This window comes from Methylobacterium sp. 37f (assembly GCF_023093475.1).
Taxonomy (GTDB): Bacteria; Pseudomonadota; Alphaproteobacteria; order Rhizobiales; family Beijerinckiaceae; genus Methylobacterium.
In genome coordinates, this window is sequence record NZ_JAGHKN010000003.1 from 1 (window position 1) to 57,671 (window position 57,671).

The following is a 57,671-nucleotide window of genomic DNA, read 5'->3' on the forward strand; positions in this document are numbered from 1 at the left end:
GCCTTGGTCAGCGAGCCGCGACCGCCGATGTCGTTGTTGAAGCTGTCGAGGGCCGAGACCCCGCCCTGCGCCGCATCCATCGTCACCGTCACGGCGTCGTTGAACGCGCCGTACCCGTCCGCCGCCGTGAACAGGTTCAGGCGGGCATAGCCCGACCCGTCGTCAAGGGGCCGGCCGGAGGCGATCTCAGTGGTCGCCAGCACGTCGCGGCGCTGGGCGGCGGTGAGATAGGGAAAGCGGGTGGCGAGCAGGATTTCGGCGCCAACCGGCACCACGGGGGCGAGATCGGTTGGCCCGACCGGCGCGAAGCCGTAGGTCAGCCGGTAGGTGTAGTCGGCCTTGGTCTTGGCCTTGTCGGCGAAGCGGTCCGGCGCACCCGACGCGGCGCAGACCGCAATCGTGGTGCCGCACTGGCTGGTGAACAGGCCGGTGAGGTCGCTGCGTGCGGCATTGAACAGCGCCTGGAAGTCGCTGGTCGTGGTGAGCGAACTCGAAACGGCGTAGTTCAGGTATTGCGGATTGTTATTGAGCAATTGGACGAGATCATAGGTCGCCAGAATACGGCCGGCGATGACGTCCATGGGATAATGGACGGCGAGTACGACGCGACTGTTGCCGTATTCGGAGCCGCGCGCAACGGCCTCCTGAAAGCGCTTTGGGACGAGCTGGGCGAACAGGATCGCTGTGGTCTGCGCGAAGGTGGTGTGGCCGCTCGGGTAGGCGGCATTGGTGCGCACGGTCGGGAGAATGTCCGTCGTATTGTTCGCCGGCACGCCGAAGAAGTTCGGCTGCGTGAAGGACGCCGTCTGGTCCAGGCGGACCTGTCCCGGGCGGGCATTGCCCACCGTGTTGGCTCCAACCGGAGGATCGTAGATCCGGTCATAGGCCCCGAACACGCCACCGGTGGGAAGGTATTGCGGGCCGACATAAGTTGTTAGCGAACCCGAGACTGTTCCGTTGGCAAGATAGTTCTTGGCGAAGGCCGAGTCGCTTCCGGAGACCGCATTCGCCTGACGGATCAGCTGCAGCACGTTCGGCGAGAACGAGGACTGGCTGGTTGGACCGATCGTGGCGGGCCCCGGATCGATCGCGCTGGTCGGGCTCGCGGCCCGGTAGATGGCACCGAGGCGCGAGCCGAAGGCATCAGCCAGCGCGACGCCGTTGGAACTGGTGATGGTGTTGTCGATGATGGCCCGGCGCTGCTGGTCGGGGGTTGCGCCGTTGTTGATCGCCAGCGCGGTGGCAAGATTCGCGTTGAGGTCGGCGATGCCGACATTGGTGTTCGGAAGGACGCTCAGGCCCGAAACCAGGCCCGTGGCCGTGATATTCTGGGCCGACTGGGCCCGTGCGCCGGTCGCGCCGAGCGTAGCGGCGATGATCGCCGCCACGGAGACCCCGGATCGGGAAAGACCGGAAAGGGAAACACCTGAATGACGTCGTATCTCTGCCCCCGTGCAAGACCCTCCCGAACGAATCGGCGGGAGGGCGCCGCCGCAGGCATGGCGGCAAACAGGTATAGCCGCCCGTTCATAATGTAGTCATGTTTTACCAGCGCTAGACACGTGATATGCAAGCAACGTCGGAACGCTTTTATTCAATTAAATTCATAAGGTCTCGAATTTGGACTCGCTGATCCAAACGGAACCATGCCGTACGCGATTCAGGCCGCATCAGCGTCGGCTGCGCTCATCCGGCGCTCGGCCTGCGCCACCAGCTCGACCGCGTCCCGGAGGGTCGCGAGCCCGGCTTCGGGCTGGAGTCCGAAGGTCGAGAGGTGCCGGCGATAGGCGCGCGCGCCCGGGCGGCCGTTGAATAGGCCGAGCATGTGCCGCGTCACCGCATGCAGGCGCGTGCCGTCCTGCAGGAATCCGGCGAGGATGGGCTCGAAGGCCGTGATCGCGGCGAACGGGTCGGCGGCCGGCGCGGCCTCGTCGAACAGGACCGGATCGACGTCGAGGAGGATCGCCGGATCGCTGTAGGCGGCCCGACCGATCATCACGCCGTCCACCTCCGCGAGATGGGACCGCGCGTCGGCGATGGTGGCGATGCCGCCATTGATGGCGATGGGCAGGGCGGGGTGGGCCCGCTTCAGCCGCGCCACCCGCGGATAATCGAGGGGCGGCACGTCGCGATTTTCCTTGGGTGACAGGCCCTGGAGCCAGGCCTTGCGGGCATGCACCACGAGGCCGTCGACGCCGGCCGCGATCACCGCTTCCGCCAGGGCATCGAGGGCCTGCTCGGTGTCCTGGTCGTCGACGCCGATGCGGCACTTCACCGTAACCGGCACCGACACCGCCGCCTTCATGGCGGCGACGCACGCGGCCACCACGGCGGGCTCGCGCATCAGGCAGGCGCCGAAGCGCCCGTCCTGAACCCGGTCGGACGGGCAGCCAACATTGAGGTTGACCTCGTCGTAGCCAAAGCCCTCGGCGATGCGGGCGGCATGCGCGAGGTCGGCCGGGTTCGATCCGCCGAGTTGCACCGCCACCGGATGCTCCATCGCGTCGAAACCGAGCAGCCGGGCGCGCGGGCCATGGATGACCGCCCCGGTGGTGACCATCTCGGTATAGAGGCGCGCCCGCCGCGACAGCGTGCGGTGAAAGGCCCGACAGTAACGGTCGGTCCAGTCCATCATGGGCGCGATGGAAAAGCGGAGGTCGCGGGCGATCATGAGCCGGACATAACCGTCCGCGCCCGGAGCTTCAACGCGGGGCCGGCCCGCTCAGTGGTCGTGCTTGCAGTCCGGCCCGTGCACATGGCCGGGGGCGCCGTGGTCGTGCGCATGGTCATGCCCCGCATGGGAGTGGTCGTGCGCATGGTCATGCCCTGCATGGGAATGGTCGTGCGCATGGTCATGCCCCGTATGGGAATGGCCGTGATCGTGATGGGCATGATCGTGGTGTTCGTGCGCGTGGTGATCATGCGCATGATGATCATGGCCGCACTGGCTGTGGTCGTGGGCGGCGCGCTCGGGCTTGAAGGCGCGGGTCACCGGGGTGGCGGCGCAGCCCTGGCCGCGCACCAGTTCGGCGGCGCTGCGAGGCACGTAGAGCACGTCGGCCGCGATCTCGGTCGGGATATGGCTTCCGCCGAGCTGCCAGGCGAGGCGCAGGAGCCGGGCCGGGTTCTCGGCGCGGACTTCGAGGAGCGGCTCCCCCGCGGCCCGGATGGCGACGAGACGGCCGTCCTCCAGGCGCAGGGCATCGCCGTCCTCGAAGGCTGCCGCCTTGGCCAGCGCGAGGGTGAGGCTCAGGCCACCCTCCGCCGTCAGGCTCTCCGGCGGGGCCTGCCGGGCGACGTGATCGAGCACGATCGTGTCGACGATCGCATCGGCGCGGACGGCGACCTTGCGGACGATGGCGGTGGCGCGCTGCATGATTTCCTCGCGTCGGAAGGGGTGGCCGGCACCACCCCGATGGGTCCTGAAGGCCGCATCACTAGAGGGTTTTTTCACCAAACGGAAAGGCGGGCCGGAACCTTAGCCGTACGGGGTGCATTTCCGAGGTGGAATGCTTAAGCTCGGGCGGCACGAACATCACGGCCGAAGGCCGGGTCACGACGCACAAGGGAGTCTCGGAACCATGAAGAAGCTCATCGCCGCCACCTTCGCGGGCGCCCTCGCCCTCTCGCTCGGCGCCTGCAACACGCCGCAGGATCGCGCCCTCGGCGGCGCCGGCCTCGGCGCCCTCGCGGGTGCCGCCATCGGCGGAGCCGCCACCGGCCGCGCCGGCGGTGCGCTCGCGGGTGCGGCCATCGGCGGCGCCGGCGGCGCCATCGTGGGCGCCTCCACGGCTCCCCGCTGCCCCTACGGCACCTACCGCGACGCCTACGGCGACGTGTACTGCCGCTGAGACCCCAAAACCCGTACGGCCCTCAGGCCTGCGCCGGACCGCGAGGCTCCCTCTCCCCCGAGAGGGAGCCTTTTTCATGCGTCTGTCTCATGCCTCTGTCCGGGCCGCCATCCAGGCCAGCATGCCCTCGGCCGCCGCGCGGCCGGAGGCGAAGGCACCCTGGAGCAGGTATCCGCCCGTGGGCGCCTCCCAATCCAGCATCTCGCCGGCCACGAAGGTGCCGGGCCGCCGCGCCAGCATGAAGCGTGCGTCGAGTTCGCGACCATTCACACCGCCTGCCGTCGAGATCGCCCGGTCGAGCCCGCGCGGAGCCAGGAGGCGGATCGGCACCGCCTTGATCAGCGCCGCCAGCGCCTCGGCGGTGACGGGCAGCGGATGGGCGGCCTCGCGCAGGAGGCCGATGCCCACCGGCGGCAGGGCCGCATCCTTCCGCAGGCGGTTGGCGAGCGACAGCCCGGGCTTCGGATCGCGCAGGGATTTCGCCAGGGTGGCCGCGGCGAGATCGGGGCGCAGATCCAGGTGCATTACGGCGTCGCCCCGTTCCGTCGCCGCCCTGAGGATGCGCGAGAGGGCATAGATCGCCCCGCCCTCGATCCCGTCGGCGCTGATCACGGCCTCGCCGCGAACCGAAGTGCCGTCGATCGCGAGGGCGATGCGCTTGAGAGGCGTCCCGGCGAAGCGCTCGGCGAAGACCGGCGTCCAGGGCACGGTGAAGCCGACATTGGCGGGCTTCAGCGGCGCCACCGCGACGCCCTCGCCTTCGAGGAGCGGCACCCAGGTCCCGTCCGAGCCGAGGCGGGGCCAACTCGCGCCTCCGAGCGCCAGGAGCACCGGGCGGTGGGCGGTCTCGATCCGGCCCTCCGGCGTCTCGAAGACCGGGCCGCCCGAGGCCGCCCAGCCGGTGAACCGGTGGCGGGTTCGAATGCGGACACCCAGGCCCTCGAGGCGTTGCAGCCAGGCGCGCAGCAGGGGCGAAGCCTTGAAGCGCTCCGGAAAGACGCGGCCGCTCGATCCGACGAAGGTCGGCTGGCCGAGGTCGTCGCACCAGCCGCGCAGGGCGTCCGGCGGGAATGACGTGATGGCCCCGGCCAGGGTGCCGCCCTCCGGGTGGTAGCGCGCCAGGAAGGCCGGCAGCGCTTCGGAATGGGTCAGGTTGAGCCCGCCGCGCCCGGCGATGAGGAACTTGCGGCCGACGCTCGGCATGCGGTCGTACAGGGTGACGGCATGCCCGGCATGCGCCAGCACCTCCGCTGCCGCAAGACCGGCCGGGCCGCCGCCGATCACGGCAGGGCCACGGGCCTTCGGATCGCAGGGCTGCGGTTCACACGTGTTCGGGCCGCTCCGTTCAATCTCAGTCATGCGTTCTGGGAAGCCGTCGCGCGGCACGCCTGTCAAGCGTAGCCGGTCTTCTCAAACGCAGCCGGTCTTCGCCCTTGATTCGCCATCGGGCGAGTCCCAACTGCGCCTCATCGGCTGCGGGCCCCTCTGGCGGGATGCTGCATGATGCATTCCGTGATGTCGGAGCCGATGCTTTCTCTCCTCAAGAAGCATCGACGGTCCTGCGTCATGGTTGATTTTCTGTATTACGACTGGCTCGGCAAGCCCGTATGGATGTGGCTTGGGTTCCACGCCCTCGTGGCCGGGCTGCTGGCCTTTGATCTCGGGCTCCTGCACCGCGACAAGAACCACGAAATCGGCGTGAAGGAGAGCCTGCTCCTGACGCTGTTCTACTTCACCCTCGGGATGATCTTCGGCGGGTGGGTCTGGTGGTTTCTCGGTCCGCAGGCCGGGCAGGAATACGTGGCCGGCCTCGTGGTCGAGAAGTCGCTGTCGATGGACAACGTCTTCGTGATCGCCGTCATCCTGACCGCGCTCGGCATCCCGCGCGCCGCCCAGCACCGGGTCCTGGTCTGGGGCATCCTGGCGGCCGTGCTGCTGCGCGGGTTGATGATCGGCCTCGGCGCGGCCCTCGTGCACCAGGCTGCCTGGGTGCTGTCGATCTTCGCCGCCTTCCTGATCTTCGCCGGCCTCAAGATGCTGTTCTCGAAGGACGAGGAGCCGGGCGACATCCGCGAGAACCGGGCCGTCCGGTTCCTGCGGCGGGTCCTGCGGATCACGCCCGAGCTGCACGGGCAACACTTCTTCGTGCGCAAACCCGACCCGAAGACCGGCAAGACAGCCCTCTGGCTGACCCCGCTGGCCCTGGCGCTGATCCTGGTGAACGGCGCCGACGTGATCTTCGCCGTCGACAGCGTGCCGGCGATCTTCGCCATCACCACCGACACCTTCGTGGTCTACACCTCCAACATCTTCGCGATCCTGGGCCTGCGCGCGCTCTACTTCGCGCTTGCCGCGATGGTGGATCGCTTCGCCTATCTCAAGACAGCTTTGGCCTTCATCCTGATCTTCATCGGCGGAAAGATCGTGGTGGCCGATACCTTCGACCTCGTCCACGTGCCGCCGTGGGTCTCGCTCGCGGTGACCATCGTGTTCCTGGTGGCCGGCGTCAGCTACAGCCTCTGGCGCACCCGCGGCACCGTTGCGGAGGATATGCAGGCGCAGGGCGGCGAGGCGGCGCAGCACCGCGCGTGAGCGTCGACCTGTGCCTGGAGTTTCACGCCGGCTCTTCCCTCTCCCCGCAGAGGGGGAGGGTTGCGCATCCGGGTGCGCTACCGCCCCGGTAGGGCCGCGATCAGGTCCCGCAGCGTCGTGATGGTGGAGGCATCCGCCACGCCGTCGACGCGGGCCGGGCGGAAGTGGCGCTGGAACGCCGTCACCACCGCACCCATGCGCGCGTCGAAGGTGGCGCTCACCGGCAGGTCGTAGCCGTAGAGGGCGAACATCGCCTGCAGCGCTTCGATCGGCGGCCCCGCATCCCCCTGCGCGAAGAAGCGTCCGTCGCGGATCGGGGCCGGCGCCACCCAGTGGCCGATGCCGGCGCGGGCCAGGGTCTCCCACGGGAAATGCTCGCCCGGATCTTCCTTGCGCTCGGGCGCGACGTCGGAATGGGCGAGAATCCGGTGCGGGGCGAGGCTCCAGCGCTGGGTGAGATCGCGGCAGAGGGCGATCACCGCCTCGATCTGCGCCGGGGGATAAGCGGGCAGCCCGCCCGCATGGCCTCCGTTGACGATCTCGATGCCGAGCGAGCGCGAATTGATATCCGTGATTCCCCCCCAGGAGCCCTGGCCCGCATGCCAGGCCCGTCGCCCCTCGGGCACCATCTGCACCACGCGGCCGTCCTCCAGCACCACGTAATGGGCCGAGACCTCCGCCACCGGGTTGGCGAGGCGTTGCAGGGCGGCGGCCGCGCTGTCCATGCCGGTGTAGTGCAGGATCAGCAGGTCGACCGGGCCGGCCCGGCGCTCACCATGGTTCGGCGAAGGGTGGACGCTGGTGGCGACGGGGCTCTCGGGGGTGGGTTTCATGGCAGGCCCCGCTCGGCGGTGATCCGGTCATAGGCGGCATTGATGGCCGCGAGCCGGCGCGTGGCGATGGCCACCGCCTCCGGCGGCAGGCCGCGGGCGATGGCGCGGTCCGGGTGGTTCTCCACCACCAGGGCGCGGTGCGCCGCCTTCAGGGCGGCATCGTCGACGTCGTGATCGAGACCCAGCACGAGGTAGGGGTCGTCGGACAGGCGCACATGCCGGGCGGCGATGCGCCGGAACGCGGCCTCGTCGTAGCCGAAGGTCTCCGCCACCGCGCGCAGGTAGCGCTCCTCCGCCTCGTGGATGGCGCCGTCCGCCTTGGCGATGTGAAACAGGCCGTCGAGCACGTCCTCCAGCAGGGCCGGCTCGTCACGAAAGGTGGTGGCCAGCTGGCGGGCATAGGCCTCGAAGCCGTTCGAAGTCCCCTTGGCGAGATCGAACAAGCGCTGCACGCCGGGCCGGGCCCGCTCGTCCACCTGCACCACCTTGGCGAAGGCCTCGACCTCGGCCGGCGTCACCACGCCGTCGGACTTCGCCATCTTGGCGGCGAGCGCCACCAGGCCCGTGGTGAACACCACGTCGCGGGGCGTGGTGCCGAACAGCGCGCCCTCGCGGTCGACCAGGAAGTGCCCGGCGACCCCGCCGACGAGGCCGCCGAGGGGGCCGCCGATGGCGAGGCCGATTCCGGTGCCGCCGAGCTTGCCCCAGATCCCAAGGCTCATCGAATGGCCTCGCGGGGGCTGGGATGGATGCTGGAACGGGCAAGCGGCATGAGGGGGATCGACAAGGGCAGAATCGATATCGGCGCGAAACGAAGCGCGTCCTTACACCGGACGGCTTCGGTTCGGCGATAGGCGAGAGGCGCCTCAGCGTCGGGCGCAGAGGCCGACGAGACCCTGGCTCTCGCTGGGGCAGGCGGCACTCAAGGTTCCGTCAGCGCCCGCCGTCACGATGGCGCTGCCGCCCTTCAGGCAGAGCGCCGAAGCCAGGATCTCGGTGCCCTCGCAGGTGATCGCGCAGCCCGTCGCCGGGCAGGTGTCCTGGCGCACGACCCGGAACGGGGAAGCGGGTGCGGCGGCCGCGAGGGCGGCCTGACCGGCTTCGCCCTTCGGACCCGCCGGGCCGCGCTCGCCAGCCGATCCCTTCTGGCCCGGTTCGCCCTTCGCGCCCGGATCACCCTTCGCGCCCGCCTCTCCCTTAAGGCCGGCCTCGCCCTTGGGTCCCGTCTCGCCCTTGGGTCCCGCCTCACCCTTGGGTCCCGCCTCACCCTTGGGACCGGTCTCGCCCTTCGCACCGGTCTCGCCCTTGGCGCCCGGTTCGCCCTTCGGCCCCTGGGGACCGGGCAGGCCGGCGACGCCCTGCGGTCCGGCGGGGCCGGTCTCGCCCTTGTCGCCCGTGTCACCCTTCTGCCCCGTCTCGCCCTTCGGGCCGGGCTGGCCGGCCGGGCCGCAATTGGCGATCACCGCCTCGCGCTCGTCCTCGCCCGCCTTCAGGGTAGCGATGCAGTTGGTGGGCACGTAGGGCAGGCGGAACACGAACCGGCCCCGGCTGTCGGCGATGATCGAGATGTCTTCGTCGAGCACCACCACGGTGCCCGGCTTGCGCACGCTGCCGGAGATGCGCAGGTCCCCGTTCTCGAAACGGGCATCGTAGACCTGGATCGGCTGCGACACGGCCTGGGGCCGGCGCGTTCTGGCCGCCTCGCTCCTGGGCTGGGCCGCCGTCTGCGCGGCAGCGGGCAGGCCGCCCGCGACGGTGATCAGGCCCGACAGGATCACGAGGGCACGAGCGAGACGCATGGAGTTCTCCCGGCTGATCCGCGTCTTCTGCGCGGCAGGTGAGGAGTGCTGCCCTGCCCTCGCCACAGGGTCAAGCGTGGCGGATCGGCCGGCCCGGAGACCGCCATCCACAGGCATCCACAGCCGTCCACAGGCCAAGTCCCTGAGCACGAGCGAAATTCTGAATCCCCCCGGAAACCGATTGAGTGTGTTCCTGTTTTGTTCTTAGCGTAGCGGGATGGAACGGAGCCGATGAGACAGAGCCCTGAAGACACTCCCGACGCGGAGACCGAGACGTCATCGGCGAATGCGCCAGATTCGGACGCCTCGAGCCCGGATGCTTCGGGTCCGGATGCTTCGGGTCCGGATGTTTTGAGTTCGAGTGTACCCCTGGATCTGGCGCCCCTGGATCTGGCCGCCCTGCGCGCCCTCGTGGCCGATCGCGGGGGTACGTCCGTCCTCCGGGGGGCCTTGCCCCTCGGCATCCACGACGTCGATACACGCCTCGCCCAGGGCGGCCTCGCCCTTGGGCAGTTGCACGAGATCGCCCCGGCGCAGGCGGGCGACGAACCGGCGGCGCTGGGCTTCGCCCTCGCGCTGGTGGCGCGCCACCTCGCCCGGGTGCGCGGCGAGGCCCTGCTGGTGGTGGGCCGGGGGCACCCCCTTCCCTACGGGCATGGGCTGGCCGGGCTCGGCCTCGATCCCGGGCGCCTGCTGCTGTTCGACGTGGCGAGCGACGGCGACGCCTACCGGGCGCTCGAGGAATCCCTGCGCGCGCAGGGGTTGGCGGCGGTGGCGGGCCTCATCGATGCCGCCTTGCCTCTCGCCCAGAGCCGCCGGCTCCATCTCGCGGCGGCCCACACCGACCTGCTGCTCCTCGTGCTGAGGCCACCGGAGGCGGACAGCCCCAACGTGGCGGCGACGCGCTGGCGGGTCGCCGCCGGCAAGGCCCTGCGCGACCGCTTCGGCTGCATCGAGCGGCCGTGCTGGCAGGTGACGCTCGACCGGAGCCGCAACGGACGGACCGGACATTGGCTTCTGGAGTGGGATCATGCCGCGCATCGTTTCGGTCTGGCTGGAGCATTGGCCGATCACGCGGCTGAGGCGGGCCCAGGCGGCATCCTCGGCGAACGACGCGCCCAGCGCTCGGGCTGATGGCGGCCCAAATGAAGGCGGCCCTGGCGAAGGCGGCACCGGCGAAGGCGGCCCGATGGTCGTGGCCGCCATGGAGGCCAACGGCTTGCGCCTGGTGGCGGTGGACGCGGCCGCCCGCGCGCTCGGCCTCGCGCCCGGCGAAACCCTGGCCCGGGCCCGCGCCCGGATCGGGACGCCGGTCGCCGTCCATCCGGCCGATCCGGAGGCCGATGCCGCCGCGCTGCACCGCCTGTGCCTCTGGGCCAAGCGCTACACGCCCGTCGTCGCCCCCTACGGCCCGGCGGAGGGCGGCGACGGGTTCTTCCTCGACATCGCGGGGGCGAGCCACCTGTTCGGCGGCGAAGCCGCGCTGATGGACGACCTCGCCCGGCGTTTGTCGACGCGCGACATCGCGGCCCGCATCGCGCTCGCCGATACGCCGGCCTGCGCCTTCGCCCTGGCGCGCCATGGCGGAGGCGGATTCGTGGCTCCGGGCTGCAACGCGGAGGCCCTGCACGCCCTGCCCGTCTTGGCCCTGCGCCTCGATGCGGCCATGGCGCAGGCGTTGGCCCGCCTCGGCCTGCGCCGGATCGGCGACCTCGCCACGGCGCCCCGGGCACCGCTGGCCCGACGCTTCGGCGAAACCCTGCTGCTGCGCCTCGATCAGGCCCTCGGACACCGCCCCGACCCCCTGGTCACCGCCGAGGACCCCCGGGAATTCCAGGCGGTGCGCGGCTTCCTCGAACCGATCGGGCAGCCGGAGACCATCGTGGCCACCGCCATGGGTCTGATGGAGCGCATCGGGCCCCGGCTGGAGGCGGCCGGCCTCGGTGCCCGGGCCGTGCGCCTGACCCTGACCCGCGTCGATGGAATCCTGCGCACCCTCGATCTCGGCTTGAGCCTGCCGACCCGCTGCCCGAGCCAGATCGGACGCCTGCTCGCCCTGCGCCTCGACCGCCTCGGCCCGGCCCTCGATGCCGGGTTCGGCTTCGAGACCGTCAGTCTCGACGTCACCGCCACGGGCACGATCACGGCACGCCAGGCGACGCTGATGGAGGCCTCCGGCGGGTGTGAAGGCGCCGAGCATCTGGGCGATGCCCTGCGCCAGCGCCTCGGCCGGCGGATGATGCGGCTCGGGTTTCGCCAGACCCATCTGCCCGAGCAGGCCGAGGCCGCGGAGCCGTGGCGCGCCAGCCTCCCCACGCAGGCGGACCGGCCCGATCCGGGAGCCCGCGCGCGCCTGCCGCCGCGCCCGCTGGTGCTGCTCAGCCGGGGCGAGGCGGCCGAGGACGTCATCGCGCTGGCTCCCGACGGGCCGCCGCACCGCTTCCGCTGGCGCCGCCGGGTCCATCGCATCGCCCATGCGGACGGCCCGGAGCGCATCGCCGACGAGTGGTGGCATGCCCCCGGCCCGACGCGCGATTACTACGTGGTGGAGGACGAGGCCGGCCGCCGCCTCTGGGTCTATCGCGAAGAAGTTCCGGCGATACCGGCGCCGGCGCGCTGGTTCGTGCACGGGCTGTTCGCCTGAGATGACAGATGGCGGAGAAGCCCAGTGATGCAATTACAGACTGCATGACGGGCGCGGGCGATCATTCTTCCGACGATCGGAATCGGGAGCCGCTGGAATGACCCTCACCACCTTGGGGCGAATCGGAACCCGCTGCATCGCTTACGCGATGCTGATGGCCGCCTCCGGTCCGCCCTCCGACGCGGCTCCAGCCGATCGCGACCGGGCAGCCTTCATCAAAGCCCGTCGCTGCGCCGTCATCGAGCGGGTGCGCAGTATCCACCGGCTTGGCCCGCGCTCAACCTCTCGGGATCGGTTCCTCGTCGTCAGCGATGCCCGAGTGGACCAGAGCTACGTGCAATGCATGTTCTTCAATGCATGTTCTTCGATGAGGACACGAAGATGTTCTGCGAAGCGTCGTCCGGTGCTTATGGCCCTCGATCAGCGACACTGCGCTTCGAGCTCTCGCACGCTTCGGACGCGGCTCTGCGGCAGTTGGGATTTACCCAAACCGATCAGACGAAAAACCACACCCGGGAGATCACGCTCGGGACACCACCGGACTATGACATCGCAGCCAAGCTCATGCTCGGTGCGCTTTACGATGCCTACGGCGTAGGGATCGAGACCCAGCTCGCGTTCAAGGCACCGATGGCGATCCTTCCTCTTCGAGCCTGCCCCGGACCCGTCAGACGCCCCTGACCGATCCGGGGAGGAAGGGACTACTCCGCCGCGTCGACGTAGAGCTTGCCGCCCTCGGCCTGGAACTCGGCCGACTTCGCCGCCATGCCGGCCTCGCGCTCGGCCTGGCTCATGGCCGTCGCCTCGCCCAGAACCTGGCCGGCCGCCTCCATCGCCAGCACCTCGGCGCGCAGGTCCTGCGTGATCTTCATCGAGCAGAACTTCGGACCGCACATCGAGCAGAAATGCGCGACCTTGTGGGCGTCCTTCGGCAGGGTCTCGTCGTGATAGGCGCGGGCGGTGTCGGGATCGAGGGAGAGGTTGAACTGGTCCTCCCAGCGGAAGTCGAACCGGGCGCGCGAGAGAGCGTCGTCGCGCAGCTGCGCCGCCGGGTGGCCCTTGGCGAGGTCTGCCGCATGGGCCGCGATCTTGTAGGTGATCACGCCTTCCTTGACGTCGTCGCGGTTGGGCAGGCCGAGATGCTCCTTCGGGGTGACGTAGCAGAGCATGGCGCAGCCGAACCAGCCGATCATGGCGGCGCCGATGCCCGACGTGATGTGGTCGTAGCCGGGGGCGATGTCGGTGGTCAGCGGGCCGAGGGTGTAGAACGGCGCCTCGCCGCACTCCACCAGCTGCTTTTCCATGTTCACCTTGATCTTGTGCATCGGCACGTGGCCGGGGCCCTCGATCATGGTCTGGCAGCCCTTGTCCCAGGCGATCTTGGTGAGTTCGCCCAGAGTCTCGAGTTCGGCGAACTGCGCTGCGTCGTTGGCATCCGCGATGGAGCCGGGGCGCAGGCCGTCGCCCAGCGAGAACGAGACGTCGTAGGCCCGCATGATGTCGCAGATCTCGTCGAAGCGCTCGTAGAGGAACGATTCGCGGTGCCCGGCAAGGCACCAACGCGCCATGATCGAGCCGCCGCGGCTGACAATGCCGGTGACCCGGCGCGCGGTGAGGGGCACGTGCGCGAGGCGGACGCCCGCATGGATGGTGAAGTAGTCGATGCCCTGCTCGGCCTGCTCGATGAGGGTGTCCTTGAAGACTTCCCAGTCGAGCTTCAGCGGATCGCCGCCGACCTTCTCCAGAGCCTGGTAGATCGGCACCGTGCCGATCGGAACCGGCGAGTTGCGCACGATCCACGAACGGATGTTGTGGATGTTGCGCCCGGTGGAGAGGTCCATCACCGTGTCGGCGCCCCAGCGGGTCGCCCAGACCAGCTTCTCGACCTCCTCGGCCGCAGACGAGGTCACGGCCGAATTGCCGATGTTGGCGTTGATCTTGACCAGGAAATTGCGGCCGATCGCCATCGGCTCCACCTCGGGGTGGTTGATGTTGGCCGGGATGATGGCGCGGCCGCGAGCCACCTCGTCGCGCACGAATTCGGGCGTGATGAAGGCCGGCAGGGCGGCGCCGAAGCTGTTGCCGTCGCTGAGCGCCGCCTGGGCGCCCTCCAGCATCGTCTCGCGCGCCAGGTTCTCGCGGTGCGCGACGTAGATCATCTCCTCGGTGATGATCCCGGCGCGGGCGAACTCGTACTGCGTCACCATCTGGCCCGGTGCGGCCTTGCGGATCTCGCGGGTGGCCGGACACGGGGCCACGAGCTTGTCCTCGGGCACGAAGCCGTTGTCCTCGGGCTTGACCGCGCGCGGGGTCACGGTGGCGTAGCCACGCCGAGCGATCCAGGGCTCGCGCACCAGCGGCAGGCCGGCGCTGAGGTCGATCCCCGCATCGGTCTCCGTGTAGGGGCCCGACGGGTCGTAGACCCGCACCGGCGCTTCCTTCGGATCGCTCAGGGTGATCTCGCGGAACGGCACCCGGATGTCGTCATGCCCGGCCACCGCCGCATAGACCTTGCGCGAGCCCATGATCGGGCCGGTGGTCACCGCGGGCGCCTGGCCCTGCGGCAGATCTTTCGGGAGAACGGGTGCATTCATCGGGGTCGCTCCTGGCGTGGGAGACGATCCGGACTCGCGAACGGCGGTTTGGATGGGACGACGCCTGAACCCGCGCGCCGCTTCTGATAATTCCCGTCCCTCCGCCGGTACGAACCGGATCAGGTTCAAGGGTCAGGGCGACGCGCCCAATCTCAGCCCCCGCACTCGGGGCCCCCCTCGGAATGGTTCCAGATTCAAGGTCGGCGTCGCGTTTGTCAATCGTTGCCCTGACAAACCGACGCGGAATGTCGTCCAAGACGAACTTCGTCGCTCAGTCCCGCGTTTACTGATCAGACGTCCGGTCTCTACGATCGGCATGCCACCATAGGATTTCTCCCATGAAGCGCATTCTTCTGGCCTCGGCCGCCCTGGTCGGTGCCCTCTCGATGATTCCCGTGACCGCCGACGCGCGTCCGGGCGGCGGCGGGTTCCGGGGTGGCGGCGGCGGCTTCCACGGCGGCGGAATCGGTGGCGGCGGATTCGGCGGTCGCGGCGGATTCGCGGGCGGCGGCTTCCGCGGTGGCAACTTCGGTGGCGGCGGCTTCCGCGGCGGCTTGGCCCAGGGTGGCTTCAACCGCGGCGGCTTCAACCGGGGTGGTGTGATCGGTGCGGGGGCGGGTCTCGGCGCCGGAGCGGGTTTCGCGGCCAATAACGGCTTCCGGGGCGGCTTCAATCGCGCAGGCTTCGCCGGACACCGAGGCGGCTTCGCGGGACACCGGGGCGGCTTCGATCGGGGCCACTTCGCTGGCCACGGGTATCGTCGCGGCTACGGCGGAATCGGCCTCGGGCTCGGCCTGGGTCTCGCCGGCGCAGGCATCGGCTACGGCCTCGGCAGCGCCTATGGCGGCTATTACGGCGACGATTACTACGCGGGCGGCTACGCACCGGCCTATTACGGCGGTGGCTATGCGCCCTACGGCGGCGCCTACGCCCCGGCCGGCTACGCGGAAACCACGGAAGTCGCGCCTGCCGGCAACGATGTCGCCTACTGCGTCCAGCGCTTCCGCTCCTACGATCGCCGGAGCGGGACCTATCTGGGCAATGACGGCCAGCGCCACGCCTGCCCGTAAGGTCCGAGCCAAGCACGAATCCCCCGATACCCGCGAGGGCCCTGCCGAAAGGCGGGGCCCTCGTGCGTCGAGGAACCCGGGATCCGACTCTGGTCTGCCCTCAGCCGCCCTGCAGGCTCTCGGCGAAATCGTCCGGGATTTCGCCGAAGCTGCCCAGGATGGTGGCGCTTTCCAGTTCGCCCGTCTCGTCGTCGGCCACGACCTTGATCGCCGCCGTGCCGGGGAAGCGGCCGGCCATCGCCTCGGCCTTCTTCAGGGCGCCGCTCTCCGTCACGGCCACCTCCCGGTCGCCCGGCGAGAGCCGCTTGCGCTTGATCACGAAGGTCTGGACCAGGAACGTCGTCTTGAGGGCCATCATGGGTCTCCACCGGCTCCGCGGCGGAGCGAGCCGGGTCCGGGTGCGGAGCGCACCTAGCACGAAAGCCGCGCGATCCTCACGCGCCACGGACGCACCCCCGACCGATCGCCGCCCGCGATCACCAGAGGCGTACGAGCCTGTAGCCGGTGATGACGTCGGCAAGATCGATGCCGAGGCCGGCGGTCAGCCGCAGGCTCGCGCGAAAGAGCGGGCGAGTGAAGACGCCGGAGACCAGGAAGATGCCGAGCAGCACGAGGCTCGAATGCCGGACCATCCGATCCGCCCAGGTCCATATGCCGGACGGGCGTGATGCAGCGGTCCCGGCCCGGGCCGTTGCAGGGCCTGAGATCCAGGGGCGGACGATGTCGTAACCGTCGAGGCCCGGCACGGGCATCAGGCCGAGGATCAGGGCAGTGCCCTGGAACAGCACCGAGACGGCCAGGGCGGCCCGCAGGGTCTCCGCCGCGGGACTGGCCAGGGCATACAGGACCACGAGCGCGACCAGGAAGGCGAGGCTCATCGCCGGGCCGGCCGCGGCGATCATCGACCGGCGCGCCGGACTCGAAACGCCCTCGGGGGACGCGCCGACCCCGCCCGGAAAGCCGAGCCCGCCCAGGATCGTGAACACGGTCGGCAACAGCATCGTCGCCAGCGGATTCGGCGCGCGCAGCGGATCGAGGCTGAGGCTCCCGGCCGCGGGCAGGCCGCAGAGGCGGGCGGCCTCGGCATGGCCGAATTCGTGCAGGCAGAGCCCCAGCACCCACCCGGCCATCAGGAACACGAAGGCGGCGCCCGAGCCTTCCATCAGGTCGGCTCCGATCCCGAAGCCCAACCCGCTGAAGATCAGTCCGACCAGCAGCACGTTCGTGCTCAGGCCGATCCTCCCCTGTCCCCGCACGCGCCCTGCCATGCCCATCAATCCGCGCGGCACTCGACCCTGACCGCCGATGCGGATCGCGGGCGGGCCGCACCGCGATGAGCGCGCAGGACCATGCGGGAGGTGGGGGACGGATCGGGGGCTTTCACGCGACGCAACATCGCTGGTGACACGCCAAAGTCCAGTCCCTACCTGCGTGGAAGCTTGGGATTTTCCGGCCCCGCCGCCGGGACACTGCCGATCGTCGGCACCAGGACCTTGTTCCCACCAAGACCTCGTCGGCACCAAGACCTCGTCGGCACCAACACCTCGTCGAGTCCAATCCCCCGACGGGTCTGATCAGGAGAACACCGTGGGACGACGCGCCCGGCTCTGGCGAGAGGACGACCCGACCACGCACGGCTCCCAGGCGAAGCCGGCGGTCATCTGCCCGCTTTGCGAGCGCGCAATCCCGCCGCACGCCAAGTCGAGCCTGCACCATCTCACCCCGAAGCTGAAGGGCGGCGCGCGAGCCGGCACGGTACGGCTGCACCAAATCTGCCACTCGGCGATCCATGCCCGCTTCAGCGAGGCCGAGATCGCCCGCCGCCTCGCCGACGTCGACGCCTTGCGGGCCGCCCCCGAGATGGCGGAGTTCCTGGCCTGGGTCCGCACCAAGCCCGACGATTTCCACGCCGCGACGCGGATGACCCGCGGGCGCCGGAGCGCCAAGCGCGACCCGCACTGACCGGGACAATCGCCACCGGCTCCTTAACCCCACATTCGGCATGATCCCGGCGCGTTCGGCCGCGTATCCGCCTCCTTAAGGGTCTGCGCCGAAACTGCCCCCCCGGTGGGCAGGGGCGGGATCATGACGGTGGTCGGAGCGGAGCGGCATGCGGGGGTGTCCGCGAAGGAGAGCCACCGGCTCGCCTGGGTGGATGTCGCCAAGGGCCTCTGCATCATCCTCGTGGTGATGATGCATTCGACCCTCGGCACCGGCATCGCGATGGAGGGCGAGGGTTTCCTCCACATTGTGGTGGCCTTCGCGCGCCCGTTCCGAATCCCGGATTTCTTCCTGCTGTCGGGCCTGTTTCTCGGTCGGGTCATCGACCGTGACTGGCGCCTCTTCCTCGACCGGCGCCTCGTGCACTTCGTCTATTTCTACCTCCTCTGGGTGCTGATCCAGTCGGCGGTGAAGTACGGCCAGATCGTCGACGGGGCCGGCCCGGGCGCCTTCGTCGCCCATCTCGCCCAGTCCCTGATCGAGCCCTATTCCACCCTGTGGTTCATCTACCTGCTGGCATTGTTCTCAGTGCTGACCAAGGCCCTTCGGCAGGTGCCCCTGCCGTGGCTCCTCGGCGGCGCGGCCCTGTTGCAGGTGCTGCCGATCCACACCGGGGCGGAGCTCGTCGATGAATTCTGCGACCGCTACGTCTGGTTCCTGGTGGGCTACCTCTTCGCCGAGCGCATCTTCACCTTCGCCGATCTGGTGCAGCGCCACGCCCGCACCGCCCTGATCGGGCTGGCCCTGTGGGCCGTGGTCAACGCCGCCCTGGTCTTCGTCCCGACCGGGTTCCGGGCGGTTCCGGTCCTGGCCGCCCTGCCGGGGCTCGCCCTGATCCTCAGCGGCGCGGGCGCCCTCGCCGTCGTCGCCATCGGCGCCCTGCTGTCCCGCACGGGCGGACCGGTGACAGCGGCCCTGCGGGCCTGCGGCCAGCGTTCGATCGTGATCTACCTGGCGTTCTTCCTGCCGATGGCGTTGACCCGAACGCTGATCGTGAAATCCGGGGTGATCGCCGATATCGGGCTCGCGAGCCTCGTCGTCACCGTGGTGGCGATCCTGGTCCCGCTGGCCTTCGAGCGGCTCGTCCGCCACACGCGCCTGTCGTTCCTGTTCGTGCGGCCCCGGGCGTTCCACATCGTCGGCGAACGGACGCGGCCGGAGGTGGCATCGCTCCGGGCAGTCTGATCCGTCGCGTCGGTAAGGCGCCTGCCAGGCCCCTGGGGCAAGCCGGTCGCGGAACGATCCGGACTCCGCCTCGTTCCCGTCACGGCAGCCGCGGCGGAGAACCGAGGCCGCACCGATCAAGGATAGACGACCGGAGGCCCGGATGGCGACGCGACGTCCTGCACCGCCGACGCCCGGCAAGCCGCCGAGACAGGCGTTCGCCGTCCTGTCGCGGCGACGGCCGCTGGCCGTCCTTTCCCTCGCGGGCCTGATCTCCGGGCTCGCACTCCCGACACCTGCGGCGGCGCAGTACATGGCCCTGACGGCTCCCGCCCCGACACCATCTCAACTCCCGGTACCGCAACCTGTGAGACCGGTCCCGCCGGTGGCCCGCGCGGCCGAGCACGCCTTCAACGGAAGCCTGCCGAACCAGCGCACCGGCCCAAGCCGCCAGCGCGTGGTGCGCGACATCTGCATCGGCTGCGACCGCTGACCGGCCAAGCCGGCAGGCTACAGGCCAAGCTGTCAGGACGGGTCCGACATCTCACGCGCGCTCCGGGTGATGGCCTCGACCATCCCCTGCGACAGGCGCACGAACTGCCCGGTGCCGTGTCCGCGGGTGTCGAGCAGTTCGGCGAAGACCGGCTGGGCCGGCTCATAGGCGAGGGCTGCGCGCGGGCGCGCCTTCCGGCGCTTCTCCCGCAGGCGGTCGGCAAGGGCGGCAGGTACGAACGGATCGCGCAAGCCTGGCAAACTCCTGATGCGACGGCCCGCGGGATCGGCTCGGGCGAGACGAGCGGGGCTTAGAACCGGGGCGGTTGCCGAGAGCTTAAGAGACCGGCATCGACGCGTCCCCGCGGAACCACCTTCGCGCGGCCGAAGTTTGGTCTGCCAAATAAGGAGAAAACTGAATGTCTGACAGCGTGTTGGCCTCCGTGACGGTTCCGTCCCTCCGGGCCGCCCGTGCAGCGCGGGACCGCCTGTCCCGGGCCGGATTCGCTCGCAACAGCGTCGAGATCGACCGCATCGACGACGAGGCCTTCGCCGTCTCGATCGCGATCCGCCCGGAGAACCAGGCCCGCGCCGAGCGCATCCTGAACGGCTCGCCCCTCGGCAACGACCTGCGCGACGCGGGCCAGGCGGCCATGGGCCGGCTCCAGGACAATCGCGGGCTGGCCCTCGGCTTGGCGGCCCTGGCGGGATTCGCCCTGTACGGCCTGATGCGGCGGGACTGACGCCCGGGCAACACCCGCCCGCCACCATTCCCTCGAAACACCTTGGCTCCGCCGGCGCATCGCCTGCGGGGCAACCCGGAGTCGGACGTGGCGAGCCGTTACGGACTGGAGATCCGGGCGGCGACCGGCGCCGACGCATTGGGCCTGTCCGAACTCCTGCGCGCCGCCGGTCAACGCCTCGACCCCGATCGCCTGTCGCAACGGATCGAAGCTTTCCGGCATGGAACAGGGTCGGCCCTCCTGGCCCTGGAATGGGGTCCCCCCAGCGGTCTCATCGTCTGGCACGCCTACCGATCACTCGACGCGGACCTGCCGACGGCCCTAATCACCACCCTGCTGGTCGGACCGGACGAGCGCCGGCGCGGCATCGGCCGCCTCCTGCTCAAGGCGGCCTCCCAGGCCGCTCGCGCCTCCGGATGCGGCACCATCCAGTTGCTGATCGGCCCGGAGCAGCCAGAACTGGCGGCCTTCGGTGCGGCCACCGGCTTCTCCGACATCGGATCGCTCTGGGTCAGGCCGCTGCGCAAGAAAACCTGACGAGAAAGCCTGACGACGAAGCCTGCAGATTCCGAAATTTCCCTGATTTCTCAAAGCGTTGAAAATTCCCCCGGTTAACACCCCTTAAACCCGCCGCAATTACCGTGCGCAAGCAGGGTCGCTCGGATCACGAACGAACCTTGGGGCAGACGGGACGAATGGCGAAGGGACGCGCAGGCGGAGGCAGGGGGGAGCCGAATTTCGACGTGCCCGAGGGGCGCGCCGGAGATCCGGCCGATCTCGACCTGCGCCTCTCGCGGGCCGATCGCCCGGGAGGCGGCGTGGCGCGAGGCGAGTCAGGTTCACGGGGCGGACGGGTTGCGTCGGCCGGGAAGCCCGCGCCCTCCCGCGGGCGCAGCCCCCGCAAGGGGTCGCGCCGGGCGCGCCGCTCGATCCTCGGACGGCTCACCTACGTCACGGTGGTCGTGGGACTCTGGGGCGTGATCGGCATCGCCGGCCTCGTGGCCTATCACGCCTCGCAACTGCCGCCGATCGATCAGCTCGCGGTGCCCAAGCGCCCACCCAACATCGCCATCCTGGCCAGCGACGGCTCGCTGCTGGCCAATCGCGGCGAGACCGGCGGCCGGGTCGTGAGCATCAAGGAATTGCCGCCCTACCTGCCGCGCGCCTTCGTGGCGATCGAGGACCGGCGCTTCTACAGCCATTTCGGGGTCGATCCCGTCGGCATCGCCCGCGCGGTCGCCCAGAACATCACCCGGCGCGGGGTGTCGCAGGGTGGCTCGACCCTGACGCAGCAGCTCGCCAAGAACCTGTTCCTCACCCCGGAACGCTCGGCCTCGCGCAAGATCCAGGAGGCGATCCTGGCCCTGTGGCTGGAGCACAAGTACAGCAAGGACGAGATCCTCGAACTCTACCTGAACCGGGTCTATTTCGGCGCCGGCGCTTACGGCGTCGAGGCGGCGGCCCAGCGCTATTTCGGCAAGCCGGCCAAGGCCGTGACGCTGGCGGAGGCGGCCATGCTCGGCGGCCTCGTGCAGGCACCGTCGCGCCTCGCGCCGAACCGCAACCTTCCCGCCGCCCAGGCCCGCGCCGCCCAGGTGCTCGCCGCCATGGAGGAGCTGGGCTTCGCCAAGCCCGCCGACGTCAAGCTGGCGCTCGCGACCCCGGCCCGACCGGCCGGCATCCGCGGCGGCGGCTCGGCCAATTACGTCGCCGACCTCGTGATGGACGTGCTCGACGACTTCGTGCCGAAGTTCGAGAGCGACATCGTGATTTCCACCACCGTCGAGACCGGCCTGCAGGCGGCCGGCGAGAAGGCGCTGGTGGACGAATTGAACCAGAAGGGGGGCCGCTACAACGTCGGCCAGGGCGCCCTCGTGTCGATGAAGCCGGACGGAGCCATCCGCGCCCTGGTGGGCGGGCGCGATTACGCCCAGAGCCAGTTCAACCGTGCCACCACGGCCAAGCGCCAGCCGGGTTCCTCGTTCAAGCCCTTCGTCTACCTGGCGGCGGTGGAGCTCGGCCTGACCCCCGACACGGTGCGGGAGGATGCGCCGATCAGCATCAAGGGCTGGAGCCCGGAGAATTACTCGCGCGACTATCGCGGGGCCGTGACCCTGCGCGACGCGCTGGCGCTCTCCCTCAACACGGTGGCGGTCCGCCTCGGCCAGGAGGTCGGCCCCAAGGCTGTGGTGCAGACCGCGCAGCGGCTCGGCATCTCCTCTCCGCTCCAGGCCAACGGCTCGATCGCGCTGGGCACCTCGGAGGTGACGCCGCTCGAGATGGTCGGCGCCTACGCGGCCTTCGCCAACGGGGGCACCGGCGTGATCCCCTACATCATCGCCAGCGTGAAGAGCGCCGACGGCAAGGTGCTCTACAAGCGCAAGGACGGCGGCCTCGGCCGGGTCATGGACGCCAACGCCGACGCGATGATGAACGCGATGATGCACGAGACCTTCGTCTCCGGCACCGCTCGGAAGGCCGAGATCCCGGGTTGGGATCTCGCGGGCAAGACCGGCACCAGCCAGGATTTTCGCGATGCCTGGTTCATCGGCTACTCGGCCACCCTGGTGACCGGCGTCTGGCTCGGCAACGACGATGGCGAGCCGACCAAGAAGGTCTCGGGCGGCAACCTGCCGGGCGAGATCTGGAAAGCCTACATGACGGTGGCGCTCAAGGGCCAGACCCCCGTGATGCTCCCCGGCGCCAGGAACTGGCGCAATCGGGCTCCCTCCGAGCCGGCCGTAACCAACAGCACGCCCGGCGGCCTGATCGGCGCCCTCCTGGGCGAGCCGCAGGCGGCCGCCCCTTCGCGCCCGACCGCACGCCACGCCGATGCCGGCCGCGGCCCGAGCCGCGACGACCGCAACTTCCTGGAGAAGCTGTTCGGCGTCGGCGAGTAGCGCCCGGGCACCGCTTGCCGCACCCTGGCCCTGCGCTTCACCAGTAGAGCTGGAACCGGCCGATGAAGGTGTCCGCGTCGAGGGTGCGACCGCCCTGGACGGCGGAGGGGCTGGTATGGGAGCGGACGTAATCCGCCACGATCCGGATGTTGCGGTCGGGATACCAGTTCAGCCCCACCGTGACGTCGCGCTCGATGCCGCCGCGGATTCCGGCATCGTCGAGGTCGATGGCGCTGAAGCGGGTGCCGAGTTCGAATACCCCGATCCCGCCCCGCGAGACCCGGTCGGCTTCCGGCACCTGCACCCCTGAGAAGATCGCATAGGTGGTGCCGTAATCGGGGGCGAGCTTGTAGGCCCGGCCCTTGCCGTTGAGAACGACGCTGGCCTGGATGTAGCCGCCCTGGAAGCCGGCCGACGGCGCCCCGCCGAAGCGGTCGACATCCGTGCGGATGTACTCGGCCTGGACCAGGAACGGCCCGTCGCGATAGGCCGCCTCCAGCCCGATCCGGCGCACCCCCGACGCATCGCGGATGTCACCGGTATCGACGAAGGTGCGCTGGAACAGGAAGGCTTCGGAGCGGCTCGACAGGGCCAGCCCGGACCCGTCGCGGGGCAGGTCGCGCACGCTGCCGGCGAGGCCGAGATGCAGCACGCGGTTCTCCTCGTGGATGACCGCATAAGTGGCGCGTGCCGTGGCGGCGACGCCCTCGCGAGTGACGCCCGTGTTGGCGTTACCGCCGAAGACGCTGGCGACCACCGTCCAGTCCTCGCCGTGCCGGCCGACGGCGAAGCCGAAGTTGCGGGCGGGCGCGAAGGCATCGGCCAGCGAGCGCTCGGTGAACAGGGTGTTGTTGTCGCTGGTGAGCTGATCGAGGCTGAAGGGCTCCTTCATGTTGCCGACGGTCAGCAGGGTGTTCTCGAAGCCCGTATAGGCGGCGGCCGCATCGTTGATCGGCCGCATCGGGTCGGCGAAATCGTATTGGAAGGCGAGTTCCAGGCTCTTGCCGAGGGTCAGATAGCTCTCGATCCACGAGCGCCGCACGGCGAAGTTCTCTGGGAACGGCTCGGGAAACCCGGCTTGGCGGATTCCCGCGACCCCGAAATCGAGCTGCAGCTTGCCGCCGATGCGCAGCTTGGCGACATCGTCCGGGAAGGTCAGGGTGATGCCCTTCTCGTCGATCGTCAGGGTCTCGCCGTTGGGCTGGTACGCATTGCGCGTCTGCACTCGGGCCTCCTCGGCCGCAGCGGGCGCACCGGCTAGGCAGCACAGCCCAAGCCCGAACAATCCAAGATTGTACGGCCCAAGACCGGTCGGACCCAGCCAACGCGCCATCGCTCGCACTCCCTGCATCGACCGGCGCCGCCCTCCAGCGCGGACGGTCCGCCCGTTTTAACCTTGGCCATAGGCCATGGGTTCACCCGACGGATTACAGCATCGGCAGGCTACGCGGACGCGGGCCACGCGGAAAAGCCGCGTCCAGCGCCGCGAGATCCTCCGGCGACAGGGTGATCGCCCCGGCCGCCGCGTTCTCCCGCGCCCGCTCCGGCCGCGCCGTCTTCGGAATGGTGAAACTGCCCTCGGCCCGTGTGAGGAACGCGACCGCGACCGCGCGCGAGGTGGTGCCGTGCGCCTCGGCGATGCGGGCGAGCACGCGGCCGCCGGGACTGCGAGGGTCCGGAAAGTCGCCGCTGCCGAAGGGCGAGTAGCCCACCAGCGCGACTCCGTTGCGCTGGCACCAGGGCAGGACCGCGTGCTCGATGGCGCGCTCCTGCAGGTGATAGAGCACCTGGTTGCAGGCGATCTGCCCCGGCCCGGCGATGGCCAGGGCGGCGTCGAGATCGGCGACATCGAAGTTGCTCACGCCCCAGGACAGGATCTTGCCGGCTTGGCGCAGGGCGTCGAAGCCCGCGATGGTCTCCGCCAGCGGGTGCCGGCCCGGCCAGTGCAGCAGGTAGGCGTCGAGGCGGTCGGTGCCGAGACGCTTCAGCGAGCGCTCGCAGGCGGCGACCACGCCCGCGCGGCTGGCATTGCCCGGCACCACCTTGGAGACGAGGAACACCGCGTCGCGCCGGCCCGCGATCGCCGCGCCCACCAGGGGCTCGGCCTCGCCGTACATCTCGGCGGTGTCGATGTGGGTCATGCCGGCCTTGAGCCCGGCCCGCAGGGTGGCGATGGCGGCGGCGGGATCGGCCTGGTCGAGGTGCCACGTGCCCTGCCCGACCACCGGGACCGCGCGTGCCGTTCCGCCGAAGGTTCTGCTGCGCATGCCCGTCCACTCCCGTCCTGTTGGGTCCCCCTACCAACGCGCGGAGGCCACACCGGTCCCCGTTCCGACGGGGTGCGCCACCTTGGCCTTACTCGCGCCATCATGCGACGGTGATCAGAACGCGGTTCGAAGCTCGGCGCGCCAAGGGGCTGCGCCGCCGGCGGACCCATCCCCGAAGGGGTACATCCGTTGCGCAGCGCTGCTCCCTCCCCCATTCCCGCCGGATCGCCGCCGCCGGACCGTGCCGGGGCGCCGCACGGGGGACGCCGCTGATGCTGCCGCAGCACCGCTGGTTCTGGCTCCTCATCCTCATCGCCTGCGGCGGGGCCGGCCTCCTCTACAACGTGCTCTTCGCCGGCGGCGCCACGCCGCTCGCCGGCATGATCTACGGTCTGGCGGTCGGCGGCACGACCCTGGCCTTCGACCGGGGCATGATTCTCGGCGGGCTCCAAGCGCGAATGCGCCGGATGCCGGCCAAGCTCTACGTTCCGGCGGCCGAACTCGCCTACGTGCTGATGATCGCCGCCGGCATGGCCCTGGGCGGACTTCTGGTCTGGGCTCTCGGGCTGACCGACGACGACCTCAGCCACGCGGTGCGGATCACCCCGCGGGTGCTGGCCTACTGCCTCGCGGTCTCGGCGATGCTGGTCTTCGTCATCCGCATGCGCGACCTCATCGGCGGCGAGGTGTTCGTGAACTTCCTCGTCGGGCGCTATCACCAGCCGGTGCGCGAGGAGCGGATATTCCTGTTCCTCGACGTCGTCGGGTCGACGGCCTTCGCCGAGACCCATGGCGACCTGAAGGCCCAGGCCTATCTGGGCGCGGTCTTCGCCGCGCTCGCGGAACCGGTGCGGCGCAATTCGGGCTCCATCGACGATTATATCGGCGACATGGCGATGATCACCTGGCCCATGGCCCGTGGCCTGAAGGACGCGCGCTGCGTCGCCTGCGTGTTCGACGTGATGGATCGCCTCGAAGCCGAATCCGAGGCCTGGATGGCGCGGTTCGGCACCGTGCCGCGCCTGCGCGCGGCCCTGCACGGCGGCTCGATCGTCACGGCGGAAGTCGGGGTCGACCGACACAAGATCGCGTATTTCGGCGACGCCGTGAACGTGACCGCGCGGATCGAATCCCTGTGTCGCCCCCTCGCCACCGAGATCCTCGTCTCCGACGACCTTCTGGCCCGGATCACCCGCCTGCCCGAGGGCATCCGCGCCCGGTCCCTCGGGGCCCATGCCCTGCGCGGGCGTGGACAACCGCTCAGCGTCTCGACCCTGGAGCGGGTGCCGGCAGCGGTCGCGATGTTGGACGAAACGCCCTTCGCCCAGAGCGTCGCCGCCCAATGACCGACGCCGCCCCGCCCAACCCGATCGTGGTCTACATCGATGCGGATGCCTGCCCGGTGAAGGACGAGACCTATCGGGTCGCCGGCCGCTACGGGCTCCACGTGTTCGTGGTGGCCAACAGCTTCATGGCCCTGCCGCGGGAACCCTGGATCGAGCGGGTGGTGGTCAGCGACGGCTTCGATGCCGCCGACGATTGGATCGCCGAGCGGGCGCGGCCGGGGGCCATCGTGATCACCGCGGACGTCCCGCTGGCCAGCCGCTGCGTGAAGGCGGGGGCGGAGGTGATCGGCCCCAACGGCAAGCCGTTCAGCGAGAGCGGAATCGGCATGGCGCTGGCCACCCGCAACCTGATGCAGGACCTGCGCGAGGCCGGGGCGATCACCGGCGGCCCGAAGCCGTTCTCGGCCCGTGACCGCTCCGCATTCCTCGGCGTCCTCGACCGCACGGTGATGCGGCTCAAGCGGGGCGGGTTCGGCTGAGCCGGCTTGGCGTCGGCTACAGGCCGGCGGCGCTCTTCAGGGCCGCGTTGATCCGATCCTGCCAGCCCGGGCCGTCCTTTTGGAAATGCTCCAGCACCGCCCGATCGAGGCGCAGGCTCACCATCTCGCGGGCACCCGGCACAGCAGCGCTCGCGACGCCGGCGACGGGCGCCACGGCGGCCGGCTTGGCGACCTCGGGTGGCTTGGTGGTCGCGGCCTTGAAGGCCGCCTCCGCGGCCTGTCGCGGGTCGCTCGGGCGACGAGAGCGATCGAATGCCATGGCTTCTTCTCCGCCGGATCGTGTCAGGAGCGCTTGCGCTTGGGGGCGGCCGGCGGAGCCGCGGCCTTCGCCTCGGCCTCGGCCGCTTCCTTGGCGAGACGCAGGGCACGCAGCTTCACCGTCCGCTCGTCCACGGCCTTCACCGAAGCGATGTGCTCGGCCATGGCCTGGGCGCCTTCCTTGGCCATCCGCTCGGCACGCTCGGCACGCTCCTCGGATCGGGTCCGGGCGTCGGTCTCGTCGCTCATTGCATTCCTATCCTTGAACCCTCCCGCACGCGCGCAGCGCAGCGTCCTGACTGTCGGACGGCGCGGCCGCGTGGGCGGCTCGACGCGCCGAGGTCCGGTGACCGATGGGGTCGTGACGCGCGCCGGATGACGCCGGAAACGGCGATCGGGCGGCACGAGAGGCAGTCCACACACCCTTGACGCGGATCGGCTCCGGGCGGGATCGTCGAAGCTTTAGCACGGCGGGGGCCGAAAAGGCCAACGTTACCCGGTGGGTGCAACCGTTTGTCCTCAAGCTTCGCGCTTGGGAATACGCAGGCGGGCCTCAGAACACAGAGATGAGGACGATGCCCGCAACCATGAGGGCGGCGCCGCCGAGGCGAGCCGGGCCAGCCTTGACTTGCTTCATGCCGACCCAGCCGAAATGGTCGAGGGCCACCGAGGTCAGCAGGTTGGCGGTGATCAGCAGCCCGTTGAAGGCGCCGGCCCCGACCTTGTCGACGAACAGCAGGCCGCCGAACACCGCCACGGCACCGGTGATGCCGGCGAGCGGCATCCACCAGCGCACGCCCGCGACGTCCGTCTTCGTGGGCAGGGGCGTCGGGCGCAGGAGGAACACCAGCACGAACACGAACACGACCGGCAGGAACGAGACGGTGGCGGCCAGCCAGGGGTTCACGAGGGCGCCGCGCAGCTGCGCGTTCCACACCACGCCGACGGCCTGGAGGATGCCCGCAACCACGATGAACGGGTAGAGCAGCTTCGGATTGAGGCCATGGCCTTCGCCCTTCGCGCCGCCCTTGTCGGCGGTGGTGCGGGCGATGAAGAACACCCCGATGGCCATCAGCAGCCCGCCGAGCCAGGGCATCGGCTTGAAGCCGCCGCCCTGGAGCCCGAACAGGCCGAACGCATCCATCGCCAGCGAGGCCAGGATGTTGGCGGTCAGCGTCAACCCGTTGAAGGGCCCGGCCCCGACCTTGTCGATGAAGGCGAGGCCGCCGAACACCGCCACCGCACCGGCGACACCCCCGAGCGGCGCATACCAGGGCATCCTGCCCAAGCTCTCCAGGGTGGGGAGCGGCGTCGGCATCACCAGGAACAGGGTGGCGAACACGAAGACGATGGGCAGGAACGAGACCGAGGCGGCGAGCCAGGGGTTCACGAGCCGGCCGCGCAGCTGCGCGTTCATCGAATTGCCGAGCGCCTGCAGGATGCCGGCGACGAGAATGAAGGGATAGAGCAGGGCGGCGTTCACGGGGAGCCTTGGGCTGGATAGCGCGGGTCGGACGAGGATGGATCGGACGACAGGGAGTCAGACGAGGAGCAGCCCGGCGAGCGCCAGCAGCAGGGCCGGCGGCATCACCAGCAGGCCGAGCTTGAAAAAGCGCCAGAAGCCGACATCCTGGCCCTCGCGGCGGATCGCGGTCAGCCACAGGATGGTGGCGAGCGAGCCGGTCACCGACAGGTTCGGGCCAATATCGACGCCGATCAGCACCGCGCCCGCCACCGTGTCGGGCACGTGGGCGGTCTGCACCGCGGCACCGGCGATCAGGCCAGCGGGCAGGTTGTTGACGAGGTTGCACAGCACCGCGATCAGGGTGCCGGCGCCCCAGGCGGTCTCGGTGGGCGCGGCCGAGGCGGCCTGCTTCAGCGCATCGGCGATCATCTTCAGGACGCCGGTGGTCTCGAGCGCCTCGACCAGCACGAACAGGCCGGCCACCAGGGGCAGCACGCTCCAGGACACGTCCCTGGCGACCTCCACGAGACCGCCGCGCTTCATCAGCAGCACCGCCGCGGTGGTCAGGCCGCCGGCCACGAAGGTCGGCAGGCCGAGGTCGAGCCCGAGGGCGGAGGCGCCGATGAGCACGCCGCCGGTCGCCACGATGCCGAGGCCGGCGACGAGGCCGGTCCGCGACAGGGGCACGGCCGCGACATCCGTCGCGACCTGCTGGGTGCGTAGGGCGGCGTTCTGGGTCAGCCGAAGGGTCACGTAGGTGGCGACGATGGCCAGCGCCGAGGGCAGCGCGAACATCGCCAGCCACTGCGTCAGCGGCGGCATGTGCTCGGCGAAGACCACCAGGTTGGCGGGGTTCGAGATGGGCAGAACGAAGCTCGCCGCATTGGCGATGAAGGCGCAGATCAGCAGGTAGGGCAGCGGGTTCTCGACCTTGGCGGCCTTGGTGGCGGCGTAGACCGCCGGGGTCAGCACCACCGCGCAGGCATCGTTCGAGAGGAACACCGTCACGACCGTGCCGACGATGTAGATCAGGGTGAACAGCCGGGTGGCCGAGCCCTTGGCCGCCCGCACCGCGATGCCGGCGAGCCAGTCGAACAGCCCCTCCTTCCGGGCCACCTCCGACATCAGCATCATGCCGACGAGGAAGAGGTAGACGTCGGTGCCCTTGAGGACGCCCTCCCAGGCGGTCCCGGCGGGCATCAGGCCGAACAGCACCAGGGCGGCCGCCCCGAGGACGGCCCAGACCGCCTCCGGCCAGGAGAACGGCCGGGTGATCACCCCGAGGGTGGCCAGGCCGGCGATGGCCCAGGTGGCAAGGTTCGGGGTCAGCGTCAGCGCACCCATCGGGATTCGACGTCCTTGAGAGAGAAGCGTTCAAGCGCGCCGGGCGCGCGTCACCAGTGGCGCCCGTTGCGGTTCGGGCCGAGCTGGGTTCCGAGAATTCCCCGGTCGGGCCAAGCGCCGACGGAATCGGCGTCGCTGCCGAGCCCTTTCGAGCGGACCAGGGCGGCGGCATCGCCCGCCGGCTCGATGCGGTCCTCGCCGACGCCGCCCTCGGCATCCTGGGCGCGGACGGTCAGGCGGCTTCCGCCGGCGGGCCAATCGACGGTCGCGCGGAAGCGGCGCTCGCCGTCGCCGCGCTTCATCGGACGCCAGGGGCCGCCGTCGAGGCTGAACTCGCAGACCGCGACCCGGTTCGCGCCGAGCACCAGGGCGCGGATCTCGGTCGGTCCCGCGACGATGTGGTCCTCGGCATGGGCGAGGCGCCGGTCGGCCGGCGCAGTGATCACCACGAAGGGCCAACCTGCGGCGAGTTCCTTGAAGCGCCAGCACACCACGCCCCGGTCGATCGCCGCGATCGTATAGCCGACCGGTCCCTCTTCGATCTGTCCCGTCGAGCGGGTGGCCGCGTAGATGGTGCGGCCGTCATTGGCGAGCTCGTTGTAGTGGGTGTGGCCCATCTCCACGAGGCGGATGCGCGAGGCGTGAACCAATTCGGCCACCGCCTTGGCTTCCCCCTCATCGGTCAGGTCGGCCGGATAGCTGTGCATGAACAGGGCGCAATCCCGGCCCTCCGCCTCGGCGGCGGCGACGGCCCGCCGGAGCCAGGCCAGCTGATCCGGCCCGAGGCGAAAGTCGGGGCCGCCCGTCCCGGGTCCGCACATGTCGAGGAACAGGCAGCGGGTTCCCGAGACCGTGACGCCATAGGGCAGGCGCGGGGTGCCGAGCCCGGCATAGAAGGCCTCGAGGCTGCCGCCCTCGCGGTCGTGATCGCCGGTGATCACGTGGACCGGCCTGCGCAGCCGGTCGAGCTGGGTCCGCACCAGGGCGTATTGCTCGGGCGTGCCGTTGTCGGCGTTGTCGCCGGGCAGGTAGACGAAATCGAGCCCCTCGACGGCATTGAGCTGGTCGACGATGGCGGCGAAGTCCCGGGCATTGTCCGCCTCCGCACCGGTGAGGTGCAGGTCGCCGATATGGGCGAAGGCGAGGATGTCGTCGGAGGCGGACACGGGTCAGGCCGCCGGGGACGGGATCGGCGACGGACCGCCGCCGGTGCGCGCGGCGCCGGGTTCGTAGCCGTAGGTCTCCGGCATCGCGAAGAGGTAGAGGGCGAACCCCGCCGCCGCGATGGCCGCCAGGGCCAGGAAGGCGGTGGAATAGCCGGCCGAGACGATGATCAGGCCGGCGAGCGTGGCGCTCAGTGCCGCGCCGAGGCTCTGGGCGGTGGCGACCGCCCCCTGCGAGACGTTGAACCGGCCCGTACCGCGGGTCAGGTCGGCGACGATGACGGGGAAGAGCGCGCCGTAGATGCCCGCGCCGATGCCGTCGAGAAGCTGGACGCCGACGAGATAGAACGGATTGTCCGACAGGGTGTAGAGCACGCCCCGCACCGCCAGGACGCCGAAGGCCGCGAGGAAGATCGGCTTGCGCCCGATCGCGTCGGCCTTGGCCCCGACGAACACCGCCACGGGCACCATCACCAGCTGCGCGGCCACGATGCAGATGGCGATCAGGGAGGTGGCGTTGTCCTTGCCGGACAGCTTGGTCAGCAATTGTCCCACCGAGGTCAGCATGGCGGCGTTCGACAGGTGGAACAGGGCGGCGAGCACCGCGAAGAGCAGCAGATACCGGTTCTTCAGAAGGGCCGTGAGGCCCGAGGGCTCCTCCTGCCCGTCCGTGCGCGCCTGCGTCTCGGTCTGGTCGAGGCCCCGGGCGAGATCGTCGTCGATGGCCTTGGCCGGCACCATCAGCATGGCGCCGATGCTGCAGACGGCGAGCAGGGCCATCAGCCAGAACACCACGATCGGGCCGAAGAAATAGGCGGTGCCGCCCGCGATCGCCGCCGAGGCGGCGTTGCCCGCATGGTTGAAACCCTCGTTGCGGCCGATGCGCTTGGCAAACAGTTTCGGGCCGACGACCCCAAGGGTGATGGCGGCCAGCGCCGGCGGGAAGATCGCCCCGGCGATGCCGGCGACCGACTGCGTGGCGGCCACCACGTAGAAATTCGAGATGAAGGGCAGCGCCAGACAGCACAGCGTGACCGCGACGGCCGCCGCGATGACGATGGCGCGCTTGTGATTGGTGCGGTCGATGAGGGCGCCGGCCGGCGTCTGCGCGATCAGGCCGGCGATGCCCGCGATGGTCATCACGAGGCCGGTGGTGGCCTCGTTCCAGCCCTGGTCCGGCCCCCGCACGGCGATCAGGTAGATCGCGAGGTAGGGTCCGAGCCCATCACGCACGTCGGCGAGGAAGAAATTGAGGGCATCGAGCCCGCGCAGAACCCCGGTCGAGGGCGCCCGCAAGGAGCCCCCGGGCGTGGTCGAGATGTGCGAAGACGGCGTCTCGGCCATGGAGGGGCCCTTCCGGACGTTCGAGCAGGACGAAACACGGACGGGGGAACCCGGTCCGCGACGACGCTGCCCAAAGCGCAGCTTCGAACCATTGTTCCTGGCCGACGGATTAAACTCTCCGTGATGACGTGCCGCAGAACGGCCGAGCGATTCTTGCGGACCCTCAGGGTTTCGCCCGGAAGCGCCGACGGACGCGGCCGGCGCCATCGATGAATTCGAAGGCCGGGCTGCGGTTGAGCGTGTGCAGTCCGGTGCCTGGAAAGTGCGGGCCGGGGCGCAGGATCATCTCGACGCTCTGGGCGTAGCCGTCGTCATCGAGCCGCTGGATGCGCGCGAGGCCGAGGGCCTCCCCATAGCTCGACCGGCAATCCTGCACCGGCCGGAACAGGGTTCCGTTCCGTTCGACGATGCGCCCGGCCGACCGGGCCGCCGCGATGTCGATGAGCACGGGGTTCTGGGGATGCGGCGTCCACGGCCCGCGAAAGTCCGGCGCCGACCACAGGTGCAGGCTGTCCGAATACGAACCCCAGGCGGCGAAGGGGCCATCCTGCTCGCCGTCGTCGCGCACGGTGGCGAACAGCCACCAGCGCCCGCCGTGGCACAGGAGCGTCGGGTCACTGGCGTTGAGGCCCGCGATCAGGGTCGCCTCCCGGACCCAGCCGCCCGGAAACGCGGTGGCCCGATAGAGGTCGAGGGTGCCGGTGGCGCCGCTCTCCGGCACCATCCAGTGGGCGCCGGCCGCAGCGAACACGAAGGGGTAGGACAGGTGATGGCGCGCCTCCAGCACCGGCACCGGCGTTCCGAGCGGCCCCGCTGGGCCGAAACGCACCGCCGAGATCACGCCCTTCTGCAAGGCGTGGCTGTAATCCTCGACGAACAGCACCGTGCCCGCGGCATCGGCGATCGGAAACGGATCGGCGTAGAAGCGCAAGCCGTCATCCGGCAGGGTGTGCCAGCCGGTTGCGGGATGCGCCCGCAGGTCGATCAGGTCCGGCCCCGACAGGGCGCGCCAGCCGACGCGCCAATGCGGCGCCCGGGTCACCAGCGACTGGAGCCGGCGGCCCGCGATCCGGGTGCAGGTGCGCACGGCGCGGGCGGCGAGATCGAGCGCCGTGAAGGATGCCGGCGGCGGGGCGCGGATGGGGCCTCCCTCGGGGGACAGGCACGGACCCGATCCCGCGAGGGCGGCCAGGATGAGGCTCGTGGTGCGCACGAGGGCATCCTCGAAGGCGGTGAGCATGACGCCGCGCGCCTCGGTGCCGACCCGGCCGGAAGCCACCACGCGTACGCCATCGGTCAGGCTCACCACCGGCGCCGTGCCGGCCAGGAGGGCGGCGAGAAGGGCGGCCTCGCCGCAGACGCCGTCATAGGCGAGGCGCCAGACCGGCACCCCGGCGGGCGCCTCGGCATCGCCGCACAGGTCGAGGATCAGGTCGGGCGCCCCGGTGGCCGGGCCGGCGACGGCGTCGAGGCCCGCCCGTGGGATGGGCTGGGACGGCCCGGTCCCCGGCAGGCGCCGCAGCAGGGATTCGAGGCGGAACAGCAGTACGGCGTTGGCCGGAAGGGCGCCCGGCCCCGGCGACGCATCGAGCGACACCGACAGGCCCGGACGGCGCAGGATGCGTTCGATCAGCCGGAGGTGCCAACGGCGGCACAGGCCCCCGTCGAGGCGAACGCTCAGGCGCATGGAGACCGGTGTCCTCGGACGAGGAAGGGACGCGTTGGCTCGGAATGGGGCCTCGCGCGAGGGCCGTCAATCCACGCCGGGGCCGAGCGAGGTCCGGAAGCGAGCGGCCGGACGGTCGAGGCGCGCTACGGCCGGGCCATGGCACCGTCAGGCTGCGGCGGCCGCCGGCGCGGCCAGCCGAGCAGGCGCTGCGGCGCGAAGGGCGCGACCGGGATGGCGGGTTCGCGCCCGGTGGCGAGGTCGGCCACCAGCCGACCGGTGATCGGCCCGGTGGAGAGGCCGATATGGCCATGGCCGAAGGCGAAGATCAGGCCGCGATGGCGGGGGGCTGGGCCGATCACCGGCAGGCCGTCGGGGGTCGAGGGGCGCGCGCCCATCCAGGGCCGGTTGTCGAGATTCGCGCCAAGGCGGAGCGTCCCGGCCGCCTCCCGCGCGGCGGCCTCGATCTGGACGTAGTCGGGCGGCGCCGCGCGGGCATTGAGTTCCACCCCGGAGAGCACCCGCACCCGCCCCTCCCCCATCGGGGCGATGATCGAGCCGGCGCCGGTGTCGAGCACCGGCCGGGTCAGCGCCGGGCTGTCCGGATGGAGTGCGTAATGGGTGTGGTAGCCGCGCTCCGCCGCGAAGGCGAAGCGATAGCCGAGGCCGCGGGCGATCTCGCCGGAGGCGGCTCCGGCCGCGAGCACCACCTGGCGCGCCTGCACCGCGCCCTCGGCGTGCCGCACCTGCCACCCGTCTTCGGTCGGCTGCAGGCCGGTGGTCACCATCCGCAGGCTTCGGCCGCCGAGGTCGGCATAGAGCTGTTGATAGGCCTCCATCAGGGCGCCCGGATCGCTGACGGCGCCGGTCTCCGGCAGGAGCATCCCGTGCGCGTAGGCGCGGATCAGCGCCGGCTCCGCCTCCCGGACCGCCTCGGCATCGAGCAGGTCCACCGCGACCCCGTGCCGGGCCAGGATCGCACGCTCCAGGGCGGCGCCGGTGAAGGCCTCGGGGGTACGATAGAGCTTGATCCAGCCGCAGCGGCGGATGAGGTGGCCGGCCCCGGCCCGCTCGGCCAGGCCGAGATGCTCGGGCAGGGCCGCGCTGGTCAGGGGGACCAGGGCCGCGGCGGCCCGCTCCCAGGCGGAGGTCCGGGCGGCGGCCAGGAAATGCGCCGTCCAGGGCAGCACGCGGGCGACATGAGTATGGCGCAGGCGCAGGCCCCGGTCGGCGTTGCGCAGGTAGGTCGGCAGCTTGGCCCAGAGCGCCGGGCTCGACATCGGGAAGATCGAGCCCCGGCTGACCACGCCGGCATTGCCGTAGGAGGTTCTGGCCCGCGCCTCGCCGGGGTCGCACAGCAGGACGTCGAGGCCCCGGTCGCGCAGGGCGATCGCCGAGGCGAGCCCGACCATACCGCCTCCGATGACGATGATGTCCGCCTTCGTCGTCTGCTCGACCGCCATCGAAAGGTCCCGGAAATTCCTGCCTGTCCGGGCCGGCGGCCCGATCGCCGGACCGCGTTAGCAGGCGCCGGGCCGGTGATCGAGACGGCCTCGGCGCAGGACGCCCCGCCGCCCGGCGCATCCCGGGCCGATCAGCCGCGTCGGGACGAACCCGGATCGCCCGCCTGCTCCTGCTGGCGGTCGACCTCGTCCCGGATGCCGCGCCCGGCCATCAGGATCTCGACCAGGAAGGCACAGACCGCCGCCACGGTGCAGACCAGGGCGATGCCGAAACAGGCGAACAGGATCGAGGCCGTCGCGGCGTCGCGCAGCGCCCCGACATACAGGGTCAGCACGGCGATGCCGGTCATCGCCGCACCGGTCGATGCCAGCACGACGGCCGCGTCCAGGACGAAGGAGCGGCGCCGCAGGTACGACATCTGGCGGGTCAGCCGGACGGTCTCGCGCGCATCCGCGTCCCGCAGGCCGGCGGCGGCGGCATCGACCTTGTCGGCGACGCGCCCGAGTCGGGTCGAGAAGACGTTCAGCAGGGTGGCCAGCGCCGTCAGCAGGAAGGCCGGCGCGAGGGCGATCTGGATGACGTGGGCGATGTCGTCGGGAGCAACGGGAACGGCGGACATGGACGCCTGATAGGCCAAAGCGGCGGGCGCCGGAATACGGGCGCCCCGGCGGAGGTGTTCACGCGCGCGGCCCCATGCTCCGCTGCTTACGCTGCTCCTCGGGCCGCACTTCGTGCAGCTCCGCGACCGGCCTCCCGGAAGACGGGCTGCCCGGAGCGGGATATCTTCGCCTGTCTCATGCTTAGCCAGATCGCTCGACTCGCGGCCGGCTCATGGCAACCTCTCGCTGCATCGAGGTATTGGGAGGCTGACGTGTCGTCGGGCGGATGACGCGTTCAAGGTCCCGGAGGCGATCATGGAGCCAGCCGGAGAGGCATAGTCCGGCACTCCGGTCGGCTTCATCCAGGGGCCTGGCGTCACGCACGTCACCGGCGTCCCATTCCGACGGCGTCGCAGCGATCCTCAACGATCCTCAACGATCCTCAACGATCCTCAACGAACCGGGATCGAGCCCTGGAGCCATCCCTGCATGATGGCGAACTGGACGATCTGGGCGCGGCTGTTGATGCCCAGCCGGCCGCATGCCCGAGCCTTTTGGGTTTCGACGGTCTTCGGCGTGGAACCGAGGTGGCTGGCGATCTCCTTGCTGGTGAAGCCGAATGCCACGAAGCGGAGGATTTCCCTCTCGCGGTCGGCCAGCGAAGCCTGCATGTCGTCGTGGCTCTGACACGCCATCGGCGCCTTGTGGCCGGCAGCGCGCGACGGCAATGCGGCATCCACGTAGGTGCCGCCCGCAACCACCGCTCGGACGGCCTGGACGATGTTGAGGAAGGCCGAGCGCTTCAGGACGTATCCCCCCGCGCCGGCCTCGAACGCCTGGTCGACATAGACCCGACTCTCGTAGGCGCTGAGGATGATCGACCGGGTCTGGCATTGCCGTTCGACCAGCTTGCGGATCACCGCGACCCCGTTCATGTCCGGCATCGCGAAGTCCAGGATGGCGATGTCCGGCGACAAGCTGGATATCGCCTGCACCGCGTCGAGGCCGGTATCCACGGACGCGACGATCTCGATCCCGCCGGTGTTCGCCAGAAGGTCGGCGACGCCGTGCCGGAACACGGGATGGTCGTCCGCGAGCGCGATCCGGATGGGGCGTTGGTCATTCATGGCCCGAGGCATCCTTTCCGAGCCGCACCCGTGCGACGACCGACGCCCCCTGGCCAGGGGAGGACTCGATCTCCAGGCCGCCCCCGATGAGGGCCATGCGTTCACGCATCCCGATCAATCCGAGCTTGCCCTGGGTCACCAGGACATTGACCGAGGCGGCATCGGCCTCGAATCCCAGGCCGTCATCGTCGACCGTGAGGGTCAGCCGCCCCGCGCCGAACAGGAGCACGATGGAAACGTAGCTCGGCAGGCCCGCATGCTTGGCGACGTTGTTGAGCGCCTCTTGCGTGATGCGATACAGCGTGATGGCGTGCTCGGCAGGCAGGGGGATTTCCGCCCCGCTGACCTGCAGCTCCGTCGGAACCGACGTGGTGCGGCTCCACTCCTCCACGAGGTAGCGCAGGGCGGTGACGAAACCGAACTCGTCGAGGGCCGCCGGTCGCAGTTCGAGGGTGACGCGACGCAGCGCCTGTCCCACCTCCTGGGCCTGATCGAGGAGGCGGTTGAGTTCGCAGCGTCCATCCTCACCCGAGAGGTAGGGCAGGAGGCGTCGAAGACCGAAGTTCAGGGCGACCAGATGCTGGCCGGCATGGTCATGGAGGTCGCGCGCGAGCCGGCGCCGTTCGTCCTGTCCGGCGCGGTACAGCCGGGTCAGCACCTCGTCGCGTTCCCGTTCGGCCGCCAGGCGTGCGGCGGCATCGGCCTCCAGGCGGACGAGCAGATCCTCGCGTTCCCGAAGGAGCGCCTGCATCTCGCGCGTGCGCCGCCGCCGCTCCAGCATGACGCGGCGGGCATCGTGGAGCTTCGAGGCGAGAATCCCGAACCGACGGCCGAGTCCCACCCCGTCGAGGTGCAGGATGACGAGCGGACGACCCGGGAAGCCGCCCAGCCGGGCACGCGCCCCGTGGCAGGCATGCCGCTCGAGGTTTCCATCGTCGTCCTGGAGGAACAGGGTGCCCGGCAACGTGGCCGCACAGGACGCGCAGCGTTCGAGATAACGGCGCAACTCCGGCTCGGCGGCTTGCTGGACGGGCAGGACGTCACCGAGCCGGAGACCGTCCAACACATCGCGCGCGGAGGCGTTGGCGGCTTCGAGTTCCCCGCTCGGCCGCACGATGAGCATCGGCGCGGGGACGAACTCGAACAGGACTTCGAAATCCGACCTAGGCGGCATCCTGTCCGAAATAGTCCGGTCCGAAGTAGTCCTGTCCTCCCTCGTCGGGGGCATCGGGGTCGAGGTCGATGACGATCCGGCAGCCGGCGCCGCCGCGGGCGATGGTGTCACCAAGCGTAATTCGACCATAGCCTTGGCTCTCCGCAACCATGTGACCGAAGACGTTCGAGGTCACCATGCACATCGAGGGGGACTTCTTCACCAACTCGCCGAACGGGCAGCGCCTGTTGCCGAGCACGATGCGCCGGGGTGTCGCCTCGATGACATAGAAGTCTCCCCCCAAGCGCCGCTTGAGATCGATCATGGCGTCGACGGTGGCGGCGAGATCCAGCCGAGGCGTTCCCAACGCGCGAAGGTATCGCGCCTTGATTTCCTCCGACACGGCCATGCTCACTAGGGCGATGAAGCCGCTCGCCTCCGACCTTCCGACGGCATCGTCCAGGGCGTCCGTGAAGGCACCGAACACCATGCCGAGGAAATCCTCCCGGTCGATGGCGATCGATGCTAGTGCGACGTCCGCTACGCCAACGGCTTCTGGGCCCATCGGCCGCGCTCCCTCCTTGACCTTATCGTCATGAGAGTAGCACAAGAAACCACTGAAATCACTAATTCGGAATAAGTAGAAATACCGATTCCTGATATCATTCCCGCCATGCCAGTCATCGACTGCATATCGGGCGACAAGATGGAATGATTTACGTCATTTCCTGCACTCACCTCTCCCGAAAGCTGCGCGTGAATTGATCCTGAATCGGCTTCATCAGATAGGAAAGCGCCGTGCGTTCCTCGGTTGCGACGTGCACCTCCACCGGCATGCCGGGAACCAGGTGAGATCTCTCGCCGAGACGGTTCATCTCCCCCTCGTTGAGTTCGACGTACCCCACGTAGAACGCCTCATCCTTGCCTCCCTTGGTGGTCGACGGCGAGACGTATGTCAGCGTCCCCTTCAGTTCGGGGGTCGTGCGCTGGTTGAAGGCGGTGAACCGGAGCTTGGCCGGGCGTCCGATGCCGATCTGGTCGATGCTTGCCGGAGAGATGCGGACCTCGATCCGCAGCGCGGCGTCCGCGGGCACGACGGTCGCGAGCACGTCGGCCGGCGTGACGACGCCGCCGACCGTGAAGGTCTTCAGCTCGTGCAGGACGCCCGTGGCGGGGGCGCGGATCTCGGTTCGGGTGAGCCGATCCTCCAGGGCGACGCGTCGGTTGCCCAGTTCAGCGAGCTTGGCATCGACGACGCTGAGCTCCTTCTGGGCCTCGGTGCGCGCGGTCTCCGTGATGGCGAGAAGCTGGACCCGAATTTCGCTGGTGCGGACCTTGGCCCTGGCAATGGAGGCTTCCAGCGAGCCTTGCTCACCGGTCAGGCGGTGCCGGTCGCGGCTGATGGGCAGAAACTTCGAACTCTCGAACAGGTGCTTGTCGACGAGGCCCTGCAGCTTGCCGTGTTCGCTCGTGAGGATCGCGAGTTCGTCGCGCTTGGCCTCCTTCTGCTTGACCAGGCCGGCGATCTCCTCGGCCACCTGACCGATCTGCAGCTCCAGCTGCTGGCGTTGGCTGTCACGGCTGGCGAGATTGCCGCGGAACAGACGGCTCTCGCCGTCGAGGATGGCCCGCATCTCCGCATCACCGTCCGACAGGCTCACCGGGATGGCGATCTCGCGCAGCCCGTCGCGCTCCGCCAACAGGCGGGCCTTCTTGGCCGACAACTCCCCCAACTGTCCCCTGACGATCGCGAGTTCGGCGCGTGTCTGGGCATCGTCGATGCGAATGAGAACCTGACCGGCGGTCACGGCCTGCCCGTCCCGCACCAGGATCGCGCCGACGACGCCGCCGTCCCGGTGCTGGACCGCCTTGGCATTCTGATCGACGGTGACCGCTCCCGATGCCAGGATGGCGCCGTTGAGATCGGTCGTCGCCGCCCACCCGCCGACCCCGACCAGGAGGCTGACGCCCAGCGCGAATCCGAGAGCGATGCGAGGGAAGACGGAGAAGGAAGTCTCCGTGCCAAGGTCGATCCCGTCCAAGGGCTTGGGACGATGGACACCGATGGTGCGCGTACGCATGGTCCGCTCCTTCGAAGGCTGCATCAATGGATGGGCGCCGACGGCTGGGTCGCCGCGGCCGTCTTCTCGACGAACAGCAGGGTGTGGTGCCCGTCGAGGACGAGGGTCGTCTCGAAGGAATCATCGCCGTCGAGGTCGGCCGAGATGACGGTCGCGTCGCCCTCGTCGAAGAGCGCGGCCCGGTAGCGAATGCCCGAGACCGTGCCATCGTCGCGGTCCATCGCTTCGGACAGCGAGTGACCGGTGGCACTCGCCCCTTTTTCGAAGAGGGACCATTTCAGGAGGTCGACGTAATCCCCGACCGAGAAGTCGGTGATCTGCACGGATCGGGTTGTCTCCTGCATTCCGGTACGGGCAAGGAACACGTAGCCGTCCGTCCCGCCGCCGCCCGTGAGCACGACGTCGTCCTCCCCGACGACGAAGCGGTCGTCGCCCGATCCGGAAACGATCCGCTCGATGGACTCCACCTTGTCGTGCCCGAGTTCGGTGCCTGACACGACATGGTTGACGAGGTCGACGAGCAGATCTCCGGTCGCACTGCTCAGGTCGAGCGTATCCGAGCCCGCGCCACCGTCGACAAGATCGGCGTCGCCATCCAGCGCGAGGACGATACGGTCGTCGCCCGCACCAGCGTGCAGGGTATCGCGCCCGGCTCCGTCGAGGAGCGTATCGCACCCTGCACCGCCCTCCAGGACATCGTCGCCCCCTCGTCCGGCGATGAGGTCGTGCCCCTCCCCACCGGTCAAGCGGTTGCTCCCGTCACTGCCGGACAGGGTATCGTCGCCGGATCCACCGATCAGCGCCTCAAGCCCGTTGAGGTGGCCCCGCCCGGTCTCGGCGCCCGTCGCGATGCCGATGAGCAGGTCGGCGGCGATGCCCGTCCGCGTCCCGGACAGGTCGAGCGTATCCGTGCCGGCGCCGCCGTCGAAGATGTCGGCTTCCCCATCGAGGGCGACCCTGACGAGGTCGTCGCCTGCACCCCCGAGGACCGTGTCCGATCCGGCACCGTCCGCGAGGGTATCGTCGCCCGACCCGCCGTCGACGAGATCGTCGCCGGCGCCGCCCGACACCGTGTCCCGTCCCGCTCCTCCCATGAGGGTATCGCCCTGCGAGCTTCCGATGAGGACGTCGTTCCCGACACCGGCTTGCACAACTTCGATGGATGCGACCGTGTCCCGTCCGATCTCCTGGCCGACAGCCGTGCCGGCGGCCAAGTCGACCACGACATCGGTTGCCACCCCCGCCAGGTCGAGCGTATCCGTCCCGGCGCCGCCCTCGAACAGGTCGGCCTCGCCGTCCAGGGCTGCCACGAGGACGTCGTCCCCGTCCTGCCCCGAGACCACGTCCCGACCCCGACCGTCCGAGAGAACGTCGGCGTCATCGCCGCCTTCCAAACGGTCGTCCCCGAGGCCGCCCAGAATCACGTCGCGCCCGGCGCCGCCGAACGCGACGTCGGCTCCCTCCGACCCGTCGAGGCGATCATCGCCCCTGTCGCCGAGGAGCAGGTCGTTTCCCGTCCCCCCCACGAGGATGTCGCTGCCTTCCCCGCCGTCGAGCAGGTCGTCACCGGCGTCGCCGAAAAGGATGTCGTCGCCCTCCTCGCCGAAGATGCGGTCGTTGCCGTTGCCTCCCGAAACCCGATCCGCCCCCACTCCCGCAAACACGACGTCGTTCCCGTCGCCCCCCAGGATCACGTCATCCCCGGCGCCACCGAGGATGTGGTCGTCTCCGGCGCCCCCATCGATGATGTCGGCCGCGGCACGGGCATCGATGATGTCGTTGCCCCCCCTGCCGTCGATCTCGTCGGCGCAAAGCGTTCCGAGCAAGAGGTCGTCGCCGTCCGTGCCCACCATCGGCTCGTGTTCGACGACGTTGAAGACCGCCGTCTGGGTGACGGAGAGCTCGCCGTCCGTGACCTCGTACGTGACGGTGACCGGACCGAGATCATCGGCGTCGTACACCCAGCCGTCGCCGTCTCGGGTCAGCGCTCCCGAAGAGACCGTGACGTTGCGGACTGAAAGGCTGTCGCCGTCTGGATCTTCGGCGTTCCTGAGAAGGTCCGCCAGCGCGATGGGCAGCAGCGCACAGGCGGCCATATCGGCGAGCTGGACCGTGCCGCTGGTGGTCGGCGCGCGATTGCGCCGGCCCGTCGAGCCGTCCCCATCATCGTTTGACACGGGACGGGGCGTGACGGCGCCGGAGCCATCTCCGGTATCCTTAGCCCCCCCGGAGGGGTCGCCAGGCCCGACGCCCCTATCTCCGTCGATCCCGGTCGACTTGCCGGGGCCGGAGGTATCCTGTCCCGAGGGACGCTCCTCGGCCGGAGGCTTGTCCTTGACGCCGGGCAGGTCCTCGCCGCCGCCGGGCAGGTCTTCGCCGCCCAGCCCGCCGGGCGGTCGGGCCGCGGGATTATCGGCGCTGTCGGAACCCGTTCCCTCGTCGCCGTGGCCCTTGTCCCGGCCTCCACCGCCGCCGCCCCGGACGCCGGGTCCCTGATCGGCATTGTCGTTGATGGGGCGTGGGATGATCGGTGACGCCTTGAAGTCGCTGAGGTTCGGTTGGGGGTCGTGCCTGGCGAAGTGGAGCGTATGCGCGGGGAAGTGGGTGGCATCATACTCTGGCGCTGGCGTCTCGGCCTGGGGGACGATCCCGGATGATCCCACCAGCCGATGCTCGGCGGGGGGCTCGTCCGAATCCACGTCCGACGAGGCTATGACGATCAGCTTGGGCGCGGCCTTCGTCTCGTGTCCGGCGACGCTGGGCTCGACCTCGGCCTGCACCGAGGTGTGGAACAGGGACTTCAGGTACCCGGCCAAGGCCGCGACCGCGAGGGCCAGGTAGTAGGGCGTCGGCGACGACTTGGCAGCTACCTTCGGCGCGTATGTCTGCGCTCCGGTCTGGGCGGCGTCGCCGGTCTTGGTTCCCTTCGTCTCGATGATCATGCCGGCACCCGCTCCAGAACGGAGCGCTCCCTTGCGATCTTTGCGGGATCGGTTCCCACCGATGCGTCGCGCACGGCCTTGCCGAGGATCGCATCCTTGGGCCCGAAGGCGGTCAGCTTGCCGTCCTGGATCACCGCGATGGTGTCGACGGCGGCCAGCACGCTCGGTCGGTGCGCGATCACGACCGCGATCCCTCCGCGGGCGCGCACGCCCTGGATGGCGGCGGCCAGCGCCGCCTCTCCTTCGCCGTCGAGGTTGGAATTCGGCTCGTCGAGCACCAGCAGGAAGGGGTTGCCGTACAGCGCCCGCGCGAGGGCGATGCGCTGGCGCTGGCCGCCGGAGAGCGCGGTCCCGAACGGGCCGAGCTCGGTGCGGTAGCCGTCGGGCAGGCGCAGGATCATCTCGTGGACACCGGCGGCGCGGGCGGCGGCGACCACCAGGGCCGGGTCGGCATCCTGGGCGAGGCGGGAGATGTTCTCCTCGACCGTCGCGTCCATCAGGCAGACCTCCTGGGGCAGGTACCCGATGATGCGACCGAGGCTGTCCTCGTCCCACTGCGACAGGTCGGCCCCGTCGAGGCGGATGCCGCCGCGCAGGATGGGCCAGATGCCCGTCAGCGCCCGGCTGAGCGTGGTCTTGCCGCCGCCGCTGGGGCCGATGACGCCGAGGGCTTGGCCCGCCTTCAACTCGAACGCGACGTCCGACAGCAGCACCCGCCCGGAGCCGGGCGTCGCAACCGTGATCGACCCGACGCGGAGGGACGATTGCGGCATCGGCAGCGGCATCGGCCGCTCGACGCCCGAGAGCGCGACAAGGGTTTCCGTCAGCCGCCCGAAGGCCTTGCGGGCCACGGCGATGCCTTTCCAGTTGCCCACGGTCTGGTCGATGGGGGCCAGTGCTCGGGCCGAAGTGATGGAGGCCGCGATGATGGAGCCGGCCGAGAGCTCGCCGCCGATGACGAGGTAGGCCCCGAGCCCCAGCACTGCCGATTGCAGGATCATGCGTAGGACGCGGGAGATGGCCGCGAAGGTCCCGGTGATGTCCGTCGTCCGGGTCTGCAGTTCCAGGTGCTCGTTGTTGGCGAGGCGATACCGGTCGACGGCCCGCTCGGCGAACCCCATCGCCTTCAGGACGTCGGCGTTGCGGGCGTTCGAGTCCGCGATGGCGTTGCGGGCCACCACCGCCTGCTGGGTCGCCCCGGTCCAGCGCCGGGTCAGCAGTTCGGTGAGAATGGTGATCAGGGTGAGGAGGACGGCGCCCGCGACGGTCAGCGCGCCGAGCCAGGGATGGAGCATGTAGACGAAGACGAGGAAGACGGGCGTCCAGGGCAGGTCGAAGAGCGCCACGAGCCCGGGGCTCCCCAGGAAGCCGCGGACGGTGTCGACGTCCCGGCTGCGTTCCATCGCCTCTGCGGTGGAGAAGCCGAAGCGCGGCATATCGATGGAGACACGCTGCGCCAGAGGGGCGATCCGGCGGTCGAGCTGCGCCCCGATCCGAACGAGTATCTGCTGGCGCAGAACGTCGAACATGCCCTGAAAGACGTAGAGGCCGATGGCGAGCGTCGAGAGCCCAACCAGAGTGGGCAGGCTGCCGCTCGGCAGCGCCCGGTCGTAGACCTGGAGCATGTAGAACGATCCGGTCAGGGCCAGGATGTTGATGATGCCCGACATCGCGACGAGAAAGACGAACGGCATCCCGAAATGCCGGGTCAGCGCCTCGGTGCTTCTCTTCTTGGCGAGGTGTTTCTGATCCCTGGAGCGCATGTCTCTATCCCCCATGAGCGCGGCGGAACCGGAGGGGGCCTGGCGCGGCCCCCTCCGGCGTCAGAGGGCGAAGTCCGCGGCCGTCGCGGCCGGGGCTCCCTTGATGCTGAACTTGAACTCGGGGGCTGCGTCGCCGCCGGTGTTGCCCGCCACGACGGTGTAGTCCCCGTCCCCCCGGTGTTCCTGGGTGACCAGCAACTCGCCGACCCCGGTGAAGGCCGCCCCGGTCGCGAGCGTGAACGCCTGGTTGCCGGCCACGCCCTGGTTCGCGTCGATGCCGCTGAGGTCGACCTTGTCGCCGGGCTGGAAGCTCGCGATGGTGTCGCCGTTCGCCGCCGCCGCCGAGAGGAAGCGGTAGACGTCGGCACCGAGGCCGCCATCCATCACGTTCACGGCGTCGCTGGCCGTGATGGTGTCATCGCCCGAGCCGGCCACGATGCTCTCGACGCCCCAGAGGGTATCGGAACCGGATTGGCTGCTCGTGACGCTGCCTCGTCCGGCAAGACCGGTGCCAAGGTCGGCCATGATGGTGGCCGTGATGGCCGACATGTCGAGCGTGTCGATGCCGATGCCGCCCCCGACCTCGTCGCCCCAGTAGCTGTCGCTGCCATCCCCGACCTCGGCCACGAACAGGTCGTTGCCGTCGCCGCCGATCACCGAGTCGTTGCCGGCCCCCGCCGTCACGAGGTCGTTGCCGGCCCCCGCCAGGATGCGATCCGCACCACCATCGCCGTAGACCATGTCGTCTTCGCCGCCGGCGAGGATGTCGTCGTCGCCGGCCCCGCCGAAGACCACGTCGCGGCCACCGCCGGCATCGACGAAGTCGTTCCCGTCGCCGCCACGGACCACGTCGGCCCCCTCGCCGGCGAGGATGTTGTCGTCGCCGGACAAGCCGAGGATCGTGTCGGCGCCCGCAGTCCCGGGCAGGACATCGTCGCCGGCGGTACCGGCCACCAGGCTTGCCGGAAGGTCGGCCGGAGGCGTGGTTGTCCCGCCGCCGGTGGTGCCTCCGGTCGAACCTCCGGTCGTCGCGCCCCCGCCCGTCCCGGGCGCGGTATCGCCGTCATCGTCGCAACCGCCACCACCCGGGGTGTCGCCGTCCCCGTCATCGGAGTCGCCGCCGCCCGCGGTATCATCGTCCCCGTCATCGGGGTTGCCACCGCCCGGGGTGTCGCCGTCCTCATCGTCGTCGTCGTCCGTGCCCCCGCCGACCGTTCCGTCCCCTCCGTCGCCGGGTTCGTCCTCGTCGCCGACGGCGAAGATGTCTTCCTGGAGGCCGGTCAGGCCGGTGTTGCGCGCGACGATGTCGGAAAAGTTCTGACCGTCGACGATATTCTGGTAGAAGTCGAAATTGTCGAACCGGTCGGTGTAGTAGAACCGGTCCCCTTCCTGCAGGCGGTCGAACTGCTCGTGCAGCACGACCCAGAAGGTCTGGCCCACGACGCCGCCGTTGATGTGCTGCTCGGCCAGGCCGCCGACCCAGAGGTCGACCCGGTCGATGCCGCTCACGTATGGGGTGCCGTCCGCCCGCTGGTGAATCGCGATGTCGGGATTGGCCGCCACGAAGGCCGCCTGCTGCTCGGCCGTCGTTAGGGTGAGGTCCGGGTAGGCGGCCTTGAACTGCGCGATAACGGTGTCGCTCAATCCGTTCCGGGCCTGGAAGTCTTCCCAGGAGGCATAGGGCGTCAGGTTGCCCGCATACTCCAATGCCTCCCGAATGTAGGGGTCCGCGGACGCCATGAGGTCGGAGCGGACCTGGTTCAAGGAGCCGAGGCCGACGTCGCGGCCGCGAGCGACATTGAAGGCGAACAGGTCGGCGTTGATCCGCACCAGATCGTTGCGCACCGCATCGACGATGTTGAAGTCGACCTCTTCGGCGGGCTGCGTCGCGACGCCGGCCAGGATGGCGTTGGCCCCGAGCTGGGCGTAACCCGGCTGCGGCACGTAGCCGGGCGGCAGGGGTGCCGTGAAGACGTCCGGGGCGTTCGAGGGGTTCAGGAAGGCATCGAAGAGGGCGACCTGCCGAGGCGCTCCGTCGGAACCGATGACCGTCAGCGTCTCGCCGATCAGCGAGTGCCCGACGCGGTACACCGCCGAGGCGAACTCGTGGGAGATCCGGGCATCGACGTCGGGGTTGTAGCCGCCGTGACCGTGCGTGCCATTGCCCTTCATGCCGCCGATGAGCTGATCCGCGAACTCGTCGAAGACCACGCGCTGGTACTCCGCCTCGTTGATCGTCTTGGCGGCCTGAAACACCTCTTCCGGCGTCCCCTGGAAACCGGCCTCCACGAGGTTCTCCACGTGGAAGTTGTGGTTGCGCGCCCAGATCGTGTGCATGGCGGTGAGCGACACGTTCTCGTTCGCGCGCCCGTCGCCGGCCACGTAGTGGTCGAGCAGACTGACGAAGGGGTTCGTGTCGAGGAGCAGCGCGTTGCCGCTTCCCATGAAGTTCGAGGCGAAGGCGCTCACCGCCTCCGGGTCGAACGCCCCGGCCGCATTGAACAAAGAGGCGGTCCTGGTCTCGGAGAGGGGGAAATTCGAGACGTAGCTTCGGAAGCTGACGGCTCCACCCGGGAGCGAGGCATCGTGGAAGATCGTGTCCGCATCCCAATGATGTTGGATGAGCTCCCGCAGAGTGGGCAGCAGATTGAAGGCGGGATTGGACGGGTCCGGAACACCCGCGAGGAGGCGCGCACCGACGCCCTGGTTGCCGTCGCTCTCCCGCAGGAACTGGCCGACGAGTTCGTGCGAGCCGTAGGCCTGGTTCTGGTCGACGAAGGGGGAGGTCTTGTTGAGGTGCTGGGGCACGCCGTCGACGATGGACGAGACCTCGCCCCGGGTCAGATCGGCCGGATTGTTGGTTCCGGGCGCGCGCCCGGAGCCGGGCAGGTCGATCTGAACAATGCCGTTGGATGCACTCTTCGGCAGGAAGTCGAGGCCATGGTCGAAATACTGGCCGAACGCCATGAAGAAGATGTTCGAACCGTTGGCCTGGTGCGGCAGGTCGGCCTCCTGCGTGCCCAGCACGTTGCTGATGGCGCGGGGATCGAGGCCGGCGTAGAGCGGATTGAGGGCGTTGTTGTTCGTCGCCGGGTCGAAGGCGCCGTAATGGGCGTCGGTGAGCCGGATGAACGGCTGGTCGGCCGCTCCGAACTCGGGATGATCGAGGTTGTTGCCGGCACCCGAGAGGTGGCGCACGCCGGCGGCCCCGCTGGCGTCGTCGTCGCCTCCGGCGACGGGCTGCCCAGTGACGAGGGCCTTGATCCCGGCAAGGTCCGCTGCGGTGAGCGCGAAGCCGCCGCCTCCACCGTTCCCGACGCCGCCACCATTCCCGACACCCCCGTCCGGCGGATTTCCGCCGGTGGCCGGCACGGTCCCGAAGGTGGGGGTCCCCGAGCTTGCGAAGGTGATGCTGTGGGAGCCGTTCGTCAGGGTTGTGATCCCGTTCGCCTGCGTCTCCGTGTAGTTCGCGCGGGTCGTGCCCGGCGCCAGTTCGATGACGTCCTGGGGCCGCAGCGTTCCCACGATGGTGTCGGTACCGCCACTGGAGCGGAATACGATCCGGTGGGCCGAGGTCAGGCCCGAGATGTCGACGGTATCGTTCCCCTCGGTTCCGTCGATGGTGACGGTGTTGAGGTTCAGGCTGGTCGTCGAGAAGTTGCCGATCAGGAAGACGCTGTCGCCTGCCCCCGCGTTGGTCGGCGGGTTCGGCACCGAGACCGCGGCGGTCCCGATCCGGATCTCCTCGATCTCCTGCAATTCGGCGATGACGGTGGTGACGGCGCCGATGCCAGCCCCCGTGGTACGGGTGATGACGATCTCGGTGCCGGGGCTCAGGGTGGCGACATTGTTGCCGGCGACCTGCCCCCAGGCGGCGACCGTGTAGACCCGGAAGGTCTCGGCGAGACCGAGGGTGCCGTTGACCACGAGGGTGTCTCCCACGGGTCCCTCGGTGCCGCCCCTCACCACGTCGCGTCCATCGGTGGGGACGAGGGCGACCGGCCCAAGCGCAGCTCCACCGTTCCAGGTCACCCCATCGTCGCCGGCGCCGGCATCGATGGTGTCGTTGCCGGTGCCGCCCTGGATGGTGTCGTTGCCCGCCGCGCCGTTGATGGTGTCTGCGCCGGCCCCGCCGTCGACGACGTCGTCACCGGCCCCGGCGTTCACCGTGTCGTTGCCGCCGTTGGCGAGGATCCGGTCGGCGCCTGCCGTGCCGTTGATACTGTTGCCCAGGCCGTTGTCGACGATGTTGTCGCCGACCACGTCGGTCGGCGCGGAGACGACGCGCTCGGCATAGCCTCCCTGGTCGGTGAAGCTCACCGCGACACGGATCGGAAGCCCGACCTGGGCCTGCTGCGGCGTGAAGGTCTGGCCGGTCGCCCCGACGATGTCGGTCCAGGCTCCGGTGGCTGACTGGGCTTGCCATTGGAAGGCGAAGGTCGTGGGCAGGCCGTTCAGATCGGCGATTCCGGCCACGTTGGCCCTGATCGTCGCCAGTTCGGTGGGGGTCGTGTCGTTGACGGTCGGCGCCCCCGTCGCGGGCACGTTGGTGAGGAACACGGCCCCGTCCGAGAACTGCGCCCGCTCAATGTTGTGCAACGTATCGATGCCGTCCGAGAACCTCAGGGTCGGGCTCACGGCGAAACCGGTGTGGTCGACCCGGAAGCTGCCGTCGCCGAGGTTGGTGAGGGTGTAATTGGCCCGCACGTCGGAGAAGACCGCCGTGTCGACGTCGGTTCCTTGTCCGGCGTCGAGGATCTCACGCACGATGTTGAGCTGGCCCGGATTCACCGCCCGCGACATCAGCGCGGCCTGCAGGGTCATTCCGCCGAGGTAGAGCGGTCCGGTGCCGCTCGCGAGCCCGGCCGGCGTCGTGAACATCTGGCCCGCGAGGCTGTCGGCGGTCGCCACCTCGGTGCCGCCAGCGTCACGGATGCTGATCCTGACGTTGAGCCAGCGGTCGCCATCGATGATGTCGTTGCCGGCCTTACCGGTGATGGTGTCGCTGCCGGCGCCGCCGAGCAGGATATCGCCACCGTTCTGGGGGTCGAATACGGTCGTGTCCGGAGCGAGGCTCGCAAAGGACGCGGCGTCGCTGCCGACGGTCTGACCGCGGATCGCCCCCGGGGTCAGCTTGAGCAATGCCTCAAAGCCGTCGATCAGGGCGACGTTCTGGGACAGCAGCATACTGTCGGTCGCCGGTCCGCCGACGATGCCGCCGGCGGGGTCGCCGACCGCACCGGTCGGCCGTTCGGTGCCGATCAGGGTATCGTTATGCTTCCAGCCCGAAGCGCCCTCCACGGAGTCGTTGCGGTCGCGAAGGGTCAGGGCCTGCTGGTTGACGAAGCGGGAGATGCCGAGGTCGATGGTCCCGTCGTTGGGGTCGCCCTTCTGGATCGACCAATCGAACCCGAGCATGCCGTTGTTGCGCTGGATGCCGGCGCCCTGGACCATGATGTCGTCGCCGGACTCGCCGTCGTAGTCGGTGTCGTTGCCCTGTCCGTTGAGGACGTCGTGGCCGATGATGATGCTGTTGAAGAACAGCTGGGAGTTCTCGCCCGAGAGGCTGTCGAAGCCCTCGCCGCCCTCGATCCAGTCGTCGCCCTCGTTACCCATCAGGCCGTCGGCGGCGCTGCCGCCCAGGACGAAGTCGTCGCCGCGCCCGGCAAAGACCTCGACCGTATCGGTCGAATGCGTGATGAAATCCTTGCCCCCGCCGCCGAACAGGATGTCGAGGCCTGGACCGCCCGAGATGGCGTCGTTGCCCTCGCCGCCCCGGATGAACTCGTCGCCGAAGGGGTCCTCGATGACGTCGTCGCCGTCACCACCGTAGATCTGGTCGGATTCCATCCCGCCGTTGAGGTAATCGTCCCCGCCGTCGCCCCAGAGGGTGTCGATGCCCTTATCGCCGATGAGGGTGTCGTTGCCCTCGGTGCCGCCGAGGACGACGTGCTCGCCGCCGCTGAACTTCAGCATCCCGCCATCGGCGCGCCCGTCTCCGTCGATATCGGCGCCCGGGGCCACGCGGACCACCTTCGGGTCCAGGATCTGCAGCAGCAGGTCGTCCTGGGTCGGGTCGTCCCCGACCTGGTTGACCGGATTGAGTTCGAGGATGTGGTCGGCCCGCCCGAACAGCGATCCGTTGAGATGCGAGGAGCCCTCGTCGCCGAGATCGGTGTTGCGCTGCACCAGGGCCGAGAAGGTGTTGGCCTCCAGCTCGTTGAGCAGGTTCATGCCCTGCGTGCGGCTGAGATAGTAGAAGCGGTCGCCGTTCTGCAGGTTCTCCATCTGCGTCTCGAAGACGAAGTTGAAGGTGTTGCCCAGCATCCCGCCGAATTCCATCTTCTCCTCGGCCAGGCCGCCGATCCAGAAGTCGACGTCGTTCAGACCGGAATTCGCGGCATTCCAAGCGCCGGTGCCGGTGAGGAAATCGAGCCGATCCGCGGGCGGCGCGATGGTGTGCGCGTCGTTCACCGGGGTCGACGGATCGTCCGGCACATCGACCGAGATATCGAAGACCAGGGCGGTCGCCGCGGCGCGCTTGCCGGCGAGCGTGCTTTCCTGCGTGATGAGCGCGTGGTCGCCGTAGGCCGCGATGAAGTTGATCACCGAGGCCGGGTTCTTGATGTTCTGGGCGAAGTCGACCCAGCTCGTGTAAGGCTTGAGCTTGGCGTCGGCGGTCATCGCGTAGAACTCGGCGCGGGCCTCATTCAGGGTCGGGACGCCCTGTTCCCGTGAGCGCGCGATGTTGAGCGTCGCCAGGTCGAGCGGGAGCCCGAGCAGGTTGTTGCGCAGGGCATCGACCACGAATTCGTCGATCTCGTTGCCGATCTGGCGGGTCATGCCCCGGATGATGGCGCCGGCGGCCGCTTCCGTGTCGACGCCGCTCGCCGTGAAGGCCAGCGGGTTGAGGAACGCCTCGATGAGGCCGAGTTCCTGGGTGCCCGCGACGGTCACGTCGCCATCGATGGGCTGCATATCGAAGCCGATGCGGTCGATGGTGTCCGTCAGCATCGAATGCCCGAAGCGGTAGACGACGTGCGCGAACTCGGCCGTGATGGCCGGGTTGAGGTCGGCGCTGTTCGTGAACACGAACGGGTCGACGTTGGGCTGGACCGTTCGCGCGAACTCCTCGAACACGAGGTGCTGGTACTGCATCTCGGTCACGAACTTGGCGCCCTGGAACAGGCGCTCGCCGTCCCATTGCAGCGCGGCGACCTGGTCCGATGTGGTCGGCAGGGAGGTCAGGTCGACCCTCAGCCATTCGTTGATGAAGGCGAGGTCGCCCGAGGCCAGGATGGTCTGCTTGTTGGCCTCGACGAGCCGGTTGTGCTCCGAGTGGAAGATGGTGTGGACCGCGGTGAGGCCGATGTTCTCGTTCCCGCGCCCATCGCCCGTGATGAAGTGCCGGTCGAGAAGCTCGTTGTCGTAGGCGAGGTTCGCCCCGGTCAGGGGATCGATCCCGACCGCGTTGCCGGTGAGCGTATCCGTGTCGGCGGCCACGGCCTGCCCCTGGACGATGGGGTTGGCGGAATGGGCAATGTCGTCGAGGAAGGCGTGACCGGTCTTGACCGCACCGACCGTGCGGATGCCCTCCGCCGTTCCCTCCTGGAACCACGTGGTGGCGTGGGTCGCGTCGGGCTGCATGAGCATCTGCGCGTAGCCGTTGGGCCCCGGAATGAAGCGGCCGTAGGGGTCGGTCATCAGCACGGGCACGTTGTGGATGTCCGTGTCCACGAGTTCGATGCCCAGCATCATCTTGGCCTGGGCCTTGACCTCGGCCCAGTTCGCGATGGCCTTGCCGTCCGCGCCGCCGTTGAGAAGGTTTCCGGTCGCGAAGGTGACCGGATTGGCGACGCCGTCGCCCGGGGTCACGTCGACCCGGACGTACTCGCGCAGGAAGACCTGGTGCGAGGGATGGGAGGTGTAGGTCTGGTTCTGGTCGATCCAGGGCGTCGTGGTGTTGACCGCGGTGCGGATGTCGTCCGCCGTGCCGAGCACGCCGTCGGCGCCCGGCCCCGCGACGGGGGTCGCCCGGGTCAGGACCATGAAGCGTTGCGCCTCCGGCAGGTCGTCGACGGTGCCGAACACCCCGTCGCCGCCCGCGATCAGCGGATCGTCGGGCATCAGCGGAACGATCACCGAGCCGTTGTTCCCCTTGGTGATGAGGTCGAGCCCATGGTCGAAGAACTGCCCGAACAGGGTCATCCAGCCGTTGAAGGGCGGCGACAGGCCAATGTCGGGCGACTGGTTCGGGATGAAGGCGATCTCGGTCGCGGTGGGGACGTAGTCCGCGGGGGGCGTCTCGCCGTTGTGAGCCGCCGCATAGGCGGCCTGGGCGATGGGGTTGGCGAACCAGGCCGCGACCGCGGCCGGGTTGTGCGGGCTCATGTCCACGATGAGATTGCTGACCGTCCGAATGCTGGTGTCGATGACCGTGCCGGGAGCGCTGTAAGCGTTGTTGGTGACAACGCCGCCGGGGGCCGGCCCGTTGACGTCGAACTGGCCCGCGCCGGTCGTGTACTGGGTCGACAGGAGGCGTGGCATGGGCTGGTCCGCCGCCCCGAGAAGGCTCTGCCCCGGCAGGAGATTGTTGTTGCTCCCGTCGACGGCGCGCAGGCCGTAGGGAAGCAGGGCCGCGTCCGGTCCGATGATCTCCTGCAGGGTCCGCGTGTTGCCGGGAGCTGCGAACTCTTCGGCGATGCGGATCTGCGTCAGGATGTGGCGGAGGTCGTTGGTGTCGACGGTGAACGTGACGGACATGGCGGTATCCTCGGCTCATGGGTCAGCGATGGGACGCGCGTCGGACGCCGCCCCGGAGTTCGAATGGGAAGGAGGTGCGGCGGCGCGCGCCGGCACGGATGCCGTCGAATCGGACGGGTCGAGTCAGTGTGCGTGGGGCTCGGCGACCTGGGTCGCGCCCGTGGCCGTCAGGCGCGCGTGATGCACGTCCATGACGACGGGCGCATTCGATGATCCTGCCGAGCGGTCTTCGGCCCTGATTTGGCGCACATGGAACGTTCCCCGCGAAGTTGATGAGGGTAACGGTTGCCGTCGTTCGGAGCTGCGATTGCCCTTGCGCCGAACCTCGCACAGATTCGGAAAATAGCGATGGTAAAAAAACCCTTAACCCCAAAGGAAAAACCCAACGGTGAAGGTTTTTTCCTCGTCCCCTTTCGCGAATGCTGATATCGGCCAGGGTTATTCAATTGGCAGGCCGGCCGAAAAGAAGACGTGGAAACTACGTACTTCCCGAAATGGACAATCCACGCTTTCGGGCGAAGCCTCGGTCTTTCGCGCCCGAACCGGATTTTACCGGGACAGCATCCACGAAACCGCTTTCCCATTGGTTCGGAGTCTGCCCACGCTCTTTGCCGCGAGCCGGTCCACGCGGACATCGACTTTGCGCATCTGCCGGCGCGCAAGGCGAACCTCGCCGACCGCGACAGCGTCAGCGCCAATGCACCGGGGCAGCACTCGGCAATCCCGCTTTCGCGATGCGCTGGCGGGGCGGTCAACGTGTCATCGGATGGGGCCGACCGACCTGTCCGGCGTCATCCCCCCTTGCGCGAGCCTGATCGCGCAAAGCCTGGGTCTCGGCCCCGCCGAATGCCGTCCGACGGGCTGGCGCCATGCGAAGAGCGGCCCCGGGGCCGCCGCACCGCCAATCCGAGCGTCTTTCGTTTGTCTGGGTGGGATCACCGGTTTCCACTTGATCCCTGACAAACTCCAGGGATGCGGGTCGCTGTCCCGGCCTAAGAGAAGGGGATCGATTCCGGATCGGCTTCGAAGCCGCCTTTCGCTTCCCTGAATGCCAACCGTCGCGGCGCCGACGCCGAATTCGGTCTCCATGGCACCCAGGACGGAACCAACCCGCGAAAAGCCGATTGACTGCTACATTGGATCTGTTCTAATTCGTAACTGCGAGCGGCGTCCGAGCCGCACAGGATGGAGATCTCCGACATGGCCCACGCCAAGTGTGAAAGCTGCAAGTTCTTCGACGAGCACAAGGTCAATGGCGCCGCCGCAGCGGCCGACGAGGGCCTGTGCCGCTTCAACCCGCCGGTGAGCCAGCCCGGCCCGCAGGATCACGGCCTGTGGCCGGTCGTCGGCGCCGCTGATTGGTGCGGCCACTTCGCGCCCGAGATGACCGCAGCCGAGTAGGCGCGTCACCACGGAGACGACCGACGATCCGAAGGCCAGCCGCGAGGCTGGCCTTCTGCGTTCCGGCGACCCTCGCTCAGTTCAGGACGCCGGATCGCGATCCGGCTCTAAAGGGTCGACCTCGGACACGTCGTCGGGGAAGGCGAGCACCTCCAGCGGGTCGCCGACCCCGCGTAGGGGAAAGGTGCCGAGGCGGGTCAGGCGGTGCCCGTCGGCCGAGCGCGCCGCGACGGCGCCGGAGAACAGCACCCGCCGGTCGAGCACCTTGGTCAGGCTCTCGAGGCGTGCCGCGACGTTGACGGCGGGGCCGATGATGGTGAAGTCCAGACGCGAGCGGGAGCCGATATTGCCGTACATGACGGCGCCCACGTTCACGCCGATGCCGTAGCCCAGGCGCTGGAATCCCCTCGCCGACCGCGCCGCGTTCAAGGCCCGCATGGCGACGTGCGCCTCCCAGGCGGCGGATTGCGCGGCGGTGCAGGCAACCGGTGTGTCGAGGTGGAAGATCGCCAGCAGGCCGTCCCCCATGAACTTCAGGATCTCGCCGCCGTGGCGCTCGATCGGCAGCGAGATCGCATCGAAATAGTCGTTCAGCAGCGCGATCACGTCGTCGCGCGGCCACAGCTCCGAGATCTCGGTGAAACCGCGCAGGTCGATGACCATGATGGCCGCCTCGACGGTGACGCCGCTGCCGCGCCGCGTCGCTCCGTTGAGGATCATCTCGCTGGCATGCGGCCCCACATAGGTGTCGAGCAGCAGGCGGGTCAGGCGGTTCTTGTGCCGGACCTCGGTCACCACCGACAGGGCCGGGAGCAGCGCGGACAGGAGATCGAGATCCTCGGGCGCGAAGCCGCCGGGGCGGTCGGCCGAGAAGGTCACCACGTGGCGCTTGCCCAGGGTGTAGTGCAGCGGCCAGGCGACGTAATCGGTCAGCCCCTCGGCGCGCAGGTCGCGATAGATCGAATAGTCGGTCTCGGGCCGCTCCGGCTCCTCCAGGCGTTTGCGCACCTGCTCGGCACCGTTGTGGATGTCCGCCGCGGGGCTGCGCTTGAAGCTGTCGGTATCGACGATGCCGTACTCGTAATTCGTCAGTTCGGCCGCCTCGGCCCCGATGCGCCAGAGGATGCGGGTTCCAAGCCAGAGCGGGTGATGCGTCCGCAGGTGGATGGTGGCGCGCGCCACCGGCACGCCCGCCGCGCGCAGGCGGCCGCAGAAGGCGACGAAGATGTCGTCGAGGTAGCGTTCGCCGCGCGTTCCGGCGAGAAGCCAGTCGAGCATCTCCGCGCGCAGGGGCGCCTGCGCGAAACGGCGGATCTCCTCGGGATGCGAGGGACTGTTCATGTCGGCGCCTCGTGGCCTCTCATGGTTCGAGCCGGCGTTTCACGGCCGGCGAGTCTCGGTCTGGAAGTCTCGGCCAGGGAGTCTCGGCCGGCTTCAGTCGGCCGGGACCCGGCGCGAGCCGGTCGTCCCGCCACGATGCGCCCGGATGGACGCTCACGCCAGGGCACCGGCGCAGCGTTCGACACCGGCCTCGGGCTCGACCATCCGGCGCCAGCGCCCCGGGCTCATGCGCTCCTCGCGGGCGAACACCCGGGTGAAGTGGCTCTGGTCCGCGAAGCCGCAGGCCAGGGCGATCTCCGCCAGCGACGGGCCGCGCGTCCGCATCAGGGTCTTGGCGCGGGCGATGCGCTGGCGGACCAGCCAGGCATGCGGGGAGGCTCCGACCGACTGGCGGAAGGCGCGGGCGAAGTGGCTGACGGAGAGGCCGCACTCGGCCGCGATCTCCTGAAGGCGGGGGGCGTCGCCGAGTTCGGCGCGGATGCGCTCCTGCGCGCGCCGCAATTGCCAGGGCGCCAGACCGCCGCGAACCGGGTCCGCCACCGCCGATTCGACGGGCAGTCCGAGGAGATGCGCCGCGAGCGCCCGCGCGATCTGGTCCCGGAAGACGAGGGCGCCGCGATCCGGCCGGTCGAGGGTCGCGACCGCGCTCGCCACGAGATCGTGGATCGTGGCATCGATCAGGACGCGGCCGTGGATGGGCCGCAGGGCCTCGATCGGGTCGGCGAGGCCCATGCTCGCGCCGACCTCGTCGAGAAGTCTGCGCGACAGCCAGACCTGCACGGCGGCGCCGTGGTTCGAGGCCAGCGACCGGACCCGGTTGTCGAGAAGGATCACCGTGCTGGCGCAGAGGCCTTCGGGCGCCCCTCGCGGGCCTGCCCCCGGCAATCCGGCGCCGAGTTGGGCCTGGATCACCAGACCGTCGCGATAAGCGCCGAGGCGGGGCGCACCGGAGATGCCTGCCCCGGCCCGGAACTCCGAGGGGGCGATGCCGTCGCTCGGCA

46 protein-coding genes and 1 riboswitch (1 of these 47 running past the window's edge) are annotated in these 57,671 nt (G+C 69.6%); of the genes, 15 read left to right on the top strand and 31 right to left on the bottom strand.

Translation table 11 applies throughout. From position 1 onward, the window contains the following. The 3 genes from J7U37_RS25260 to J7U37_RS02675 all read right to left on the bottom strand — a co-directional run. On the bottom strand, window positions 1–1,388 hold a 1,388-nt coding region (locus J7U37_RS25260; RefSeq protein WP_247634740.1), incomplete at its 3' end, for a phosphatase PAP2 family protein. Window positions 1,389–1,660: 272 nt separating this feature from the next. Then, on the bottom strand, window positions 1,661–2,671 hold the full coding sequence (gene dusA / locus J7U37_RS02670) for a tRNA dihydrouridine(20/20a) synthase DusA (protein ID WP_282103545.1): 1,011 nt from the start codon (window positions 2,669–2,671) through the stop codon (window positions 1,661–1,663). Between the two features lie 51 nt (window positions 2,672–2,722). Beyond that, window positions 2,723–3,376, bottom strand: coding sequence for an urease accessory protein UreE (locus J7U37_RS02675; protein ID WP_247634741.1), 654 nt, complete (start codon window positions 3,374–3,376; stop codon window positions 2,723–2,725). A 205-nt stretch (window positions 3,377–3,581) separates the two neighbouring features. On the opposite strand from J7U37_RS02675, the gene J7U37_RS02680 reads away from it, so the two are divergent. Continuing rightward, window positions 3,582–3,851: a hypothetical protein gene (locus J7U37_RS02680; RefSeq protein WP_056182251.1), complete on the top strand. Its 270-nt coding sequence runs from the start codon at window positions 3,582–3,584 to the stop codon at window positions 3,849–3,851. Between the two features lie 87 nt (window positions 3,852–3,938). Here the strand turns inward: J7U37_RS02680 and J7U37_RS02685 are convergent, their stop codons facing one another. Beyond that, complete coding sequence (locus J7U37_RS02685; RefSeq protein WP_247634742.1) at window positions 3,939–5,210, bottom strand: TIGR03862 family flavoprotein; 1,272 nt, start codon at window positions 5,208–5,210, stop codon at window positions 3,939–3,941. Window positions 5,211–5,417: 207 nt separating this feature from the next. Between J7U37_RS02685 and J7U37_RS02690 the strand changes: the two genes are divergently transcribed. After that, the gene (locus tag J7U37_RS02690; protein ID WP_247634743.1) at window positions 5,418–6,443 is read left to right on the top strand and encodes a TerC family protein; all 1,026 of its coding nucleotides are present in this window, start codon (window positions 5,418–5,420) and stop codon (window positions 6,441–6,443) included. A 77-nt stretch (window positions 6,444–6,520) separates the two neighbouring features. Here J7U37_RS02690 and J7U37_RS02695 read toward each other — a convergent pair whose 3' ends face one another. The 3 genes from J7U37_RS02695 to J7U37_RS02705 all read right to left on the bottom strand — a co-directional run bounded on the left by J7U37_RS02695 (window position 6,521) and on the right by J7U37_RS02705 (window position 9,075). Continuing rightward, window positions 6,521–7,276, bottom strand: a complete 756-nt coding sequence (locus tag J7U37_RS02695) for an N-acetylmuramoyl-L-alanine amidase (RefSeq protein ID WP_247634744.1) — start codon at window positions 7,274–7,276, stop codon at window positions 6,521–6,523. Next, window positions 7,273–7,998: a TerB family tellurite resistance protein gene (locus tag J7U37_RS02700; protein WP_056182243.1), complete on the bottom strand. Its 726-nt coding sequence runs from the start codon at window positions 7,996–7,998 to the stop codon at window positions 7,273–7,275. The genes J7U37_RS02695 and J7U37_RS02700 overlap by 4 nt, the downstream gene beginning before the upstream one ends. Window positions 7,999–8,142: 144 nt before the next feature. After that, a complete protein-coding gene (locus J7U37_RS02705; RefSeq protein ID WP_056484696.1) occupies window positions 8,143–9,075 on the bottom strand; it encodes a collagen-like protein in 933 nt (310 codons plus the stop codon). Between the two features lie 351 nt (window positions 9,076–9,426). On the opposite strand from J7U37_RS02705, the gene J7U37_RS02710 reads away from it, so the two are divergent. The 3 genes from J7U37_RS02710 to J7U37_RS02720 all read left to right on the top strand — a co-directional run bounded on the left by J7U37_RS02710 (window position 9,427) and on the right by J7U37_RS02720 (window position 12,400). Next, window positions 9,427–10,209 (top strand): ImuA protein, encoded by a 783-nt coding sequence (locus J7U37_RS02710; RefSeq protein ID WP_247634745.1) that lies wholly within the window; start codon window positions 9,427–9,429, stop codon window positions 10,207–10,209. A 55-nt stretch (window positions 10,210–10,264) separates the two neighbouring features. After that, on the top strand, window positions 10,265–11,719 hold the full coding sequence (locus tag J7U37_RS02715) for a DNA polymerase Y family protein (RefSeq protein ID WP_247634746.1): 1,455 nt from the start codon (window positions 10,265–10,267) through the stop codon (window positions 11,717–11,719). Window positions 11,720–12,076: 357 nt separating this feature from the next. After that, complete coding sequence (locus J7U37_RS02720; RefSeq protein ID WP_247634747.1) at window positions 12,077–12,400, top strand: hypothetical protein; 324 nt, start codon at window positions 12,077–12,079, stop codon at window positions 12,398–12,400. A gap of 20 nt (window positions 12,401–12,420) precedes the next feature. On the opposite strand, the gene thiC is transcribed toward J7U37_RS02720, so the two are convergent. Continuing rightward, entirely contained in the window at window positions 12,421–14,313 is a 1,893-nt protein-coding gene (gene thiC, locus J7U37_RS02725; RefSeq protein WP_056484701.1) for a phosphomethylpyrimidine synthase ThiC, read from the bottom strand. 79 nt (window positions 14,314–14,392) lie between these two features. Then, window positions 14,393–14,501, bottom strand: a riboswitch (TPP riboswitch). A gap of 150 nt (window positions 14,502–14,651) precedes the next feature. Between thiC and J7U37_RS02730 the strand changes: the two genes are divergently transcribed. After that, window positions 14,652–15,383: a BA14K family protein gene (locus J7U37_RS02730; protein ID WP_247634748.1), complete on the top strand. Its 732-nt coding sequence runs from the start codon at window positions 14,652–14,654 to the stop codon at window positions 15,381–15,383. A gap of 100 nt (window positions 15,384–15,483) precedes the next feature. Here the strand turns inward: J7U37_RS02730 and J7U37_RS02735 are convergent, their stop codons facing one another. Together J7U37_RS02735 and J7U37_RS02740 are read right to left on the bottom strand one after the other, a co-directional pair. After that, window positions 15,484–15,738, bottom strand: a complete 255-nt coding sequence (locus J7U37_RS02735; RefSeq protein ID WP_056485910.1) for a hypothetical protein — start codon at window positions 15,736–15,738, stop codon at window positions 15,484–15,486. Between the two features lie 121 nt (window positions 15,739–15,859). After that, window positions 15,860–16,651 carry a site-2 protease family protein gene (locus tag J7U37_RS02740; RefSeq protein ID WP_247634749.1) on the bottom strand — a complete coding sequence of 264 codons (792 nt, stop codon included), beginning with the start codon at window positions 16,649–16,651 and terminating at the stop codon, window positions 15,860–15,862. A gap of 319 nt (window positions 16,652–16,970) precedes the next feature. Here J7U37_RS02740 and J7U37_RS02745 point away from each other — a divergent pair, with 319 nt between their 5' ends. From J7U37_RS02745 to J7U37_RS02755, 3 genes are all read left to right on the top strand, one after another. Next, entirely contained in the window at window positions 16,971–17,345 is a 375-nt protein-coding gene (locus J7U37_RS02745) for a hypothetical protein (protein WP_056182222.1), read from the top strand. A gap of 123 nt (window positions 17,346–17,468) precedes the next feature. After that, a complete protein-coding gene (locus tag J7U37_RS02750; protein ID WP_056182219.1) occupies window positions 17,469–18,569 on the top strand; it encodes an acyltransferase family protein in 1,101 nt (366 codons plus the stop codon). Between the two features lie 142 nt (window positions 18,570–18,711). Then, window positions 18,712–19,041 carry a hypothetical protein gene (locus J7U37_RS02755; protein ID WP_247634750.1) on the top strand — a complete coding sequence of 110 codons (330 nt, stop codon included), beginning with the start codon at window positions 18,712–18,714 and terminating at the stop codon, window positions 19,039–19,041. Between the two features lie 32 nt (window positions 19,042–19,073). On the opposite strand, the gene J7U37_RS02760 is transcribed toward J7U37_RS02755, so the two are convergent. Beyond that, entirely contained in the window at window positions 19,074–19,292 is a 219-nt protein-coding gene (locus tag J7U37_RS02760) for a hypothetical protein (protein WP_056182216.1), read from the bottom strand. A gap of 167 nt (window positions 19,293–19,459) precedes the next feature. Between J7U37_RS02760 and J7U37_RS02765 the strand changes: the two genes are divergently transcribed. From J7U37_RS02765 to J7U37_RS02775, 3 genes are all read left to right on the top strand, one after another. Then, window positions 19,460–19,783, top strand: a complete 324-nt coding sequence (locus J7U37_RS02765; protein ID WP_056484710.1) for a hypothetical protein — start codon at window positions 19,460–19,462, stop codon at window positions 19,781–19,783. Window positions 19,784–19,870: 87 nt separating this feature from the next. Then, window positions 19,871–20,320 (top strand): GNAT family N-acetyltransferase, encoded by a 450-nt coding sequence (locus J7U37_RS02770; RefSeq protein ID WP_247634751.1) that lies wholly within the window; start codon window positions 19,871–19,873, stop codon window positions 20,318–20,320. 158 nt (window positions 20,321–20,478) lie between these two features. Next, window positions 20,479–22,683: a PBP1A family penicillin-binding protein gene (locus J7U37_RS02775; protein WP_247634752.1), complete on the top strand. Its 2,205-nt coding sequence runs from the start codon at window positions 20,479–20,481 to the stop codon at window positions 22,681–22,683. Between the two features lie 37 nt (window positions 22,684–22,720). Here J7U37_RS02775 and J7U37_RS02780 read toward each other — a convergent pair whose 3' ends face one another. Both J7U37_RS02780 and J7U37_RS02785 read right to left on the bottom strand, forming a co-directional pair. Beyond that, entirely contained in the window at window positions 22,721–24,016 is a 1,296-nt protein-coding gene (locus tag J7U37_RS02780; RefSeq protein WP_247634753.1) for a porin, read from the bottom strand. 94 nt (window positions 24,017–24,110) lie between these two features. Further along, complete coding sequence (locus J7U37_RS02785) at window positions 24,111–24,950, bottom strand: aldo/keto reductase (protein ID WP_247634754.1); 840 nt, start codon at window positions 24,948–24,950, stop codon at window positions 24,111–24,113. A 272-nt stretch (window positions 24,951–25,222) separates the two neighbouring features. Between J7U37_RS02785 and J7U37_RS02790 the strand changes: the two genes are divergently transcribed. Both J7U37_RS02790 and J7U37_RS02795 read left to right on the top strand, forming a co-directional pair. After that, window positions 25,223–26,296, top strand: coding sequence for an adenylate/guanylate cyclase domain-containing protein (locus tag J7U37_RS02790; RefSeq protein WP_247634755.1), 1,074 nt, complete (start codon window positions 25,223–25,225; stop codon window positions 26,294–26,296). Then, the gene (locus J7U37_RS02795; protein ID WP_056182200.1) at window positions 26,293–26,775 is read left to right on the top strand and encodes a YaiI/YqxD family protein; all 483 of its coding nucleotides are present in this window, start codon (window positions 26,293–26,295) and stop codon (window positions 26,773–26,775) included. The genes J7U37_RS02790 and J7U37_RS02795 overlap by 4 nt, the downstream gene beginning before the upstream one ends. Window positions 26,776–26,791: 16 nt before the next feature. Here J7U37_RS02795 and J7U37_RS02800 read toward each other — a convergent pair whose 3' ends face one another. From J7U37_RS02800 to J7U37_RS02875, 16 genes are all read right to left on the bottom strand, one after another. Further along, window positions 26,792–27,055: a BrnA antitoxin family protein gene (locus J7U37_RS02800; protein WP_056182197.1), complete on the bottom strand. Its 264-nt coding sequence runs from the start codon at window positions 27,053–27,055 to the stop codon at window positions 26,792–26,794. Between the two features lie 23 nt (window positions 27,056–27,078). Next, a complete protein-coding gene (locus tag J7U37_RS02805; protein ID WP_056182194.1) occupies window positions 27,079–27,303 on the bottom strand; it encodes a hypothetical protein in 225 nt (74 codons plus the stop codon). A gap of 304 nt (window positions 27,304–27,607) precedes the next feature. Next, the gene (locus tag J7U37_RS02810; RefSeq protein WP_056484718.1) at window positions 27,608–28,537 is read right to left on the bottom strand and encodes a DMT family transporter; all 930 of its coding nucleotides are present in this window, start codon (window positions 28,535–28,537) and stop codon (window positions 27,608–27,610) included. Window positions 28,538–28,594: 57 nt separating this feature from the next. Then, window positions 28,595–29,863: an arsenic transporter gene (locus tag J7U37_RS02815; RefSeq protein ID WP_247634756.1), complete on the bottom strand. Its 1,269-nt coding sequence runs from the start codon at window positions 29,861–29,863 to the stop codon at window positions 28,595–28,597. Between the two features lie 50 nt (window positions 29,864–29,913). Continuing rightward, complete coding sequence (locus J7U37_RS02820) at window positions 29,914–31,029, bottom strand: metallophosphoesterase (protein WP_247634757.1); 1,116 nt, start codon at window positions 31,027–31,029, stop codon at window positions 29,914–29,916. Between the two features lie 3 nt (window positions 31,030–31,032). Continuing rightward, window positions 31,033–32,370: an MFS transporter gene (locus J7U37_RS02825; RefSeq protein ID WP_247634758.1), complete on the bottom strand. Its 1,338-nt coding sequence runs from the start codon at window positions 32,368–32,370 to the stop codon at window positions 31,033–31,035. A gap of 163 nt (window positions 32,371–32,533) precedes the next feature. Beyond that, the gene (locus J7U37_RS02830; protein WP_247634759.1) at window positions 32,534–34,057 is read right to left on the bottom strand and encodes a formyl transferase; all 1,524 of its coding nucleotides are present in this window, start codon (window positions 34,055–34,057) and stop codon (window positions 32,534–32,536) included. Window positions 34,058–34,182: 125 nt separating this feature from the next. Then, window positions 34,183–35,499 carry an FAD-binding oxidoreductase gene (locus J7U37_RS02835; protein ID WP_247634760.1) on the bottom strand — a complete coding sequence of 439 codons (1,317 nt, stop codon included), beginning with the start codon at window positions 35,497–35,499 and terminating at the stop codon, window positions 34,183–34,185. A 131-nt stretch (window positions 35,500–35,630) separates the two neighbouring features. Then, window positions 35,631–36,119: a DUF2721 domain-containing protein gene (locus tag J7U37_RS02840; protein ID WP_056182172.1), complete on the bottom strand. Its 489-nt coding sequence runs from the start codon at window positions 36,117–36,119 to the stop codon at window positions 35,631–35,633. Between the two features lie 432 nt (window positions 36,120–36,551). Continuing rightward, a complete protein-coding gene (locus J7U37_RS02845; protein WP_247634761.1) occupies window positions 36,552–37,226 on the bottom strand; it encodes a response regulator transcription factor in 675 nt (224 codons plus the stop codon). Next, window positions 37,219–38,400 (bottom strand): sensor histidine kinase, encoded by a 1,182-nt coding sequence (locus tag J7U37_RS02850; protein ID WP_244476952.1) that lies wholly within the window; start codon window positions 38,398–38,400, stop codon window positions 37,219–37,221. The genes J7U37_RS02845 and J7U37_RS02850 overlap by 8 nt, the downstream gene beginning before the upstream one ends. Further along, a complete protein-coding gene (locus J7U37_RS02855; RefSeq protein ID WP_247634762.1) occupies window positions 38,390–38,944 on the bottom strand; it encodes a methanogen output domain 1-containing protein in 555 nt (184 codons plus the stop codon). The genes J7U37_RS02850 and J7U37_RS02855 overlap by 11 nt, the downstream gene beginning before the upstream one ends. A gap of 169 nt (window positions 38,945–39,113) precedes the next feature. After that, entirely contained in the window at window positions 39,114–40,460 is a 1,347-nt protein-coding gene (locus tag J7U37_RS02860) for an HlyD family type I secretion periplasmic adaptor subunit (protein ID WP_247634763.1), read from the bottom strand. A gap of 23 nt (window positions 40,461–40,483) precedes the next feature. Continuing rightward, window positions 40,484–43,402, bottom strand: a complete 2,919-nt coding sequence (locus J7U37_RS02865) for a cadherin-like domain-containing protein (RefSeq protein WP_247634764.1) — start codon at window positions 43,400–43,402, stop codon at window positions 40,484–40,486. Then, complete coding sequence (locus tag J7U37_RS02870; RefSeq protein WP_247634765.1) at window positions 43,399–45,165, bottom strand: type I secretion system permease/ATPase; 1,767 nt, start codon at window positions 45,163–45,165, stop codon at window positions 43,399–43,401. The genes J7U37_RS02865 and J7U37_RS02870 overlap by 4 nt, the downstream gene beginning before the upstream one ends. Window positions 45,166–45,225: 60 nt before the next feature. Then, the gene (locus J7U37_RS02875) at window positions 45,226–53,928 is read right to left on the bottom strand and encodes a peroxidase family protein (protein WP_247634766.1); all 8,703 of its coding nucleotides are present in this window, start codon (window positions 53,926–53,928) and stop codon (window positions 45,226–45,228) included. A 1,200-nt stretch (window positions 53,929–55,128) separates the two neighbouring features. Here J7U37_RS02875 and J7U37_RS02880 point away from each other — a divergent pair. Further along, a complete protein-coding gene (locus tag J7U37_RS02880; RefSeq protein WP_056182303.1) occupies window positions 55,129–55,329 on the top strand; it encodes a hypothetical protein in 201 nt (66 codons plus the stop codon). Window positions 55,330–55,410: 81 nt separating this feature from the next. On the opposite strand, the gene J7U37_RS02885 is transcribed toward J7U37_RS02880, so the two are convergent. Continuing rightward, window positions 55,411–56,607, bottom strand: coding sequence for an adenylate/guanylate cyclase domain-containing protein (locus J7U37_RS02885; RefSeq protein ID WP_244478349.1), 1,197 nt, complete (start codon window positions 56,605–56,607; stop codon window positions 55,411–55,413). Between the two features lie 216 nt (window positions 56,608–56,823). Next, on the bottom strand, window positions 56,824–57,671 hold the 3' portion of the coding sequence (locus tag J7U37_RS02890; RefSeq protein ID WP_156633905.1) for an AraC family transcriptional regulator. 88 nt of this gene lie beyond the right edge of the window; the window shows 848 of its 936 coding nt (coding positions 89–936); the start codon falls outside the window, past its right edge; its stop codon occupies window positions 56,824–56,826.

Coding starts and splice junctions, on each gene's coding strand:
- J7U37_RS02790 (WP_247634755.1), top strand. CDS start 25,223: ATGCTGCCGCAGCACCGCTGGTTCTGGCTCCTCATCCTCATCGCCTGC.
- J7U37_RS02755 (WP_247634750.1), top strand. CDS start 18,712: ATGGCGACGCGACGTCCTGCACCGCCGACGCCCGGCAAGCCGCCGAGA.
- J7U37_RS02695 (WP_247634744.1), bottom strand. CDS start 7,276: ATGAAACCCACCCCCGAGAGCCCCGTCGCCACCAGCGTCCACCCTTCG.
- J7U37_RS02685 (WP_247634742.1), bottom strand. CDS start 5,210: ATGACTGAGATTGAACGGAGCGGCCCGAACACGTGTGAACCGCAGCCC.
- J7U37_RS02765 (WP_056484710.1), top strand. CDS start 19,460: ATGTCTGACAGCGTGTTGGCCTCCGTGACGGTTCCGTCCCTCCGGGCC.
- J7U37_RS02730 (WP_247634748.1), top strand. CDS start 14,652: ATGAAGCGCATTCTTCTGGCCTCGGCCGCCCTGGTCGGTGCCCTCTCG.
- J7U37_RS02795 (WP_056182200.1), top strand. CDS start 26,293: ATGACCGACGCCGCCCCGCCCAACCCGATCGTGGTCTACATCGATGCG.
- J7U37_RS02825 (WP_247634758.1), bottom strand. CDS start 32,370: ATGGCCGAGACGCCGTCTTCGCACATCTCGACCACGCCCGGGGGCTCC.
- J7U37_RS02875 (WP_247634766.1), bottom strand. CDS start 53,928: ATGTCCGTCACGTTCACCGTCGACACCAACGACCTCCGCCACATCCTG.
- J7U37_RS02815 (WP_247634756.1), bottom strand. CDS start 29,863: ATGGGTGCGCTGACGCTGACCCCGAACCTTGCCACCTGGGCCATCGCC.
- J7U37_RS02855 (WP_247634762.1), bottom strand. CDS start 38,944: ATGGGCCCAGAAGCCGTTGGCGTAGCGGACGTCGCACTAGCATCGATC.
- J7U37_RS02805 (WP_056182194.1), bottom strand. CDS start 27,303: ATGAGCGACGAGACCGACGCCCGGACCCGATCCGAGGAGCGTGCCGAG.
- dusA (WP_282103545.1), bottom strand. CDS start 2,671: ATGATCGCCCGCGACCTCCGCTTTTCCATCGCGCCCATGATGGACTGG.
- J7U37_RS02775 (WP_247634752.1), top strand. CDS start 20,479: ATGGCGAAGGGACGCGCAGGCGGAGGCAGGGGGGAGCCGAATTTCGAC.
- J7U37_RS02740 (WP_247634749.1), bottom strand. CDS start 16,651: ATGGCAGGGCGCGTGCGGGGACAGGGGAGGATCGGCCTGAGCACGAAC.
- J7U37_RS02700 (WP_056182243.1), bottom strand. CDS start 7,998: ATGAGCCTTGGGATCTGGGGCAAGCTCGGCGGCACCGGAATCGGCCTC.
- J7U37_RS02715 (WP_247634746.1), top strand. CDS start 10,265: ATGGTCGTGGCCGCCATGGAGGCCAACGGCTTGCGCCTGGTGGCGGTG.
- J7U37_RS02720 (WP_247634747.1), top strand. CDS start 12,077: ATGTTCTTCGATGAGGACACGAAGATGTTCTGCGAAGCGTCGTCCGGT.
- J7U37_RS02830 (WP_247634759.1), bottom strand. CDS start 34,057: ATGCGCCTGAGCGTTCGCCTCGACGGGGGCCTGTGCCGCCGTTGGCAC.
- J7U37_RS02800 (WP_056182197.1), bottom strand. CDS start 27,055: ATGGCATTCGATCGCTCTCGTCGCCCGAGCGACCCGCGACAGGCCGCG.
- J7U37_RS02840 (WP_056182172.1), bottom strand. CDS start 36,119: ATGTCCGCCGTTCCCGTTGCTCCCGACGACATCGCCCACGTCATCCAG.
- J7U37_RS02750 (WP_056182219.1), top strand. CDS start 17,469: ATGACGGTGGTCGGAGCGGAGCGGCATGCGGGGGTGTCCGCGAAGGAG.
- J7U37_RS02705 (WP_056484696.1), bottom strand. CDS start 9,075: ATGCGTCTCGCTCGTGCCCTCGTGATCCTGTCGGGCCTGATCACCGTC.
- J7U37_RS02860 (WP_247634763.1), bottom strand. CDS start 40,460: ATGCGTACGCGCACCATCGGTGTCCATCGTCCCAAGCCCTTGGACGGG.
- thiC (WP_056484701.1), bottom strand. CDS start 14,313: ATGAATGCACCCGTTCTCCCGAAAGATCTGCCGCAGGGCCAGGCGCCC.
- J7U37_RS02885 (WP_244478349.1), bottom strand. CDS start 56,607: ATGCTCGACTGGCTTCTCGCCGGAACGCGCGGCGAACGCTACCTCGAC.
- J7U37_RS02850 (WP_244476952.1), bottom strand. CDS start 38,400: ATGCCGCCTAGGTCGGATTTCGAAGTCCTGTTCGAGTTCGTCCCCGCG.
- J7U37_RS02690 (WP_247634743.1), top strand. CDS start 5,418: ATGGTTGATTTTCTGTATTACGACTGGCTCGGCAAGCCCGTATGGATG.
- J7U37_RS02835 (WP_247634760.1), bottom strand. CDS start 35,499: ATGGCGGTCGAGCAGACGACGAAGGCGGACATCATCGTCATCGGAGGC.
- J7U37_RS02845 (WP_247634761.1), bottom strand. CDS start 37,226: ATGAATGACCAACGCCCCATCCGGATCGCGCTCGCGGACGACCATCCC.
- J7U37_RS02865 (WP_247634764.1), bottom strand. CDS start 43,402: ATGATCATCGAGACGAAGGGAACCAAGACCGGCGACGCCGCCCAGACC.
- J7U37_RS02675 (WP_247634741.1), bottom strand. CDS start 3,376: ATGCAGCGCGCCACCGCCATCGTCCGCAAGGTCGCCGTCCGCGCCGAT.
- J7U37_RS02785 (WP_247634754.1), bottom strand. CDS start 24,950: ATGCGCAGCAGAACCTTCGGCGGAACGGCACGCGCGGTCCCGGTGGTC.
- J7U37_RS02680 (WP_056182251.1), top strand. CDS start 3,582: ATGAAGAAGCTCATCGCCGCCACCTTCGCGGGCGCCCTCGCCCTCTCG.
- J7U37_RS02880 (WP_056182303.1), top strand. CDS start 55,129: ATGGCCCACGCCAAGTGTGAAAGCTGCAAGTTCTTCGACGAGCACAAG.
- J7U37_RS02735 (WP_056485910.1), bottom strand. CDS start 15,738: ATGGCCCTCAAGACGACGTTCCTGGTCCAGACCTTCGTGATCAAGCGC.
- J7U37_RS02780 (WP_247634753.1), bottom strand. CDS start 24,016: ATGGCGCGTTGGCTGGGTCCGACCGGTCTTGGGCCGTACAATCTTGGA.
- J7U37_RS02870 (WP_247634765.1), bottom strand. CDS start 45,165: ATGCGCTCCAGGGATCAGAAACACCTCGCCAAGAAGAGAAGCACCGAG.